At 40.8% G+C, this 57671-nt stretch carries 53 protein-coding genes and 4 tRNA genes (1 of these 57 running past the window's edge); 42 read left to right on the top strand and 15 right to left on the bottom strand.

The features are described from left to right. Positions 1-1330 carry the end of a bifunctional [glutamate--ammonia ligase]-adenylyl-L-tyrosine phosphorylase/[glutamate--ammonia-ligase] adenylyltransferase gene (gene glnE, locus L641_RS0100365; RefSeq protein ID WP_024600814.1) on the top strand. It extends 1466 nt beyond the left edge of the window, so only the last 1330 of its 2796 coding nucleotides appear in the window; its start codon lies beyond the left edge, outside the window; it ends in the stop codon at positions 1328-1330. A gap of 64 nt (positions 1331-1394) precedes the next feature. Here glnE and L641_RS0100360 read toward each other — a convergent pair whose 3' ends face one another. From L641_RS0100360 to tolC, 3 genes are all read right to left on the bottom strand, one after another. Continuing rightward, complete coding sequence (locus L641_RS0100360) at positions 1395-1967, bottom strand: toxin co-regulated pilus biosynthesis Q family protein (RefSeq protein ID WP_016900582.1); 573 nt, start codon at positions 1965-1967, stop codon at positions 1395-1397. Between the two features lie 37 nt (positions 1968-2004). Beyond that, complete coding sequence (lpxL, locus tag L641_RS0100355; RefSeq protein WP_024600813.1) at positions 2005-2928, bottom strand: LpxL/LpxP family Kdo(2)-lipid IV(A) lauroyl/palmitoleoyl acyltransferase; 924 nt, start codon at positions 2926-2928, stop codon at positions 2005-2007. A 370-nt stretch (positions 2929-3298) separates the two neighbouring features. Then, positions 3299-4657 (bottom strand): outer membrane channel protein TolC, encoded by a 1359-nt coding sequence (gene tolC, locus L641_RS0100350; RefSeq protein ID WP_024600812.1) that lies wholly within the window; start codon positions 4655-4657, stop codon positions 3299-3301. A gap of 157 nt (positions 4658-4814) precedes the next feature. Between tolC and L641_RS0100345 the strand changes: the two genes are divergently transcribed. From L641_RS0100345 to rraB, 9 genes are all read left to right on the top strand, one after another. Next, positions 4815-5441: an NUDIX domain-containing protein gene (locus tag L641_RS0100345; protein ID WP_024600811.1), complete on the top strand. Its 627-nt coding sequence runs from the start codon at positions 4815-4817 to the stop codon at positions 5439-5441. Between the two features lie 31 nt (positions 5442-5472). Then, entirely contained in the window at positions 5473-5931 is a 459-nt protein-coding gene (locus L641_RS0100340; RefSeq protein ID WP_008467737.1) for a DUF1249 domain-containing protein, read from the top strand. After that, positions 5918-6703, top strand: a complete 786-nt coding sequence (locus L641_RS0100335) for a metallophosphoesterase (protein WP_024600810.1) — start codon at positions 5918-5920, stop codon at positions 6701-6703. The genes L641_RS0100340 and L641_RS0100335 overlap by 14 nt, the downstream gene beginning before the upstream one ends. Next, positions 6688-7251, top strand: a complete 564-nt coding sequence (locus tag L641_RS0100330; RefSeq protein ID WP_010391565.1) for a YqiA/YcfP family alpha/beta fold hydrolase — start codon at positions 6688-6690, stop codon at positions 7249-7251. The genes L641_RS0100335 and L641_RS0100330 overlap by 16 nt, the downstream gene beginning before the upstream one ends. 20 nt (positions 7252-7271) lie before the next feature. Then, on the top strand, positions 7272-9161 hold the full coding sequence (gene parE / locus L641_RS0100325) for a DNA topoisomerase IV subunit B (protein WP_024600809.1): 1890 nt from the start codon (positions 7272-7274) through the stop codon (positions 9159-9161). Positions 9162-9192: 31 nt separating this feature from the next. Further along, positions 9193-10287 (top strand): PQQ-dependent sugar dehydrogenase, encoded by a 1095-nt coding sequence (locus L641_RS0100320; protein WP_024600808.1) that lies wholly within the window; start codon positions 9193-9195, stop codon positions 10285-10287. A gap of 10 nt (positions 10288-10297) precedes the next feature. Continuing rightward, on the top strand, positions 10298-12595 hold the full coding sequence (gene parC / locus L641_RS0100315; RefSeq protein ID WP_024600807.1) for a DNA topoisomerase IV subunit A: 2298 nt from the start codon (positions 10298-10300) through the stop codon (positions 12593-12595). A gap of 166 nt (positions 12596-12761) precedes the next feature. Further along, on the top strand, positions 12762-13475 hold the full coding sequence (locus L641_RS0100310) for a 1-acylglycerol-3-phosphate O-acyltransferase (RefSeq protein WP_024600806.1): 714 nt from the start codon (positions 12762-12764) through the stop codon (positions 13473-13475). Continuing rightward, entirely contained in the window at positions 13475-13810 is a 336-nt protein-coding gene (gene rraB / locus L641_RS0100305) for a ribonuclease E inhibitor RraB (RefSeq protein ID WP_024600805.1), read from the top strand. The genes L641_RS0100310 and rraB overlap by 1 nt, the downstream gene beginning before the upstream one ends. A 68-nt stretch (positions 13811-13878) precedes the next feature. On the opposite strand, the gene L641_RS0100300 is transcribed toward rraB, so the two are convergent. Then, complete coding sequence (locus tag L641_RS0100300; protein WP_024600804.1) at positions 13879-14850, bottom strand: zinc transporter ZntB; 972 nt, start codon at positions 14848-14850, stop codon at positions 13879-13881. Between the two features lie 250 nt (positions 14851-15100). Here L641_RS0100300 and L641_RS0100295 point away from each other — a divergent pair, with 250 nt between their 5' ends. From L641_RS0100295 to L641_RS0100285, 3 genes are all read left to right on the top strand, one after another. Continuing rightward, complete coding sequence (locus L641_RS0100295; RefSeq protein WP_024600803.1) at positions 15101-15523, top strand: ATP-dependent zinc protease; 423 nt, start codon at positions 15101-15103, stop codon at positions 15521-15523. 66 nt (positions 15524-15589) lie between these two features. Then, positions 15590-16495, top strand: a complete 906-nt coding sequence (rimK, locus tag L641_RS0100290) for a 30S ribosomal protein S6--L-glutamate ligase (RefSeq protein ID WP_024600802.1) — start codon at positions 15590-15592, stop codon at positions 16493-16495. Continuing rightward, entirely contained in the window at positions 16482-17540 is a 1059-nt protein-coding gene (locus tag L641_RS0100285) for a succinylglutamate desuccinylase/aspartoacylase family protein (protein WP_008110612.1), read from the top strand. Before rimK ends, L641_RS0100285 begins: the two co-directional genes overlap by 14 nt. A gap of 97 nt (positions 17541-17637) precedes the next feature. On the opposite strand, the gene L641_RS0100280 is transcribed toward L641_RS0100285, so the two are convergent. From L641_RS0100280 to recQ, 4 genes are all read right to left on the bottom strand, one after another. Then, the gene (locus L641_RS0100280; protein ID WP_024600801.1) at positions 17638-18213 is read right to left on the bottom strand and encodes a mechanosensitive ion channel domain-containing protein; all 576 of its coding nucleotides are present in this window, start codon (positions 18211-18213) and stop codon (positions 17638-17640) included. A gap of 64 nt (positions 18214-18277) precedes the next feature. Next, positions 18278-19996, bottom strand: a complete 1719-nt coding sequence (locus L641_RS0100275) for a POTRA domain-containing protein (RefSeq protein WP_024600800.1) — start codon at positions 19994-19996, stop codon at positions 18278-18280. Between the two features lie 128 nt (positions 19997-20124). Beyond that, positions 20125-20409: a DUF3630 family protein gene (locus L641_RS0100270; RefSeq protein WP_008110618.1), complete on the bottom strand. Its 285-nt coding sequence runs from the start codon at positions 20407-20409 to the stop codon at positions 20125-20127. 7 nt (positions 20410-20416) lie between these two features. Next, positions 20417-22240, bottom strand: coding sequence for a DNA helicase RecQ (recQ, locus tag L641_RS0100265; protein WP_024600799.1), 1824 nt, complete (start codon positions 22238-22240; stop codon positions 20417-20419). A 151-nt stretch (positions 22241-22391) separates the two neighbouring features. On the opposite strand from recQ, the gene L641_RS0100260 reads away from it, so the two are divergent. After that, positions 22392-22847, top strand: coding sequence for a thioesterase family protein (locus tag L641_RS0100260; protein ID WP_008110623.1), 456 nt, complete (start codon positions 22392-22394; stop codon positions 22845-22847). A 51-nt stretch (positions 22848-22898) separates the two neighbouring features. Further along, positions 22899-23819, top strand: coding sequence for an EamA family transporter RarD (rarD, locus tag L641_RS0100255; RefSeq protein WP_008467760.1), 921 nt, complete (start codon positions 22899-22901; stop codon positions 23817-23819). Positions 23820-23822: 3 nt separating this feature from the next. Here rarD and L641_RS0100250 read toward each other — a convergent pair whose 3' ends face one another. Then, complete coding sequence (locus L641_RS0100250; protein ID WP_024600798.1) at positions 23823-25055, bottom strand: response regulator; 1233 nt, start codon at positions 25053-25055, stop codon at positions 23823-23825. Positions 25056-25140: 85 nt separating this feature from the next. Beyond that, positions 25141-25515, bottom strand: a complete 375-nt coding sequence (locus L641_RS0100245) for a DUF413 domain-containing protein (protein ID WP_008110628.1) — start codon at positions 25513-25515, stop codon at positions 25141-25143. Between the two features lie 89 nt (positions 25516-25604). On the opposite strand from L641_RS0100245, the gene L641_RS0100240 reads away from it, so the two are divergent. The 8 genes from L641_RS0100240 to ung all read left to right on the top strand — a co-directional run bounded on the left by L641_RS0100240 (position 25605) and on the right by ung (position 33236). Then, complete coding sequence (locus L641_RS0100240) at positions 25605-26474, top strand: LysR family transcriptional regulator (RefSeq protein WP_024600797.1); 870 nt, start codon at positions 25605-25607, stop codon at positions 26472-26474. Between the two features lie 163 nt (positions 26475-26637). After that, a complete protein-coding gene (locus tag L641_RS0100235) occupies positions 26638-27570 on the top strand; it encodes a porin (RefSeq protein WP_008110633.1) in 933 nt (310 codons plus the stop codon). Between the two features lie 261 nt (positions 27571-27831). Next, positions 27832-28644 (top strand): ABC transporter ATP-binding protein, encoded by an 813-nt coding sequence (locus L641_RS0100230; protein ID WP_024600796.1) that lies wholly within the window; start codon positions 27832-27834, stop codon positions 28642-28644. Between the two features lies 1 nt (position 28645). Continuing rightward, entirely contained in the window at positions 28646-29656 is a 1011-nt protein-coding gene (locus L641_RS0100225) for an iron ABC transporter permease (protein WP_008467771.1), read from the top strand. Beyond that, positions 29656-31137: a cobyric acid synthase gene (locus L641_RS0100220; RefSeq protein ID WP_024600795.1), complete on the top strand. Its 1482-nt coding sequence runs from the start codon at positions 29656-29658 to the stop codon at positions 31135-31137. The genes L641_RS0100225 and L641_RS0100220 overlap by 1 nt, the downstream gene beginning before the upstream one ends. Beyond that, positions 31130-31729 (top strand): cob(I)yrinic acid a,c-diamide adenosyltransferase, encoded by a 600-nt coding sequence (cobO, locus tag L641_RS0100215; protein WP_008110641.1) that lies wholly within the window; start codon positions 31130-31132, stop codon positions 31727-31729. Before L641_RS0100220 ends, cobO begins: the two co-directional genes overlap by 8 nt. Then, positions 31729-32577 (top strand): cobalamin-binding protein, encoded by an 849-nt coding sequence (locus L641_RS0100210; protein WP_024600794.1) that lies wholly within the window; start codon positions 31729-31731, stop codon positions 32575-32577. The genes cobO and L641_RS0100210 overlap by 1 nt, the downstream gene beginning before the upstream one ends. Next, the gene (gene ung / locus L641_RS0100205; protein ID WP_008467778.1) at positions 32574-33236 is read left to right on the top strand and encodes a uracil-DNA glycosylase; all 663 of its coding nucleotides are present in this window, start codon (positions 32574-32576) and stop codon (positions 33234-33236) included. Before L641_RS0100210 ends, ung begins: the two co-directional genes overlap by 4 nt. Positions 33237-33295: 59 nt before the next feature. Here the strand turns inward: ung and L641_RS0100200 are convergent, their stop codons facing one another. Both L641_RS0100200 and tal read right to left on the bottom strand, forming a co-directional pair. After that, on the bottom strand, positions 33296-33484 hold the full coding sequence (locus L641_RS0100200) for a DUF3545 family protein (protein ID WP_008110646.1): 189 nt from the start codon (positions 33482-33484) through the stop codon (positions 33296-33298). Between the two features lie 226 nt (positions 33485-33710). Continuing rightward, entirely contained in the window at positions 33711-34661 is a 951-nt protein-coding gene (gene tal, locus L641_RS0100195; protein ID WP_008110647.1) for a transaldolase, read from the bottom strand. 218 nt (positions 34662-34879) lie between these two features. On the opposite strand from tal, the gene yaaA reads away from it, so the two are divergent. Further along, entirely contained in the window at positions 34880-35659 is a 780-nt protein-coding gene (yaaA, locus tag L641_RS0100190) for a peroxide stress protein YaaA (RefSeq protein WP_024600793.1), read from the top strand. 119 nt (positions 35660-35778) lie between these two features. After that, positions 35779-36735 (top strand): mechanosensitive ion channel family protein, encoded by a 957-nt coding sequence (locus L641_RS0100185; RefSeq protein WP_024600792.1) that lies wholly within the window; start codon positions 35779-35781, stop codon positions 36733-36735. A gap of 448 nt (positions 36736-37183) precedes the next feature. Here the strand turns inward: L641_RS0100185 and L641_RS0100180 are convergent, their stop codons facing one another. Beyond that, positions 37184-37504 carry a BON domain-containing protein gene (locus tag L641_RS0100180; protein WP_024600791.1) on the bottom strand — a complete coding sequence of 107 codons (321 nt, stop codon included), beginning with the start codon at positions 37502-37504 and terminating at the stop codon, positions 37184-37186. A gap of 239 nt (positions 37505-37743) precedes the next feature. Continuing rightward, positions 37744-38970: an ATP-dependent RNA helicase SrmB gene (gene srmB / locus L641_RS0100175; protein WP_024600790.1), complete on the bottom strand. Its 1227-nt coding sequence runs from the start codon at positions 38968-38970 to the stop codon at positions 37744-37746. Between the two features lie 76 nt (positions 38971-39046). On the opposite strand from srmB, the gene L641_RS0100170 reads away from it, so the two are divergent. Further along, positions 39047-39745, top strand: a complete 699-nt coding sequence (locus tag L641_RS0100170; RefSeq protein WP_024600789.1) for a methyltransferase — start codon at positions 39047-39049, stop codon at positions 39743-39745. Between the two features lie 93 nt (positions 39746-39838). Next, entirely contained in the window at positions 39839-40297 is a 459-nt protein-coding gene (locus L641_RS0100165) for a DUF2147 domain-containing protein (RefSeq protein ID WP_016900533.1), read from the top strand. Between the two features lie 47 nt (positions 40298-40344). On the opposite strand, the gene fldB is transcribed toward L641_RS0100165, so the two are convergent. Further along, positions 40345-40866: a flavodoxin FldB gene (fldB, locus tag L641_RS0100160; protein WP_008467792.1), complete on the bottom strand. Its 522-nt coding sequence runs from the start codon at positions 40864-40866 to the stop codon at positions 40345-40347. A gap of 105 nt (positions 40867-40971) precedes the next feature. On the opposite strand from fldB, the gene xerD reads away from it, so the two are divergent. The 15 genes from xerD to L641_RS0100085 all read left to right on the top strand — a co-directional run bounded on the left by xerD (position 40972) and on the right by L641_RS0100085 (position 57449). Next, positions 40972-41898, top strand: coding sequence for a site-specific tyrosine recombinase XerD (xerD, locus tag L641_RS0100155; protein WP_008110662.1), 927 nt, complete (start codon positions 40972-40974; stop codon positions 41896-41898). Between the two features lie 72 nt (positions 41899-41970). Beyond that, a complete protein-coding gene (gene dsbC, locus L641_RS0100150; protein ID WP_008467797.1) occupies positions 41971-42699 on the top strand; it encodes a bifunctional protein-disulfide isomerase/oxidoreductase DsbC in 729 nt (242 codons plus the stop codon). Positions 42700-42781: 82 nt separating this feature from the next. Next, a complete protein-coding gene (recJ, locus tag L641_RS0100145; RefSeq protein WP_024600788.1) occupies positions 42782-44503 on the top strand; it encodes a single-stranded-DNA-specific exonuclease RecJ in 1722 nt (573 codons plus the stop codon). A 145-nt stretch (positions 44504-44648) separates the two neighbouring features. Continuing rightward, positions 44649-45747 (top strand): peptide chain release factor 2 gene (prfB, locus tag L641_RS0100140; protein ID WP_109874146.1). Its coding sequence is split into 2 segments (ribosomal slippage): positions 44649-44723 and positions 44725-45747, totalling 1098 coding nucleotides; the frame shifts between segments, so codons are not numbered across the junction. Between the two features lie 26 nt (positions 45748-45773). After that, entirely contained in the window at positions 45774-47309 is a 1536-nt protein-coding gene (gene lysS, locus L641_RS0100135) for a lysine--tRNA ligase (protein ID WP_024600787.1), read from the top strand. 355 nt (positions 47310-47664) lie between these two features. Beyond that, positions 47665-47847 carry a hypothetical protein gene (locus L641_RS0100130; protein ID WP_013465804.1) on the top strand — a complete coding sequence of 61 codons (183 nt, stop codon included), beginning with the start codon at positions 47665-47667 and terminating at the stop codon, positions 47845-47847. Between the two features lie 128 nt (positions 47848-47975). Next, positions 47976-48068, top strand: a tRNA-Ser gene (locus L641_RS0100125). Between the two features lie 34 nt (positions 48069-48102). After that, positions 48103-48179 (top strand) — tRNA-Arg (locus tag L641_RS0100120). 58 nt (positions 48180-48237) lie between these two features. After that, positions 48238-48314: transfer RNA gene (locus tag L641_RS0100115), tRNA-Arg, on the top strand. 144 nt (positions 48315-48458) lie between these two features. Beyond that, a tRNA-Arg gene (locus L641_RS0100110) sits at positions 48459-48535 on the top strand. Between the two features lie 889 nt (positions 48536-49424). Beyond that, positions 49425-52109 carry a TonB-dependent receptor gene (locus tag L641_RS0100105; RefSeq protein ID WP_024600786.1) on the top strand — a complete coding sequence of 895 codons (2685 nt, stop codon included), beginning with the start codon at positions 49425-49427 and terminating at the stop codon, positions 52107-52109. Between the two features lie 73 nt (positions 52110-52182). After that, positions 52183-52959, top strand: a complete 777-nt coding sequence (locus L641_RS0100100; protein ID WP_024600785.1) for a family 16 glycosylhydrolase — start codon at positions 52183-52185, stop codon at positions 52957-52959. A 50-nt stretch (positions 52960-53009) separates the two neighbouring features. After that, positions 53010-55538: a glycoside hydrolase family 3 protein gene (locus tag L641_RS0100095; protein ID WP_024600784.1), complete on the top strand. Its 2529-nt coding sequence runs from the start codon at positions 53010-53012 to the stop codon at positions 55536-55538. A 148-nt stretch (positions 55539-55686) separates the two neighbouring features. After that, positions 55687-56655 (top strand): histidine kinase, encoded by a 969-nt coding sequence (locus tag L641_RS0100090; protein ID WP_253944033.1) that lies wholly within the window; start codon positions 55687-55689, stop codon positions 56653-56655. Beyond that, positions 56655-57449: a LytTR family DNA-binding domain-containing protein gene (locus L641_RS0100085; RefSeq protein ID WP_024600782.1), complete on the top strand. Its 795-nt coding sequence runs from the start codon at positions 56655-56657 to the stop codon at positions 57447-57449. Before L641_RS0100090 ends, L641_RS0100085 begins: the two co-directional genes overlap by 1 nt. Positions 57450-57671 lie beyond the last annotated feature (222 nt).

Below are 57671 nucleotides of genomic sequence, written 5' to 3'. Positions count from 1 at the left end.
TCTTGATAAATTAATGCCGGCATTACTTAAACAGTTAAACGACTTTAATGCCAGTGCTAGCGCCTTTGCAACGGTATGCCAAATATTAAATAAAATTATTTCGCGCACCGCTTATCTAGAGTTGCTGTATGAAAATCCAGGAACGCTAAAACAATTGGTTTTACTTTGTTGTCACAGTAAATGGATTGGCGAGCATATTTCATTATACCCCATTTTGCTCGATGAACTTATCGACCCAGCAGTGCTTTACAAGCCAACCCCATTAACTGCGTATAAAGATGAAATAAGGCAGTATTTTTTACGCATTGAACATGACGATTTAGAGCAGCAAATGGAAGCGCTGCGTCAGTTTAAGCAAACCCATCAATTACGCATTGCCGCAGCTGATGCGACGGGCGTTATTGATGTAATGAAAGTAAGCGATCACTTAACAGCATTGGCTGAAGCGATAGTCGATCAGGCTGTAAATATTGCGTGGTACCACTGCGTAAAACGCTTTGGTATGCCACCTAATACCGATGATGAAAACAAGGGGTTTGCGGTTATTGCGTATGGTAAAACTGGCGGTTTTGAGGTGGGTTATGACTCTGATCTCGATTTAGTCTTTGTGCATAACCATGATGGTACAAGCTACACTAATGGTGATAAAGCGATTGACTCAAGACAGTTTTATTTAAAACTCGCACAACGATTAATGCATTTATTTAATACCCGTACCGCCTCAGGTATTTTATATGAGTTAGATACTCGTCTGCGTCCAGAAGGTGCATCAGGGCTATTAGCTATTAATCTAGAAAGCTTTAATCATTATCAGCAAACGCAAGCATGGACATGGGAGCACCAAGCGCTGGTTAGAGCGAGGCTGATTTTAGGTCAAGCTGAATTAGTAACACGATTTGCACAAATTCGCGCCGAGATATTGTGCCAACAACGTGATGAAGATACTTTAAAAGCAGACGTGATTAAAATGCGCGAAAAAATGCGTGGCCATTTGGCTAAAGGCAATGCGCAGCAATTTGACTTAAAACAAGATGTGGGTGCCATGACCGATATTGAGTTTATAACGCAATACTTGGTATTAAAACATGCCCATGAGTTTACCCACTTATGCGATAATTCTGACAATGTGAGAATTTTAACGGACGCGGCTAAAATTGGCTGTATCAGCGATATTCAAAAAAAGCAGCTTATTCAAGCGTATATAGACTATCGCTCACGCTATCATGTGTTGAGCTTAGACCAGCAAGGTCGCTGCGTTAAACGCGAAGAGTTTAGTGAAAATATCAATAATGTTAGCACGGTTTGGAAGGCAATATTTGGGCTAGATTGAGCAATTTAATGTTATGCGCTCAGCAATATTTGAGCGCATATCAACAAAATTAAACCGAATGTAGTTAATTGCTTAGCTTTAAACAGTTTGAGCGTACAAATTCAGACGGTAGCTCGGTAATCACCGCTGCACGTTGTTTAGGGCAGAAAAACGCATACACTTCATTTGAAAAGTCATCATTAATAGAGCGGCTAACGCGGTATAAAGCGGAGTTAAAACTGCTATCTATACGAAAGTGATCTTTTATTACGTAATCTTTGTCTAAGTACCACATTAAAGTAATACCTTCGTTATTAGCATATTGGGTCAGTACAGTACGCAAGGTTGAGTCACGTTGAAAGCGACGCGGGCCTACTTCTCCACTCCAATTTAAAGGCATAGGCTCTACTACAAAAGAGCGTTGGTTTAGCGCTCTGTCGAGGCTAAGATCGGGTTTTTCGAGTTCAATGACAAATTTGTCATTGTCTTTATTGACAGAAATTCTATCTCGGATTGATGCATAAAACCGCGATAACCCTTCAGCCGCAGCGTTAGTGGTTTGTTGATAATTAAGTGACGACGAACCATTTAGTAGAAAGTAAATAGCTGCACCAATTAACAATAAAGCTAAAAGTATATATCTAATCCAAAACCACATGGCTGTTACTCATCTTTGTTATTTTAATAACCCATCTTTAATAAAAAGAGGGGGCGTCTTTATCGGGTCGTGTTTTAAAGCGTCTATGCAACCACATATATTGTTCAGGGGCGGCATTTATTGATTGTTCCATGCGCTGATTAACACGTGTTACATCGGCTTTATTATCGCCGCTCGGGAAGTTTTCAAGCTCAGGCACGATTTCTAAGTGGTACTTTCCGTTGTTATCCCTATAAGCAATTAAGCTCATTGTTTCGCAGTTTTTACTACCTGCAAACATTAGTGTACCAGTGGTGGTTGCTGTATCGGGTACTGCGTAAAAAGGCACAAATTCACAACGGTTACGGCCATAATCTTGATCAGGTAAGTAATAACAAACTTTTTTGTTCTTTAATGCTTTTAATAGACCTTTGACGTCTTTTTTACCAATTAAATATTCATTCGAGCGCAGGCGTCCGTTAGTGGTAAAGTATTCCATCAGCGGATTATTGTGTGGGCGATAAAAACCTATACCTTTACACCCAGTCCCCATTAAACGGCCAGCCATTTCAAGGTGAAGCACATGAGGAACGAGTAATAAAACGCCTTTTCCTGATTGTTGCACGCGTTCAAAATGCTCAAGCCCTTTTAGTGACCCGAGTACCTTTTCTACCCGCCACTGTGGCCACCACCAAGCCATGCCGGTTTCGACCATAGCAATACCGGTATTTTCCATATTCTTAAGTACTAGCTGTTGTTGCTCGGCTTCGCTCATCGTGGGGAAACAGTGTTTAATATTAACTTCAGCAATATGCCTTCTGCGCTTCATATATTTATGAACCAAGCGTCCTAGCTGCTTACCCATAGCTAATTGTATTTTTTGCGGTAACCATGAAATGAGATATAAAAATAAGACACCAATCCAAGTTAGCCAATAACGAGGACCTAAAAAAGAGGCTTTAAAAGGGGATGAGTTGACCACAAAAATTTCTCTAAAAATAAAAGGCTAGGGTCTGGTGACCTTTGCGGATTAATATTTGTTCAAACTAGGGACAATTTAATCGCGGCGCGAGGTTTGTAACCTAGTGGGCTAAGTAAAAACCGAGCAACAAAGAGTTAATTGTCCCTAGGCAGAACCCTTCAGGCAGCGCCTGTTTGGCATTGATGCTACGTTATCGCCTATTTATGGGGAATAACCACACCACATAGACTCTGCCTTGCCTAAATACCAAACAGGCTGCTGCAAATTTAACCTTGAAAGGTCAACAGACCCTAGTTTAACGCTATGCGCCCAAAAATACAAAAAGCCAGCAAAAAGCTGGCTTTAGTGGTTATATAATGAAATATAGTGTTTAGTTAACCGTGTTTAACCCTTGGTTTATACCCACTAAGTCTTCGCGGCTTAATGTGCCTGTTGCTTGTTTTAGACGAAGCGTTGACATAACATAGCGATAACGCACATCAGCAAGATTACGCTTTGCATTGTATAAGTTTTGCGTACTGACGAGCACATCAACAATGGTACGTGTACCCACTTCAAAACCCGCTTCCGTGGCTTTTAATGCGCTTTGTGCTGAAATAACCGCTTGTTCAAGCGCTTTATAGGTCGCAATATCAGATACCACTTGGTTATAAGAAGTAATAACAGAGCGAGTTACTGCGCGATAATCCGTTTCAAAATCTTGGCTCGCAGCAACGTAAAATGCACGTGCTTGATCTGTTGCAGCAACCGTTGCGCCACCAGAGTAAAGTGGTACGCTAAAGTTAAGTCCAACAGATGTTGAATCTGAACGAGGCTGGTCGTCAAAACTAGCGCCATTTAACTCGCTATCTGTTAATGAGTCGCCGTAACTAGCATTTAAAGTTAGTTTTGGATAATGCCCTGCTTTAGCAAGTTCAATTTGCTCTTTAGCGATATCAACCGTTATTTTTGATACTTGCAGATTTAAGTTTTTGTCTTTCGCTATTTTAACTAAATCCGTTGCAGGCGTACTTGGCTTAACAGTAGAAAACGTTTCGGTGTTTAACATATCTAGCTTTGCATGGTATTTACCGGTGATCTCACGTAGTTGCTCACGGGCTGTTTCTACCGCATTATTAGCAATGATTTCTTGCGCTACTGAGTTATCAAATTGTGCTTGTGCTTCATGTACATCGGTAATAGCCGTTAAACCTACAGCGTAACGTTGTTTAGTTTGTTCAAGTTGGCGCTCAATGGCACGTTTTTCAGCTTGTACAAATTCAAGGTTATCAATAGCGCTTAATACGTTAAAATAGCCTTCAGCCACACGTACTATTAAATCTTGTTTAGCAAAATCGTACTGGCCACTAGCTTGCAGTGCTTGTTTGTCAGCAATGCCGAGTGAATTCCACGCGCCCAAATCAAATAGCGTTTGGCTTAAGCTAATACCACGTCTGAATTGGTCCGTTTCACTTTCGACTTTAACTTGGTTTGATAAATCGCCTATGCTTTGAAAATAGGTCGAGTCACTTTTTTCATAACTCATGCTTAAACCAATTTGCGGTAATAGTGCGCTCATAGCGCGATCGCTTTGGTATGATTGTGCATCAGCTTGGGCTTTTGCTTTTAAAACGGTAGGATCGTTGGCTGTTGCGATTTCAAAAACTTGAAGTAAATCTTCTGCATTGGCTACGGTTGAGCCCAATGCGCATGATAAACTAACCAGTGCAGCAAGGATGTTCTTTTTCATGTGATGTTCGGTCCTTAGACAATTTTTGTACTAGTAGCATGTTAACCTGTTTTAACTAATAACTAAAAAAAAATTAGTAAAACAGCGTTCTCAAGTGTAACAGAATATATACCTAAATGACGTTGATGTATTTGCACCCTCAAAAAGGAAAGAATAGATGGCGAATAAAAGTCGTATTAAATTTACCCATGACGATGTGAGATTAAAACCAATTGAAAATTTGTATGATGGTTTTTTTAAAATAAACCTTTATCAATTTAAGCATGCCTTATTTGCGGGTGGAGAGTCTGAGGTAATTCGTCGAGAAATTCTTGAACGCGGAGATGCGGTCGCAGTTTTACCTTATGACCCAGTAACTGAGCAAGTGCTGCTAATTGAACAAATTCGAATTGGCGCAATTAAAAGCAAACACACGCCTTGGCTGTTAGAATGTATAGCGGGCATGACCGATGGCAGTGAAGATTACGAGTCGGTTGTTAAAAAAGAAGCGTTTGAAGAAGCCGGACTTAATTTAACAGAACTTGAGTTTATGTTGTCTTACCTTTCAAGCCCCGGCGGTACTACAGAGCGTTTATATTTATATTTAGCTTACGCCGATTTAAGCCAAATGACTACTGGTATATACGGCTTAGACACCGAAGGTGAAGATATTAAAACCCATATTATGCACGTAGACGAAGCACTACAGCGACTTAATAGTGGTGAAATAGATAATGCGGCTACGGTAATTTGCTTGCAATGGTTAGCACTAAATCGCGACAGAATACGTAAGAAGTGGGCATAGTTTTTAATTTTTTAATAGTAATGGCGGTATTTTGACAGCACTTTTAACCACTAATCGATACATTCAAAGCCTTCCAAAGTATTTAACACTTTGTGAGCATAATTACGTACGCCTTTTAAAATTACTACCTCGTGAACGAGCGATTGGCAGTGTTAGAGAAATCAAACTGGGCCACAGTGAATTTGCCATCAACATAGATGACAATGCCAAGTACACCCTTGATGTATCTATTAAACAGTTATCAGGAATGGTACGTGGTATTTCGCCTTTGTATTTAACAGTGCGCTTATATAATGATGCTAAAGTAGCCGAAATTGTCCATCATGATTACCACCAACGAATCAAACCTTCCTATGGCTACCCTAATCCTAAGATGCATCAAAAAGATGAAAAGTATCAGTTGAATGCTTTTTTATATGATTGGTTGGTTGCCTGTGTAGAGCGAGGTCAATCAACACTTAATTGGGATGTAAATAATGGCTTGGTTTGATGATACGTATTATTTTGAGCAAGCCCAGCTTCGTATAGCCCATATAACGGATTGTCACCTTTTTAGCGATAAGCAGGGCGAGTATTTTGGGGTTAACACCGCAGAACATTTTACTAGGGCACTTACAGATATAGCAAAACAGCAGCCTGATGCCTTGATATTTGGTGGCGATTTAACCCAAGATCACAGCTTTAATTCCTATTTATTATTTGCTGAACTGATTCATAATAGTGACCTTGATTGCCCGGTATTTTGGGTGCCTGGTAACCATGATGAGATTGAACAGCTTAATTTAATTAGTGGCGGGCAAATACAACACGCTAAACATATAGTGGCGCAAGGGATTGAACTGATATTAATTAACTCTAAGGGTGAAACGCCTGCAGGGTGGGTCAGCGCCACACATTTAGATGAAATCATGGCGTGCTTAGTTAACTCAAGCAATCGTCATATTGCATTTTGTCATCACAACCCACTGCCTATTAATGGCTACCTAGACAAACACATGCTAGAAAATGGGCCGCAATTATTAAATTTATTAGTTAATAATGGCTGCGTTGATGCGCTGTTTCATGGGCATGTCCATAATGACTATCAACAGCAGTTTAGAGGACTCAATGTTTACGCTACCCCAGCCAGCTGCGTGCAATTTAGTAAACACAGTGCGACTTGGCAGCAAGAAAATAAAGGGGCAGCATATCGCATGCTGTATTTAAATGCTGAGCAACAACAGCTACATATACACTCGGACGTGGTATGGTTAAACGAGTAATTTATATTCACGGTTTTAATAGCTCTGAAAAATCATATAAAGCTGTGCGCTTTGGTGAGCTTATGGCACACTATGATGTTGATTATTGTGTGCCGCGTTTAAATCATGAGCCTGTAGAGGCTATTATAGCGCTTGAACAACTATTAACACCGAATACCGTATTATTGGGCAGCTCGTTAGGTGGTTTTTTTGCCACGTATTTATCGCAGCGTTATCAAATTCCTGCGGTGGTAATTAATCCTGCCGTTGCCCCATATACACTATTAGAGCCTATACTTGGGCCTAATTATAATCCGTATCAAGATTATAATTACCAATTACAATCTCGTCATATAGATGCGTTAAAAGCATTAACGGTGACAGAGTTAAAACACCCTGAGCTGTTGTATTTATTACAGCAAACAGGGGATGAAGTGTTAAATTTTCAGCACGCAATAAAGTATTACTCACAATGTAAACAGTTAATTGAATTTGGCGGCGATCATAGCTTTAATGGCTTTGAGCGAGCTTTTTCAAGCATTGTCGATTTTCTTAAAATCAGATATTAGCGTATATAAAGATAAAAACTATGACTCAACAAAATTATAACGCCGAAGCCATTGAAGTACTTAATGGATTAGAGCCGGTAAAACGCCGCCCTGGCATGTATACAGATACCACAAGGCCAAACCATTTAGGCCAAGAGGTTATTGATAACAGTGTTGATGAAGCAATGGCTGGGCACGCAACACGCATTGATGTCATTTTACATGAAGATAATTCGCTTGAGGTGAGTGACGATGGCCGAGGTATGCCAATTGACATTCACCCAGAAGAAGGTATTCCAGGAGTTGAGTTAATATTTACTAAGCTGCATGCTGGCGGTAAGTTTTCAAACAAAAACTATCAATTTTCTGGTGGCTTGCATGGCGTAGGTATCTCGGTTGTTAATGCGCTATCTACCCGCGTGGAAGTAACGGTTCGCCGTGATGCACAGCAATTTAGAATGGCTTTTGAGCATGGCGATAAAGTTGAAGATTTAAATGTGATTGGCTCAGTGGGTAAACGCAACACCGGTACTACGGTTCGTTTTTGGCCAGATACCAGCTATTTTGACTCCGCTAACTTTTCACTGACTAAGCTTAACCATTTATTAAAAGCCAAAGCGGTACTATGCCCAGGTTTGCGTATTAAGTTTGTAAATAAACAAACGAAAGAAACCCAAGAATGGTTTTATGAAACAGGCTTAAAAGATTACTTAATTGAAGCCGTTAAAGGTTACGAAATACTACCTAAAGACCCATTTGTGGGTGAGTTTTCAAGCTCTATTGAAGGCGCTGATTGGGCGGTAGTATGGATGCCAGAAGGTGGTGAGTCGATAGCCGAAAGTTATGTAAACTTAATTCCTACCGCGCAAGGGGGCACCCATGTAAATGGCCTGCGCCAAGGACTTTTAGAGGCGATGCGTGAATTTTGTGAGTTTAGAAATTTATTACCACGTGGCGTAAAGCTTACCCCAGACGATATTTGGGAGCGTTGTAGCTATGTGTTGTCGGTTAAAATGCAAGACCCACAATTTGCAGGCCAAACCAAAGAAAAACTCTCATCACGTTCATGTGCTGCGTTTGTATCGGGTGTAGTAAAAGATGCCTTTAGTTTGTGGCTAAATGAGCACACTGACACCGCAGAGCTACTTTCTGAATTATGTATTTCTAATGCGCAACGACGCTTACGTGCGGCTAAAAAAGTAGTACGTAAGCGAGTAACATCAGGCCCAGCACTACCGGGTAAGCTTACCGATTGTAGCGCTGCGGATAATGACCGCACGGAATTATTTTTAGTAGAGGGTGACTCAGCAGGCGGCTCGGCAAAGCAAGCACGAGATCGTGAGTTCCAAGCAATTATGCCGCTAAGAGGTAAAATTTTAAATACTTGGGAAGTTGAATCAGGGCAAATTTTGGCCTCTCAAGAGGTGCACGATATTTCAGTTGCGCTAGGTATAGACCCTGACTCAACCGATATGTCGGGACTACGTTACAATAAAATATGTATATTAGCGGATGCTGACTCCGATGGACTGCATATTGCCACCTTACTGTGTGCCTTATTTGTACGCCATTTCCCACAATTAGTTAAAACTGGCCATGTGTATGTTGCTATGCCACCGTTATTTAGAATTGATATTGGTAAAGATGTTTACTACGCGCTGGATGAAGATGAAAAAACCGGTATTTTAGCGCGCATAGAAGCAGAAAAAAAACGTGGCAAAGTAAACGTACAACGCTTTAAAGGTTTGGGTGAAATGAACCCGCTACAATTGCGTGAAACTACCATGGACCCTAATACTCGTCGTTTAGTGCAACTCACTCTTGATGAGGAGCAGCAAACAATGGAAATGATGGATATGCTACTAGCCAAAAAGCGTTCATCAGATCGCCGTCAATGGTTAGAAGATCACGGTAACAAGGCACAAGTTTAATAAGCCTTTGGGCTTAAAGCAGGAGAGGCAAATGAATAAATTATTTAGCACACTGTTGTTACTCGGCTTAATATCATCGCCAGTGATGGCGAAAAATATACTCGACAAGCTGACCGCTGCACCGGGTTTTGAAATCAGCTTATTTGCTGATGATGTTGAAAATGCACGGCAAATTGCAGTATCAAGCAGAGGTATAGTGTATGCAGGGTCGCGTAAGGCGGGTAATGTATATGCACTGATTGACCATAACAGCGATGGCGTGGCAGATAAAAAAATAGTGATTGCAGAGGGATTAAATATGCCCTCGGGATTAGCAATTAAAGGCGGTGACTTATATGTCGGTGAAGTGCACCGTATTATTCGTTTTAAAAATATCGATAAACACCTCAAAAATCCTGAGTATGAAGTGTTTTATAGCGATTTACCCTCAGAGCGTCACCATGGTTGGAAGTTTTTGCGCTTTGCACCAAATGGCGAGCTGATAATTCCCGTGGGCGTACCGTGTAATATTTGTGAGGAAGATGCTCGCTTTGGCCGTATTTTTTCGTTAAATACCGATACCAAAGAAATAACGACTTTAGCCAAAGGTGTACGTAATACGGTGGGTTTTGACTTTCATCCTAGTACGCAAATGCTATGGTTTAGCGATAACGGCCGCGACATGATGGGGGATGATATTCCACCCGATGAGCTAAACCGTATTACTAAGGAAGAAGAGCACTTTGGTTTTCCATACGTGCATGGTGGCGTTATTGTTGATCCTGAGTTTGGTGAAGGCAAAAATATTGCTGATTACACTCAACCTGCATTGGCATTGGGGGCGCATGTTGCGCCATTAGGTATTCATTTTTATACCGGCAAACAGTTCCCAGATAGCTACAAACAACAGTTATTTGTTGCTGAGCATGGTTCATGGAATCGCTCTAAAAAGGTCGGTTATAAAGTGGCTGTGGCAACCATAGAAAATGCCAAAGTAACTAACTATACGCCATTGATCACCGGCTTTATGCAAGACGAAACAACATTTGGACGCCCTGTTGCATTTGCACAATTAAATGATGGCAGTCTATTGGTAAGCGATGATTACGCAAACGTAATTTACCGCGTAAGCTATAAGAAAAACTAGGTAAGCTTTAATGAGTGATACAGATACCTTGCTAATGCAAGGAATTGAACAGCAAACAATGGGGCGTTTTACCGAAGACGCTTATTTAAATTATTCAATGTACGTGATCATGGATCGTGCCTTACCGCACGTTGGTGACGGCCTAAAACCAGTTCAGCGTCGTATTATTTATGCGATGAGTGAATTGGGGTTATCGGCGAATGCAAAGTATAAAAAATCAGCCCGTACCGTGGGTGACGTATTAGGTAAATACCATCCTCACGGTGATAGTGCCTGTTATGAAGCTATGGTACTTATGGCGCAGCCGTTTTCTTATCGCTACCCCTTGGTTGATGGTCAAGGTAACTGGGGTGCTGCAGATGATCCGAAGTCGTTTGCGGCAATGCGTTATACCGAAGCGCGTTTATCTAAATTCTCTGAAGTATTACTTAAAGAGTTAGGCCAAGGGACTGTTGATTGGACGCCAAACTTCGACGGCACCATGGATGAACCATTAGTATTGCCATCGCGCTTACCGCATATATTACTTAATGGTGTCACCGGTATTGCGGTAGGTATGGCAACCGATATACCGCCGCATAATGTGCGTGAAGTAGCCAGTGCCTGTTGTTTATTACTTGATAAACCAAAAACAGAACTCGAAGAGTTACTGGATTTAGTGCATGCGCCAGATTACCCAACTGATGCTGAAATAATTACGCCTAAAGCTGATATTCACAAAATTTATAAAACTGGCCGTGGCTCAATTAAAATGCGCGCTGTGTATTGTGAAGAGCAGGGCGATATAGTTATTACTGCGCTACCGCATCAATGTTCGGGTGCAAAAGTACTTGAGCAAATTGCAGCGCAAATGAACGCTAAAAAGCTGCCGATGGTGGCTGATTTACGTGACGAGTCTGATCACGAAAACCCGACCCGTATTGTGATTGTGCCGCGTTCAAACCGAATTAAAGCTGAGCCATTAATGGCGCACTTATTTGCCACCACCGATCTTGAAAAAAATTACCGCGTAAACTTAAACATGCTCGGCTTAGATGGCCGTCCACAAGTTAAAGATTTACGCAGTATTTTAACCGAGTGGTTAACCTTTAGACGCGAAACGGTACGTCGTCGCTTGCAATATCGACTTGATAAAGTGCTGGCACGATTACATATTTTAGAAGGTTTACTGGCTGCCTTTTTAAATATTGATGAAGTTATAGAAATCATCCGCTCTGAAGATAAGCCCAAACCAATATTGATGGAGCGCTTTGATTTAACCGATATTCAAGCAGAAGCCATTTTAGAATTAAAACTTCGTCATTTAGCAAAACTTGAAGAGTTTAAAATTCGTGGTGAGCAAGATGAATTGGCGAAAGAGCGTGACAAATTAGAGCAAACACTGGGCTCAGACCGTCGCATGTCGACCTTATTGAAAAAAGAAATTCAAGAAGCCGCAGAAATGTATGGTGATGATCGCCGTTCGCCAGTGATTGAGCGTGTAGAAGCTAAAGCACTAAGCGAAAAAGATTTAATACCATCAGAGTCAGTCACCGTGGTGTTATCAGACAAAGGCTGGGCACGGGTTGGTAAAGGTCATGACCTTGATGTAGAAGGATTAAGTTATCGCGCTGGTGACGGCTATAGGGCATCTGCTCGAGGTAAAAGTAATCAACCTGCGGTATTTTTAGATTCAGCAGGGCGTGCATTTGCCACTGATGCTCATAGCCTACCTTCAGCGCGAAGCCAAGGCGAGCCAATGACAGGGCGCTTTAACTTAACCTCGGGAGCAAGCTTTGAGCACGTAGTTATGGGTGAAGACGCTCAAGTGTTGTTAATGGCCTCCGACGCTGGTTATGGCTTTATTACAGACTTTAAAGATTTAGTGAGTAAAAACAAAAACGGTAAAGCGTTGGTGAGTGTACCAAAAGGTGGGGTATTACTTTCGCCAATTCGCGTTAACGAAGTGGCTACTGACTACTGTATGGCGATTTCCAATGAAGGACGGATGTTGTTATTCCCACTGCGTGACTTACCTAAGCTTGGTAAAGGTAAAGGCAATAAAATTATTTCTATTCCGGGTGCGAAAGTGCAAGCCCGCGAAGAGTTTGTAAAAGTATTAGCCGTTGTACCGCAAGGCAGTAGTGTAACGCTGCATGCAGGTAAGCGTAAATTAACCCTTAAGCCGAGTGACCTTGAACATTATCATGGTGAGCGAGGCCGAAGAGGCAATAAGTTACCTCGTGGCTTGCAGCGCGTTGATGAAGCCGTTGTAGAGTTAACACCTCAGCAAGTAGATGAGCCAAGCTCAGACGCAGAGCAAAGTTAATACACTCGAAAAATTAGACTAAACTAGACAACGGCTTACTCAGGTAAGCCGTTTTTTTATGACTGTTTTATTTCAGCGCACGCTTGTGCGCTATTTTCTCGTCTGCGCAATAAAATAACGTTATAATAAAGCAATACATAATTGTGGTTATATTGGAGAGGCGCACTTGCTAGCTGTTATACGTATTTTAATAATGCTGTTGTTTATATTATTAAGTTGTTTTTTTGGTTTGTTATTATCAATATTTAGACCATTTCACCCTAATAATGTGCATGTTATTGCAAGTTGGTTTGGCTCAATGGCTAAAATGCTTGGGGTTAAATTAGAACTAAAATATCATCCCGATGCGCTTAAGGTGGGGCCCGCTGTGTATGTAGCGAATCATCAAAATAGCTATGATTTATTTACTGTTCCAGCTATGGTGCCAAAAAACTGTGTGAGTGTTGGCAAAAAAAGTCTGAAGTGGATCCCATTTTTTGGTCAGCTGTATTGGTTGTCGGGTAATATTTTAATCGACAGGGCGAATCGTTCAAAAGCGGCAGGCACTATTTCTAAAGCAGCGGCTAAAATACGACAAAAAGGCTTATCGGTGTGGATGTTCCCTGAGGGGACGCGCAGTTATGGTCGAGGCTTACTTCCCTTTAAAACTGGTGCGTTTCATACGGCAATGAGTGCAGAGGTGCCTATTGTGCCAGTATGTATGAACACAACCGATAAAACCATTAAACTAAATCGTTGGGATAATGGTACAATTTATATCGAAATGTTAGCCCCCATAGCACTTGATAAAAGTATCAGTGCCCGTGAACATGCTAAAAGTGTGCACAGCATTATGGCTGCTAAAATAACAGAATTAGATGCTCAAGTGAGAGAGAAATAATGGAAAACTGGCGTGAAATAAGTGAAGACATCGTAACTTCATTACTTGAAGATGGTTCCGATCCGGAAATTCTTTATGAAGTAGAACACCACTTTGTATGTGAAGACTTTGCTAAGTTAGAACAAGCTGCACTTGCTGCGTTTAAACTAGGTTACGATGTAGAAGAGCCAGCAGAACTTGAGCTTGAAGACGGCGAAAAAATTTGGAGCTTTGACATTGTTGTTGAAGCCGAATTAGATGTTGACGTTATAATGGAAGACGTTGATAAGCTTGCGCAGCTTGCGGTTGAATGTGATGTAGAATACGACGGTTGGGGCACTTACTTTCAAGAGTAAGGGTGTCTAATGCAAAAGGCGAACAATAATGTTCGCCTTTTTTGTGTCTTGTTGGAGCTATGCTGTAATTACAGCCACTTTTTATTTTTAAAGTAAATACCAATGCCACCAGTCAAAACAACCAAAAAAACGACAAATGCAGTGAATGCATAGGGGCTGTCTGTCCCTGGTATACCGCCGACGTTGACACCTAATAATCCAGTTAAAAATCCCAGCGGTAAAAATAAAGCCGCCACTACCGACATCACATACATACGCTGATTTAATTGCTCAGACACTTGGTTAGTAATGGTTTGCTGAATAACGAGTGCACGTTCTATTGAACTATCGAGCTCTTCTAAATAGCGAATAAGTAAGTTGGTGGTTTCATTTAGCTTGGCTTTATTTTCGTCAAACAGCCATGGGTAATGATTATTAACCATGTTGCTGAGCGCTTCTTTTTGCGGTTTTAAGTAACGTTTTAGCGCGATTGTTTGGCGGCGAAGTTGCGACAAGCCTTGGTTATCAAACTTTTTACTGGGTTCATCAATTTCTTCTTCAAAATCATCTAAGCTTTCATCTAGTTCATCTATTACCGTTTGCATACGTGAAGTGAGCTTTTGCGCTAAGCTACACACTAGTTCAGAAATACTGCTTGGCCCCTCATTATTATTTAACGAGGTTAGAATATCTTGCACTGATAATAATCGGCGCTTACGGGTAGTGATCACCACGTCTTTATTAATAAATAGGCGAATAGACACCATGTCTTCAGGGCTTTGCGCTGGGTTTAAATTGATTCCACGTAAAAACAGCATATGGCCATTCATTGTAGGAGTAATGCGAGGACGTGTTTCATCTGCGGTGAGTGATTCAAGTTCGTAGTCGTTTAATTGGCCGCAGTTTTTTAACCAATCAACGGCTTCTTTTTGACTGTAATCCATATGCACCCACAGCTTTCCATCAGTAGGTTGCCATTGGTGTAACTGTTTACTGTTTTCTATTGGGCGAGCCCCGCCTTGTTCATCAAGAATAAGCGCATGAAGTAAACCATTGATCATAATAATTTCTCATAGATAGTATATTTTTAATACAGTTGACTGTAGTGTATTTAACTTAGCTTTACTTTGTAGAGTTAATCAACAAAAAATTGTTTTTTAGCCTATGGTTAAGTGCATACGTTAGGGGTGCATTGTTAAACGAGTTAACTTAAAAGGTCAATCAAATCGGCTTATCGAGTAGATGAATTTATTTTGTTGGTGTTTTGTTGACTGTAGCGTATAAAACACTTTTTTTACTAAGGGCACATTTATGACGACAAAAATAACAGTTGGTTGGCGTGAGTGGTTGAGTTTACCCGAGCTGGGCATCGAGCAAATTAAAGCAAAAATAGATACCGGTGCACGTACTTCCTGTATTCATGCAATTAATATTGAAGAATATGAAGTGGAAGGCGAAAAATGGGTTAAATTTACAGCCCAACCATTGCAAGAAGACGAGCAAACGCAAATTACCTGCAATGCCAAAGTTAAAAAGATGAAGTACGTTACCAGCTCTAGTGGCCAAAAAGAATTGCGTTACTTTATTGAAACTACATTACATGCCGGCGAATTTAGTTGGCCAATAGAAATTACATTAACAAGTCGTGCGTCAATGAAGTTTAGAATGTTATTAGGACGCACAGCTATGGAAAATCGTATAGTCGTTGATCCGGCTTTATCACATTTATTATAAGAATTCGTTGAGTAGCAAACATACTTATATGTGCTTGCTCAACATAATTTAGTTAAGGTTTTAACTATGAAAATTGGTATTTTATCTCGCAACAAAAATTTATATTCAACGCGTCGTTTAATTGAAGCGGCTGAGCAACGTGGTCATGAAGTAAAAGTGATTAACGCGCTACGTTGTTATATGAATATAAACTCAGAGCAGCCTGAAATTCATTATCGTGGTGAAAACCTAAAAGATTTTGATGCCATTGTTCCGCGTATTGGCGCATCAGTTACTTTTTATGGCTGTTCTGTATTACGCCAGTTTGAAATGATGGGTGTTTATCCGGTTAATGAATCTGTGGCTATTTCTCGTTCGCGCGATAAATTACGTTCTCTACAATTATTATCACGCAAAGGCGTAGGCATGCCAGTAACAGGCTTTGCTAGCAAGCCAGATGACGTAAAAGACTTACTCGAAATGGTAGGTGGCGCACCGGTCGTAATTAAGCTACTTGAGGGCACTCAAGGTATTGGTGTGGTACTTGCTGAAACACGTAAAGCGGCTGAAAGTGTTATTGAAGCGTTTATGGGTTTAAAAGCCAATATCATGGTACAAGAATATATTAAAGAAGCGGGTGGTGCGGATATTCGTTGCTTTGTACTCGGAGATAAAGTGATTGCTGCAATGAAACGTCAAGCACAAGAAGGTGAGTTCCGCTCAAACCTTCACCGTGGTGGTAGCGCTACACTGGTGCGTATTACGCCAGAAGAGCGTAAAACAGCGGTTGCAGCGGCAAAAGCAATGGGCTTAAACGTTGCTGGCGTTGACTTACTTCGCTCATCTCGTGGTCCTTTGGTTATGGAAGTAAATTCATCGCCAGGTCTTGAAGGGATTGAAGTGGCAACAGGTAAAGACATTGCGGGCATGGTGATTGATTTCATCGAGAAAAATGCTGCAAGTAAAGGAACGGCAACTCGTGGCAAAGGTTAAAATTAACCGACCTTTCACCCTATTAGGTGAAAGTATTGGTGTAGGTGAACGTAAAACACTCGCGCTAGAAGCTGCAAAGCTTTACACCCATTCACCGCTTAATATTCCTATTGAAGTGGTTAACGGTGTAATGGAAGGCCCTGTATTGATGGTGTGTGCGGCTATACACGGCGACGAACTAAATGGGGTTGAGGTTGTGCGCCAGTTACTGGCTAAAATCGACCCTAATCAGCTGCGTGGTACATTAATTGCGGTTCCGATTGTGAATGTATTTGGTTTTATTCATAAATCGCGTTATCTGCCCGATCGCCGTGATATGAACCGAAGTTTTCCGGGGTCTGAGCGTGGTTCATTAGCAGGTCGCATGGCGTATATGTTTTTTAACCAAGTAGCTGTGCATTGTACGCATATTATTGATTTGCATACGGGGGCGATTCACCGTACTAACTTACCGCAAATTCGCGCTAATTTAGCCGATGAAGCAACAGCGCAAATGGCTAAAGCCTTTGGTACGCCTGCGGTTATAGATGCGTCATTACGTAATGGCTCGCTGCGTAGTGAAGCCGCTAATTTAGGTATACCTGTTATTACTTATGAGGCGGGTGAAGCACTGCGCTTTGACCCTATTGCGATTGCTGCAGGCGTGCAAGGGGTTGATTATGTGATGCGACATTTAAAAATGATACGCGGTAAACGTCCTAAAAAACTGCCTGATCCTGTGATTGCAAGCTCCACTAGTTGGGTGCGTGCAGAAGTAGACGGCATAGTAAGAGCGCAAGTATCGTTAGGTGAGCGAGTAATGAAAGGCCAAGTGCTTGCTTATATTAGCAGTCCGCTTGGCGATTCAGAACTTGAACTCCTTGCTCCTCGAAGCGGTATTATTATTGGCCAGCAGACCATGCCACTGGTAAATGAAGGCGATGCCGTATTCCATATTGCTTATTTTGCGCATGCAAATAGTTTGGTAGAGCAGCAGTTAGAAACCTTTATTGATGAGATAAATGATTTAGATGATGAGCTGAAAACGGCTGAACTAAATAATTAATACCAATTTTCTCAATTAAGTGAATTGGTATGACTTTATCTGTAGATATAAAAACCGCCTTAGTTTTAAGCTAACGCGGTTTTTTAATAGATGTTGTTTAGCTACGCGGTTTAGGGCCAATAATGCGTTTAATTTTAGGCGCTTTTGTTGGTTTAGGCTCCGTATTAAGCACTAACACCGGGCGGGTAACAAATAAGTTATTAGGGTAAATCACTCTGTGGCCATCAACGTGTTCGAGTAAGACATTCATCAGCCCCATTTCAATAATACGCCCTTCAATGGCGTTGGCTCCATCCACAATTCTTACCCAATAACCTACACGGCAGTCATTTTGAATAAACATCAGTAAAAACGCGGTTAAGTTACTCAGCAATGACCAAGCCGCAAACAGCGCAACACCTAACATGGCAAATAAGGAAGAGCCTAATACTAGTAAACCACGCAGCTCTATTCCCCAAAAAACTAACACTAAACACAACATAACAAAGGCGAGTATTATTTTTAATAGTAACTCTGCTCGGTATTTTCGGTGTAAATCGATTTTACCTCTAATGGCTTTTTCGAGTAACTTTTTAGTGAGCTTTAACAATAACGGAAAGCTCAACAGCGCAATCACGGTTACGATTAGCTTATATTGTGTGCCCACAAGCTCTAAAAGAGAGATTAATTCCAAAACGTATTCTCACAATAATGATAGGCGTAAAGTGTAACGCGTTAACTTTGTGCGCAGTAGTGATTTAAAAAGAATTTTTAACGCTCAGTAGCCACTGTACCGAGTCAACATCATCATATTTATTTAGTGGCGCGGCTATATCAAGGTGGATCATGGTACCCGCATTGGCGCGACTTGGCGCAAGGCGCAAACCTAAGCCCACATTTTTTAGCACTGGGGTGTTCTCAACTTGATACTGAGTGTTCGAGTCGCTGTTATACCAAGCTCGACCGATATCTAAAAAGGCCGCCCCTCCCACTTTAAACAGCTGTAGTAAGTCATATTCCCAGTAATAGCGCTTTTCTAAACTGACTAAAAAACTCCGATCCCCATGTTGAAATTCCATAGGATAGCCACGAAGTCCAGTTTCGCCCCCTAGGGTGAGCTGTTTATCATTAGTGAGGTTTTTTGCGTATTGCAGCCTTGCTTTTACATACCAAGATTGATCAATACTGGTATTTAAATAATATTGAATTTGGCTAGTAGTGAGCAAGTTTTCGAGCTGTTTTTTCTTGTTATTCCAATAGCCTTGAATATCTGCATGAAAACGCCAAAGGGTATGGTTAGTGCTAAAATGGGCTTTGTTAAAATTAAACGAGTACACAGCGCGGCTATCGTCGTTACTTATTGATTCATCGGAGTAGCCCAGGGTGGCTTTGATATTCCAGCCTAAATTTAAATCCTCAGTACGATAAATACTGTCAAAGTTACGTACTTTTATAAAGTTATCTTCAAACCAATGGCCGCTGATGTAGGGGTAACTTAAGCTTCTGTTTTCAGCCACTGCTGTAGTGGTAGAATCAATCGCTTTGAAAGTGTGTTGCTCATCAATATAACCAAGGCTCAAGCGCTGGGTCCAGTTATGACTAAGGGCTTTAGAGTGGCCAAAAAACACCTGGTTTAGGTCGGTTTTTTGTTCAAACTCACTAAACTTTTCACCTCTGATGTATAAGGCTTCTTCTCGTTGGGTTGAGTAACTCAGGACGCCATAACTATAGGGCGTATCGATGGCATAAAACGGGTAGGTTAGTTCAACTAAATGACTTTTGCCGTCGCTGTTGTCGGCATACTCTAAACGCCCTCGGTAGCGAGTTGATAAGATATTAGGATCATCGTAAACAAATAAATAACCATTTCGGTCACTGTCTGTTTTACGTGCAAACGATAACCGTTTGCCCCAACCAAATAAGTTAGATTCGCGAAAACCAATACTTGATTTATTTTCGCCACCACTGCGGCTAAAGCTAAGTTCGGGCAGTAAAGTCCATAAGTCTCGAGTAATTACTGTTACATCAATATTTCCATCACAATTTTCGTCAGCAATAATTTGTGCATCATATAAATAGTTTTGTTTACGCAGTAGCCGCTCAGATTCGGCCAAGGTTTTTTGATTAAAAGTATCACCCGCTTTAAACAATAAAATGCTTTTAATAACCTCAGGCTCAGTTTGTATATGTGCACGATTAGCAAAGCGAAACAGTGCGTTGTTTTCAGCTTCGAGTTCGGTATTAAAAACATTAAGTTGTTTAAGATTAATTGAGGCAATTTTAGCGTTACTATTTGTCGTAAGCGGTGGAGGTTGAGACTCGATTTGTCGACGCAAATTACTTTCATGAGTTTGTGATGAGTCGTCACTAGGGCAGCTTTGGGCTAGTGGCGTTTCTTGCGCGCAAACGCTGAGCATAAACATACTCGAAATAGAAAGGCTAAAACAACTACGTGCAATCCATTTTCTATTTAACATTGACCCTCTTTAGCGCTATTTTGCAAAATAAAACACTTACTCTTAGCTTACATCATTGTTATTGATATATAAGTAAAAGACAGATTTAGTTTTATTTTTATAGCGATTATAAGGTATTAGCTATGCATTTAAGTTAAATAAAATGTTAACGCTGCCAATAGGTTGTCGGCATCTTGCCCTTCACCATTAATCCACACACTTTGGCTGTAATGCTCAAAATTTAAATTAAATGTGTGGTTAGCATAGTTAAAACGCAGTTGATGACGATCTGCCCCAGCGGCATACTCATTAATGCTAATTTCATCGCTGTGCAAAAATAACGTTCCCCACAATTCAAAGTCTTCATCGTGCGGCAGCTCTGTCGGTTTAATAATAATACATTGATGTGTGTGATCGTATTCAAGTTCGGTCATAAGGGGCTTATTGCGTTGCTAGGTAATGTCGAATTGCGGTTAAAAACTCACCGCCATACTTGTTTAATTTAGTAAAACCAACCCCCGACACTTTTAAAAATTCACTGTCGTTAGTGGGCATAAGCTGCGCCATTTCGGCTAGCGTTTTATCGTTAAATACTACATAAGGCGGCACATCATCGGCATCGGCTAACTCTTTACGCAATGCACGCAGGCGAGCGAATAGTTTTTTATCGTAATTAAACTGCGCTAACTTATCCTGATAAACGTGTTTAGCTTGTAAGCGAGGCTCGGCCAATTGCAGCGCATATTCACCTTTTAAAATAGCGCGTGCAGCTTCCGTTAAACGCAATGAAGCGCCTTGGGTTATATCTTGGCTTAATAGCCCTTGATGAATAAGTTGGCGTAAAATACTAAGCCAAAATTCACTGCTTTTATCTTTACCTATGCCATAGGTACTAAGTTCATGATGATTGTTATCACGAATGCGGCTAGTATTCGCGCCGCGTAATAACTCTACAATGTAACCCAATCCAAATCGTTGTTGCGCGCGATAAACACATGAAAGCGCTTGCTGTGCGACTAATGTGCCATCAAAACTTTTAGGTGGATTTAAGCAAATGTCACAGTTCCCACAGGGCTCGCGTTGGTACTCACTGAAGTAGTTCAATAATATTTGACGACGACACGTTTGTGCTTCGGCAAAGCTGGCCATGGCATTAAAGCGCTGCTCTTCTACGCGGCGGCGTTGTTCATCGTCAATATCTTCAAAAAAGCGTCTAACTCGGCCTATATCGGCAGGGTCAAAATACATGATGGCCTCTGCAGCCAGCCCATCTCGTCCAGCACGGCCTGTTTCTTGGTAATAAGCTTCAATACTTTTTGGAATGTCGTAATGCAGAACAAAGCGTACGTTAGGCTTGTTAATTCCCATACCAAAGGCAACGGTGGCAACCACAATTTGAATATCGTCACGGGCAAATCCGGTTTGCACAAACTGACGTTGCTCGTTACTCATTCCCGCATGGTAAGCGGCAGCATTAAGGCCTGCATCAGCAAGCTTTTCAGCTATATCATCAACACGTTTACGACTGGTGCAATAAATAATACCACTTTGATTTTTTTGCTCTTTTAAATAACGCAGTAATTGCACCATAGGTTTAAATTTTTCTTCTATGGTGTAACGAATATTAGGGCGATCAAAACTGCCGGTATGAATGTAGGGCTGTTGTAGCTTGAGTTGCTCAACAATATCAAAGCGAGTCGCTTTATCGGCAGTGGCAGTGAGTGCCATCATAGGCACATGTGCAAAGCGTTGTTTAAGCTCATTTAAACGAAAATAATGCGGTCTAAAATCGTGACCCCAATGAGAAACACAGTGTGCTTCATCAATAGCAAACAAGCTAACATTCAAATGAGAGAGCCGTTCTAAAAAATCGTGTTGTAGCACTTTTTCAGGAGCTACATAAAGTAGCTTTATCAGCCCTTGATGCAGTTGCTGATACACTAATTGTTGTTCTTCGCGAGCTAGGCTGTTATTGACATAAGCGGCCTTAACTCCTAGTGCTTGTAACTGGGTGACTTGATCTTGCATTAAAGAGATCAGCGGAGAAATAACAATGGTGACTCCCTCTAATACCAACGCGGGTATTTGGTAACACACCGATTTACCACCACCGGTGGGCAGTAATACTAATGAATCTTGGCCATTTATGGCGGCATCAATTACTGCACTTTGACCGTCGCGAAATTCACTGTAACCAAACACTTGTTTGAGTACAGTTTCGGGTTTACGCACAAGCGTATTAGGAGAAGGAGTTAGTGTATTCATCGGCGCTATTTTAGTGGTTTTTTATCAGGATGTCTTTAGCTTTCATTACTTGGTACACACATCTGTAGTGATAAACTAAAATCTGCAGGGGGTTACAATAGCCTCAAGCTGTGCTTTACTCATCGTACCACTAAAAACATAGAGAATAATAATGAATAAAGAAATGTTGATCGATCAAGTAGGGGCGTTGTTTGTTAATAATATGCCTTTTAACCAATTTTTAAAAATAGCGGTGGAGTCACTTAGTACTGAACAAGCTAAAATCTCCTTTCCTTGGCAAGATGTATTAATAGGCAACCCCGCGCAAAAAATTCTCCATGGCGGAGTTATTTCGGCGGTACTTGATAATGTCGGTGGAATGCTTGCTGCTGCCAGTGTGATCGGAAAACTAGACGATGCAGATTTACCCAGTGTACATAAAAGGCTAGCCACACTGGGGACTATAGATTTACGCACCGACTATTTACGCCCAGGCAAAGGCGAGGTTTTTATTGCTAGCGCTAAGCTGATTCGCTCAGGAAATAAAGTATGTGTGTGCCGAATGGAGTTACATAACGAGCAGTCGGTACAAATAGCGTTTGGAACGGGCACGTATTTAGTTGGCTAAAAAGTGAGAGGGGGGTAAACTGACGGCCTTTTAAATCACCAAGTGGTTACTATGTCGATTGATACCGAGCAGCGAAAGGGCGCTATTTTTGCCTGCCTCGCTTTTTTTATGTGGGGCCTAGCACCCATTTATTTTAAGATGATCCAACATGTGTCAGCATTTGAAATTTTAATGCACCGTGTTATTTGGTCAGTGGTGTTTCTTATTGTGGTGGTGAGTGTGCTCAGCTACTGGGATAAAATTAAACGCATTTTAATCCAACCAAAACTTATTTTGATGTTAGTTGTTACCTCGACCTTACTAGGGTTTAACTGGGGATTGTTTATTTGGGCCATCAATAACAATCACATGTTGGATGCCAGCCTAGGTTACTACATTAATCCTCTATTGAATGTGTTGCTTGGTATGGTGTTTTTAAACGAGCGATTACGTAAGTTGCAAGGTGCTGCTGTTGCTTTAGCTTTTACAGGTGTTTTATTACAGCTAATTAGTTTTGGCTCATTCCCCGTGGTAGCGTTTTCATTAGCAACATCTTTCGCACTATATGGCCTATTACGTAAAAAGCTACAAGTTGATGCTCTGCCTGGGATTTTAATTGAGGCATTAATATTGTTACCCGTGGCGCTTACCTATTGGTGGCTAATGGTACCGACTGAAACGTCAAATTTACCAGGGAATGATTGGCTAACCAATGTATTATTGGTGAGCGCGGGCATAGTAACTACGCTGCCACTGCTGTGTTTTACCGGCGCGGCTAAGCGTTTGCAATATACAACGTTAGGTTTTTTTCAGTATATAGGGCCTAGCCTAATGTTTATTTTAGCGGTGGTATTTTATGGTGAGGTGTTTGATGCTGAGCGCGTAATTACCTTTGCGTGTATTTGGAGTGCATTGGCTATTTTTAGTTGGGACTCATACCATCAATCGCGAAAACGCAGAAAAGCGGCCATTGTAGCCTCTGGTGTGGTTTAAAAACTAAACCACTTTATTACGACCCGACTCTTTGGCTTTGTAGAGCTTTAAGTCGGCTTGTTTTAATAGTTCGTCAATTTGATAGGTTTCACTGTGGCTGAAGCCTATCGATAACGTAAATTTGATGTTTGCTTGACTGAATTCATGACTGTTAAGCTCAATAAAAAGCCTGAAGCTCTCTAGTCGTTTTAGCGCTTCCTGTTCGGTTAGCTCAGTAAAAAATACCGCGAATTCTTCTCCGCCTAAACGGGCAACCAATTGGTTTTCAAAATATTTATTAAAGCATATCGCAAGCCCTTTAAGCACTTCATCTCCGGCATCATGGCCATAGGTATCATTAATAGCTTTAAAATGGTCAATATCAAGCATAGCTAACATGGCTGGTGCTTTTGCTTTTTTAAACTGCTTTAATGACTTATTGGCCTCTTCAAAAAAGTAACGGCGATTAGGGAGTTTAGTTAAATAGTCAGTATTGGCTTGGCGCTTTATAGTTTCGATATGCTCTAGCATATCGACGTTTTGGCTTAACCGGCAGTAAAATTCTTCACTATTAAAAGGTTTATACAAGTAGTCATTTGCCCCATTTTTTAAAAATAAGGCAGACAAATTAGACGATGTAGCGCCTGAGATACCAATAATAGCTTTTTCGTCATTACTATAAATGCGCCTAATTTCATTACACAGTTCAATACCGCCCATATTAGGCATTTCTTTATCTATGATAATCACAGAGATGTCAGGGGTATTTTCAAGCTCTTTAAGTGCCTCTAGGCCATCGGCTGCTTGTAATATTTGGTATTTATGACGTGTTAATAAATTACAAATATATTGGCGTGTAGACGCTGAGTCATCAACAACCAGTACTTTAACTTGCTTATTGCGAGGTAGGCGATAAAGCTGCTTTTCTAAATATTCGTAAGCTTGTTTATTGCCTTTGATAATGTAATCAATAATAGGGTACTTTTCGACGGTGTCGCGAGTTTGATTATCGATATTGCCAGTCATAACAATGGTAGGGATATCTGCTGCAACCGTGCAGGGAACCGCTTCCCCTTGCGGGGCATCAGGCAATATAAAATCAACGACTGCGCAAAAATAAGCATGTTTACTTATTAGCTCTTTAGTCTCAGCCAGCGACTGGGCAATATCAACTTCATAGCCAATTTTTTGCGCGATATGCTTTTGCACTCGCGCAATAGTGGGGGTGTCTTCAACAATAAGTATTCTGTGCGTCACGTGGCAGCCTGTTTAAATTTTGCAAAAATGTTTGCTTATACAAGTTGTAACTGCTAAAACGCCAAAAAGCAACTATTGTAGTGACTTATAGATTGTCTGCCTCAGAATAATAATCTTGGCTTATTGGTGTTGGCCCTGAAATTTTTGAGCGTCCAAATAATGTATGGAATTTTGTTTTGCAGGTTGTTAACTTTAAATATTTAACCCATGCTCGCTCAATTGGGTTACTTGGCTCTATTATGCCACTGACAGCATTTACAAATTGTTGCTGATGTTCGTTTTGTGGCTCAACTGTTTTGTTATACAGGCTTTTTAAAACAACACCATGCTGTTCTAAAATACTTGCCTCTAACAGGGTAAAGTGTCCGCTGCGGCTAAATCCGCGTGGAAAGTTTTGGTCATCATAAAATTGACGTTGACTTACGAATGCTTGACGAAGTAGTGAAATATCATTGCTCATAGCTGTACCCTCATACCAATTATTAGCTGGAGTATGGGACATAATCGCTATTTTTTTAAACAAAAAATTTTTATCGTGAGGATAAAAAATTGGACATAGATTTATTAAAAACATTTGTTGAAGTGGTGCGTACTCGCCATTTTGGTAAAGCGGCAGAAAACCTATACATAACGCAGTCTGCGGTGAGTTTTAGAATTCGCCAATTAGAGCAGGGCTTAGGCGTAAATTTATTTATTCGTCAGCGTAATAATATTCAACTCACCGCCCCAGGTGAGCGCTTGTTACCGCATGCGCAAATGATTATTACTGGGATGCAAAGAGCCAAAGTGGATGTTGCACTTGCAGATAATATGCATAAGCAAATTAGTTTAGCAGGTACGCCTAATATTTGGGATGCATTTTTACAGTTTGGTATTACAAATATTGTATCGGCTATGCCTGGTGTATCACTGGTGGCAGAAGTGAAGGCGCAACAAGAAAGTACTCGCTTATTGTTGGAGCGTACACTTGATTTAGCCATTTTGTTTGATCCCCCTAAAGTTGATGAACTTGTGGTTGAACGTATTTGTGAACTGCCTATTATTCCGGTGAGTGGTTACGATACGGCAACCAGTGATAACTTTTTTGATAATCAATATGTGTATGTTGATTGGGGAACCACGTTTTCTCTTTGGCATGCGCGTCAGTTTACCGGTAAAACACCGCCTTATTTTAGAACCAGTACAGGACGAATTGCGCTTGATTTAATACTGCAATGTGGCGGCAGTGCTTTTATTCCACAGGTATTAGTTAAAGATCATTTAGAAAAAGGCGAACTTTTTCATGTTAAAGGGGTAGAAAATACTTCAAGAGATGTATTTGTTGCCTATCATAGAGATAACGAACAGAAAGACTTGATAGAAACCTTGGTTAATTTGCTGTCGCGAATGACACCGAGTTTATTGAAACAAAGTAGGTAGTCAGTAGGCAGTTTATTTTACATGTTATTTTGATTTCAGATTTAATGCAGTTTTATTAACTTAAAAAGACAAAAATGTGTCCTTTGTAATATTTTTGTCATTTAGTAGTGACACACTGCCGCTGTTTTAAAAATTAGTCTCTTGTGATTATCGAGGAAATAACATGAAATTTGCAAAATCGAGCTTATGCTTAGCCCTACTTAGTGGTTTATCTTTTAATGCACTTGCAGAGGTAGATATTTACGGTAAAGCAAATGTAACCGTTCAATCATCTGATGATGGTGAAGGGTCTTTCACTGAAATTAAAAGTAATGCATCTCGCTTTGGCCTAAAAGGATCTGAAAAGATTACTGATGGATTAGAAGCAGTTTATAAGTTTGAGTTTCAAGTTGATGTATCTGATGCTGACTCGAAAGGTGATAATGACGACAATATTTCTGCACGTAACCAGTACGTAGGTTTAAAAGGTGCCTATGGTCAAGTTGTTGTGGGTCGTAACGATACAGCGCTTAAACAATCACAAGGTAAGTTAGATTTATTTAATGACCTTGAAGGCGATATTAAAAATGTTTTTAAAGGTGAAAACCGCTTAGGTGATTCGATCACTTATACATCTAAAAGCTACGAAGGCTTTAAAGTACTTGCTACATTTATTGCCGAAGACGATGTAGATGCCAAAAATGGCTACTCAGTGGCGTTAACTTACGGTGATGCAGGCCTTAAAAAGAGCGCAGTATATGCTGCCATTGCTGCTGATAGCGAAGTGAACGGCTACGATGTAGTACGTGCAACAGTACAAGGTAAAATTGAAGATTTTAGACTTGGCGCTATGTACCAAACACAAGAAAAATTAGACGGCAGCGCAGAAGCTGATGGCTATTTAGTGAATGCAGCTTACCTAATGGGTAGTAACACTTTTAAAGTTCAATACCAAGCAATGGACTTTGATGACAGCGATGATAAAAGCGCTGTAACAGTGGGTGTTGATCATAAGCTAAACAAAAACCTTAAAGTGTTTGGCTTTTACTCAAGTTTTGATATGGACAACAACGTTGACCAAGATTACCTAGCTTTAGGTATGGAATATAAGTTTTAACTAATACTTAGTTAAAACACTCCCTTTTAACCGCACTCAGTTGAGTGCGGTTTTTTTTGCTTTAAATTATTTACTTATCTGCGCATAATAGCCAAGCATTTGGAATGAGGTGAAACTCCTCAACTATACCCGTAACTGTGAACAGTTTTACTGTAAGTCAGATACAAGTGCCTTAAAACTTCATATAACGAGCGGGTTAACTCATTTTCTTTTTGGTACTTGTGGTACTGAGTGTGGGTTTTCTCTGCCTAGGATAATTTTTTGCACACTCAAACCTCTAAACAAACAACGCTTTTAACCGTAAATAATGTCTCTTGGCGAGTGGGTAATACCTTAATCCTTAAGCATATTAATGTGAGTATTGAGCGTGGTAAATTTATTGGTTTAATTGGCCCTAATGGGGCAGGAAAATCGAGTTTACTGCGTTGCTTATATCGATTTAATCAGCCATCAGCAGGCGAGGTTAAATTTAATAATACCGATATTTGGCAACTAAAAAGCGAAGACTACGCTAAGCAGGTTGCTGTTGTGCTACAAGAAACACCGTCGCAATTTAACCTTTCGTTATTCGACGTGGTTGCGTTAGGGCTTACGCCACATAAAACTTTATTTAGTACGACGACTCAAGCGGATAAACAAAAAATAGCTCAAGCTATTAGTCACGTGGGGCTTGAATCTCATAGCACTCAATTATTTGATTCGCTATCTGGCGGTGAAAAGCAACGAGCCTTTATTGCCCGCGCTATTGTGCAGCAACCACAACTTCTTATTATGGATGAACCAACTAGTCACCTTGATGTGAAATATCAAATTCAACTTATGGAGCTGGCTAAATCTTTAGGTATTACGGTGTTCGCGTCATTTCATGACTTAAATTTAGCCGCAGCAATGTGCGATGAGTTAGTGGTTATTAAAAATGGAAAAGTTGTTGATGCAGGTAAGCCAAGTAGCGTGGTCACTGAGCAGATGCTGGATGAGGTGTTTGGTGTTTGTGCTCAAGTGAGCACTCACCCTCAAGCAACAATTAAAGGTGAGGCTATTCCTCATATTACTTATTATTATGGATACCAATAATATGACGGCCTTTTCTAACCATGCCGTTGCATTAATCGCTGCGCTATTATGCGCACTATTGAGTTTATTTATCGCACTAAGTTTTGGTGCGGTACCTACGTCGCTCGCAGATGTATACCAAAGCTTAACCTTTTCAAACGAGGCTTCATTTACCAGCCGCATTATTATTGAATTAAGAATGCCACGTACTTTGTTGGCTTTTTTAGCCGGTAGTGGCTTAGCGATTGCAGGTTTAATACTACAAACAGTCACCCGTAATCCCTTAGCTGATCCTTATTTATTTGGTATTTCGTCTGGTGCTTCATTAGGGGTGGTTATATTAATGTCCTTGGTAGGAGCTGGGGCGGGTATTGCACTATCTGGGGCGGCATTAACCGGCAGTTTAGTTGCGATGGGGTTATTAATTTTAATTGCAGGTAGCCAGCGCAACGCTCAAGTTGAGTCGATGTTATTGGCAGGGGTGGCCTTATCATTTTTATTTAGTGCTTTTACTAGTTTGTTACTTTATTGGAGCGATCCACAAGCAGTCGCGGCTATTTTATTTTGGACTTTAGGTAGTTTTGCTAGAGCACAGTGGCAGTCGCTGCTGTTACCTGCCTTAGTCATTATGGCATGTACAATAATCATGTTGGGTTTTAGGCGCCAGCTTAATGCGATGTTGTTAGGCGATGAAAGCGCGACAACGCTTGGTGTTAGGGTGCATCGCTTTAGAATTTTAATGCTTATTTTAAGCTCGTTGATCACGGCCGTATTGGTTGCTAACTGTGGCGGAATTGGCTTTGTTGGCTTAATGGTGCCGCACATAGTGCGCTTTTTTATCTCTCAAGGTAGCCGTGTTGGGTTATTAATGACCGGATTAGTCGGGGGCATATTTATGGTATGGGTCGATGTGCTTGCTCGTTCACTATTAAGCAACCAAGAGCTGCCAATCGGGGTGATCACGGCGGCTATTGGCAGTCTATTCTTTTTAAGTATATTGTATTTTCGTAAGCGCCAGCTGGTGGGTAAATAATGAAAACATTAATGGTACAAGGCACTACTTCCGATGCGGGTAAAAGTACCTTGGTTGCAGCGCTTTGCAGAGTGTTTGCTAATCAAGGCGTTAATGTTGCGCCATTTAAACCGCAAAACATGGCGCTTAATAGTGCCGTAACGCATGATGGCGGTGAAATTGGTAGAGCACAAGCATTACAAGCCGTTGCAGCAAAAGTAGCACCTGAAATAGACTTCAATCCCATATTACTCAAACCCAATAGTGATACCGGCGCACAAGTAATTATTCATGGCAAAGTTATTAGCAATATGGAAGCCGACTCTTACCATGACTATAAAAAAGTGGCTATGGATGCGGTATTAACCTCACATAATCGTTTAGCTAAACGCTTTGATTTATTGCTGGTTGAAGGGGCTGGTAGCCCAGCTGAAATTAACCTAAGGGCAAACGATATTGCCAATATGGGCTACGCCGAAAAGGTCGATTGTCCGGTTATTATTATTGCCGATATTGATAAAGGGGGCGTGTTTGCTCACCTAGTAGGAACTTTGGCGCTATTAAGCGAGTCAGAGCAAGCACGGGTAAAAGGCTTTGTTATTAATCGTTTTCGTGGTGACATTAGCCTATTACAAGGCGGGTTAGATTGGCTTGAAGAGTACACAGGTAAACCTGTGTTAGGGGTGTTACCCTACCTACACGATTTAGCTCTTGATGCCGAAGATGCCGTTGCCATAGATAATAATGTGACCGAAGCCAGCATTAATATTGCGGTACTGCTGGTGCCTCATATTAGTAACCACACTGATTTTGATGCACTGCGATTGCACCCAAATATAAATATAAACTATGTGCGTCATACTCAAGCGATTCCATCCGTTGACTTAATCATTATGCCTGGCAGTAAAAATGTACTTAGTGATTTGGTATTTTTAAAAAATGAAGGCTGGGATCAGCAAATTAAACGCCACTTACGTTATGGTGGCAAAGTACTGGGTATTTGCGGCGGTATGCAAATGTTAGGTAATACTATTAGCGACCCCAATGCGGTGGAATCATCATTAGGGCAAATGGCTGGGTTAGCACTTAGTGATTTTGATACCACATTAGGTGAACAAAAAGTGCTAAGCCAAGTAAACGCCACTATTAGTTTAAACCAGCAGCAGGTTGCTTGTCAGGGTTATGAAATACATGCTGGGATCAGTAAAGGTCAAGCGCTCAATAAACCACTTATTCACTTTAATAAACACCCCAATGGCTTTACTACGGATGGTTTTATTAGTGACGATAATGCCATTGCCGGTACTTATTTACATGGCTTGTTCGACAACGCAGCTACTACGGAGCTGCTATTAAAGTGGCTAAAACCAGACAGTGACATTAATGCCATCAGCATTAATGAGCATCGCGAACGCCAGTTAGAACGGCTCGCTGATATGTGCCAAACACAGTTAAATATTGAACAAATTATTAAAATTTACCAAGGACATAACAATGACTGAATCAACAAACGACAAGCACCAACAGCGCCAGCAAAAAGTAAAAGAACAGGTTGATGCTCGTGTAGCAGCAGCACAGCAAGAAAAAGGTATTTTTCAGGTTATTACCGGTAATGGCAAAGGTAAATCTACTTCTGGATTTGGTGTGGTTGCACGTTGTGTTGGTCACGGCAAAAAGGCGGCCGTGTGTCAGTTTATTAAAGGTACGTGGGAATGTGGTGAACGTAATTTACTGCAAGGGGCTGGGGTCGAATTTGCTGTTATGAACACTGGTTTTACTTGGGATACGCAAAATAAAGAGGCTGATACCGCGGCAGCGCAAGCAACATGGCAAGAGTCAAAGAGGATGCTAAGCGACAGCAGTATCGACGTGGTATTACTTGATGAGCTCACCTATATGGTTACTTATGGCTATGTCGACCTCGATGAGGTTGTTGCTGCAATTAGCAACCGACCTGCAATGCAGTCGGTGATAGTGACTGGTCGTGCTGCGCACCGCACCTTAATTGAACTGGCCGATACGGTAAGTGAAGTACGAAATGTAAAACATGCATTTGAGTCGGGCGTAAAAGCACTAAAGGGCTTTGATTACTAATGTTAAAACGCATTGTTGTTGGGCTGTTATTGTTTGCAGTTAGTGCACCCCAAGCCTTAGCCGACAAGCCGCTTCGTATTGTGGCTCTAGCGCCACACATAGTCGAAAATTTATATGCCATTGGGGCGGGTGATCTAATAGTGGGCACGCTGGATTACGCAGATTACCCACAAGAGGCGACTAAAATTGAGCGTATCGGCGGCTATAATGGTATTTCTATCGAAAAGTTACTCATGCTCAAGCCTGACATGGTGATTGCGTGGAAAAGCGGTAATCAGGCAGAAGATTTGGCACAAATTAAGCGACTAGGGATTGAATTGCATTTAAGTAATCCACGCTCTATTGAAGGCGTTGCTAAGGAAATACTAAAATTAGGTCAATTAACCGGTCATATTGAGCAAAGTAAAAAAGTAGCTGAGGCATTTACAGCTAAGCTCAACGCAATTAAAGCCGCGCAGCATAATAAAACCACGCTTTCTGGGTTTTATCAGCTGTGGCCAGAGCCTATGATGACGGTATCAAAAAATACATGGATCAATCAGTTAATCGAAACCTGCCAAGTAACCAATGTATTTGCAAACAGCGACACAGATTACCCACAAGTCAGCATTGAGAACGTGATAGTAACTAAGCCACAAATTATTATTATCCCTAATGAAAAGTCAAAACGGGTAATACCCACAGTAAATTGGCAGCAATGGCCTGAAGTTCCCGCGGTTAAATATGAGCAATTTATTAGTGTTAACGCGGATTTATTACATCGTTTTTCCCCTAGAATGCTTGATGGATTAGCACAAATGTGTGACAAAGTTGAGGTATCTAGAAAACTTATTAAGAGTCAATTATGAGCAACTGGTCATCTTTTTTAAACCATGAACTTAGCCAAGCATATATGCAGCAAACCCTTGAATATGTTACGAATAAACGAGCTGAAGGCATTGCTGTATACCCACCAGAACCGCAGGTGTTTAGCGCATTTGATGCAACTCCACTTAGCGACATTAAAGTGGTTATATTAGGTCAAGACCCTTACCATGGAGAAGGGCAAGCGCATGGCTTGTGCTTTTCAGTATTGCCTGAAGTTAAAAAGCTCCCGCCTTCACTTAAAAATATTTATAAAGAGTTAGTGACTGACATTAATGGTTTTATTACGCCAGAGCATGGCTATTTACAAAGCTGGGCAGATCAAGGTGTGTTTTTGCTTAATACCGTACTAACAGTAGAGCAAGGGCAAGCCCATTCCCATAAACATTTAGGTTGGGAGCAATTTACCGATAACGTAATTACTCATATAAATGAGCATTGCCAAGGAGTGGTGTTTATTTTGTGGGGCGCACATGCACAAAAAAAAGGTAAAAGCATTGATCGCCAGCGCCATCATGTATTGTCTGGGCCGCACCCTTCACCGCTTTCTGCGCATCGCGGATTTTTTGGCTGTCAGCACTTTTCAAAAACCAATGAACTGTTAATAGCGCAAGGAGCACAGCCCATTAATTGGCAAGTATAGGGTAATTGGTATTAAAAAAGGCTTTCATAAATGAAAGCCTTTTTAGTTGCTGTTGTTGATTAAAACTCTAATTCATCTATAGCAATACTATCAGCAAAATAGTCGAGCTCCTGTAGTTCTTTGCGCAAACGTTGCTTATCTTTTATTGCTTCTATTTCGCGCCATTTTCTTTTTTTATTTTTTTGAGAGGTTTTTTTCGATGTATCAGAACCTTCTAATATCTCTATTATTTCGTTTAGGCTATCCATTGATTATCTCCTATTGACCACTTTTTGAACCTCGGCAGTATCTATACCACAGCTATTAATAAAATAGAATATAAATGTGACGAAACTGTTACTGATGGGTGGTATTTTGATGAAGATCAATACAAAAAGAACGTAAATGGGGACAAGTCGAGTATTTAAAGTAAATCGCAGGCATAAAAAAACGCCGCTAAAAGCGACGTTTTTTAACTCATTAAACAGCTGTTAGTTACATCGCTTTAAAGCGTGCCTCTAGTTGCTCTTGCGCATCTGCAAATGAGCGAATACCTTCAGCTAGTTTCTCAGTGGCCATAGCGTCTTGGTTATGTAACCAACGGAACTGTGCTTCGCTAAGTGGCTCAGGTTTTGGCTCTTTAGCAATGTCGCTCTCTAGTAAGTACTCTTGTGCGTCTTCTAAATTACCTAGCTCTTCTAAAAGATTAGGACTAATTGTTAGCTTATCGCAGCCTGTAAGGGCAATAATTTCACCGGTGTTACGAAAGCTTGCGCCCATAACAACCGTTTTGTAATCGTGACGTTTGTAAAACTCAAAAATACTACGCACCGATTGTACGCCAGGATCTTGTAGCGGGTCGGTTGGTTTTTCCATACCGTTTGCTACGTGCCAATCTAAAATTCTGCCAACAAATGGCGAAATTAAAAATACGTTTGCATCAGCACAGGCACGGGCTTGAGCATCACTAAATAAAAGCGTTAAGTTACATTTAGTGCCTTCTTTTTCTAACTGTTCTGCGGCTTTAATGCCTTCCCAAGTAGAGGCAACTTTAATTAAAATCTTGTCTTTGCTTACACCTTCTTTCTCGTAAAGGCTTAGTAAAGTATGTGCTTTATTAATTGTTGCTTGGGTATCAAATGATAAACGTGCATCAACTTCAGTAGAAATATAACCCGGAACAATTTCGCTAATTTCTTTACCGAGTAACACTGCAAAATAGTCACAAGCCAGCTCTAGTTGTTTTGCAGGCTGTTGCTCGGTTTCTTTAGCGTATTGCCATGCTTTATCTAGATAAGGTTTGTAAGCTTCAATCTCGCTCGCTTTTAAAAGCAGCGATGGATTGGTAGTCGCATCTTCAGGTTGATGTTTTTTTATGGCTTCTATATCGCCCGTGTCGGCCACGATAGAAGAATGTTGTTTAAGCCTTTGTAGAGCGCTAGTCATTTGCTTTTCCTCATTCCAAGCAAGTTAAAAGAAAATCTAAACTACCTTAATATAGCTATACTGCAACAGTGTGACAATGCTTGATAGGTCTTATGTCCTTATCAATGAAAAAACGGTAACGGTTGAGTTTTAGGTAGGATAATTTTAAACAAAACGTGCTTTTCGTCTCATTTAATGTTGAAATTGACATTAAATAATTTACAAGTCAATAGCTAACTATGATCACTGTTATTTCACCAGCAAAGAATCTTGATTACGACACGCCACCCGCAACAGATAAGTTCACTCAACCTGAATTACTTGAGCACAGCGAAGCGCTCATGAAAGTATGCCGTGAACTAACTCCTGCGCAAATTGGCAGTTTAATGAAAATTAGCGATAAACTCGCGGGCCTTAATGCAGCACGTTTTAGTGAGTGGGCGCAACCGTTTACTACGAGTAATGCTAAACAAGCGGTGCTTGCCTTTAACGGCGATGTATACGGCGGGTTAGATGCTAATACCCTCACTACTAAGCAGCTTGATTACGCTCAAGACCATTTACGTATACTTTCGGGATTATACGGATTATTAAAACCACTTGATCTAATGCAAGCCTACCGCCTAGAAATGGGTACAAAGCTTGAAAACAGCCGTGGTAAAAACCTATATGAGTTTTGGGGCAGTATTATTGCTAATAAACTTAACGACGTTTTAGCGGCACAAGATGCACAATACTTAGTTAATTTAGCGTCTAACGAATACTTTAAAGCGGTAGATAAAAAAACGCTTAACGCACAAATTATTACGCCACATTTTAAAGACTGTAAAAACGGTCAATATAAAGTGATTAGCTTTTACGCTAAAAAAGCGCGCGGCATGATGGCGCGTTACCTTATCGAAAACCAAGTCACGCAATTAAGTCAGCTTAAAGAGTTTACCGTGGCCGGTTATTACTTTAGCTCAGAAGCAACCACTAAAGAACTTGAACCGGTATTTTTGCGCGAAGAGCAAAGCTAAATTTAGCGCTATTTGCAGCTAAACACATACCCAAAAAGCTATGCATTGCATGGCTTTTTTTATACTGGCGCTATTTTTGCAAACCTTAGGTTATTAATAGAAACTAAGGTATAAAATAAATGCTCTCAATTCCCTCAATTACAGAAGCCGAAAAACTTATAGAAGAGAAGCTCGGCGGTTGGTTTGATGTTGTTATAAGTCATATCCCTAACTTTATAGTCGCGGTGATTATTGCCATTCTATTTTCATTTATTGCCCGCCTTGCAGGCAAAGGAATGAAAAAAGTATTGCGTCGCTCGCTCGATTCTACTCAAATTGCTGACTTAATGGCCTCCATTTTTAAAGTTATTGTTCTGAGTGTCGGGGTCTTTATTGCCCTTGATTTTATGGGCTTAAAAAGTACCGTTACGTCACTGCTTGCGGGGGCAGGTATTGTTGGTCTCGCCATTGGTTTTGCTTTTCAAGATATGACCGAAAACCTAATTGCGGGTATTGCTATGGGTATTCGTAAACCGTTCAAAGCGGGTGATGTCATAGAAACCGATAATGTGTTTGGTTCGGTACACTCAATAAACTTGCGCAACACACTAATAGAGAGCTTTTACGGGCAGTTGATACTGGTTCCTAATAAAATACTATTTAGAAATGTACTGCGTAATTACAGCACTTTAGGGGTCAGAAGAATAGAGGTACCTGTAGGTATTTCTTACGCTGATGATATAGAAAAAGCCAGTGAAGTTATTGTCGAAAAAATTAATCAATTCGACTTTGTGATCCGCAAAAATGAGACCGCGGTGTACGCAGAAGGCTTTGGTGATAGCAGTATAAACTTACTGGTATGGTTTTGGATTAAATACCCTGGTGAGCCCGATTTTATGACGGTGCGTCACAAAGGGGTTGTGGCAGTAAAGCAAGCACTCGATGCTGCTGATATAAGTATTCCGTTTCCTATTCGTACGCTGGATTTTGGTATTAAGGGCGGTGAAAAACTCGATGCCATGATAAGCGATAAAATAAGTCAGCAGTCAGCAAATAAAGAGGGTGACAATAATACTGATGCAAGACAAGGTGAGTAAATAATTTAAAACCCCATGGTAAAAGCATTGGGAAATAGTTACTGACTATCAGCGCGTTTTTACAAAGTAAAACGCGCTTTTTTATAATAATTAATTGATGATCTGAAGTAATTAAAGCCTTGCGTTAACTAAGTTAAAAGCGTCTCAATTAGAAAACTATATCGATAAGGTTTCTCATCTCAAAATAGATTACTTAATTAATCGAATTTGTGCTCAAGCTTGATGCAAGCCCTATATAGTAAGTGTCTGTGAGTAATAAAGGATTCAATGGTTTAAGTAGCTGCAATTAGCGTCGCGATTGGTGCGTAAACGAAAAAGCTTTTAATCAAGCTATTTAAACTGGATTGGGATTATGTCTGTATTGAATTTATATTGTGCAGGCCATAAAAAGCGCCGCTTGTGTTGGAGAAGCAAGCAGCGCTGAAGAATAAGTTAAGAAGGAGGTGTATTAAATAACACTAATTTTGTTGCGAATTACTTTAACTCCATCCATATTTTCTAAAAATTTTTGTGCAAGAGCACGTTCAAAACCGTTATTAGCTTTGCCTTTAAGTTCAACGTCGCCATTTTCGACCTGTACGTTCAAATTTTCTAATTCTAAATTTGGATTAGTACGTAACTCATGAGTAATAGATTGTTGTAAATTAGGTTGTGTGGCCACACTACTTACTACTGCTAAATGCGTTGCTGCACTAACTTTAAAAGCAGAGACTAATAAAAATAAACAACAAAACGAAATAAAACCGATAGTAAATTTAATGCGACTCATAACTATATCCTTAGTGTGTTACTAAAAAACAACGCCATTACTCGGCGTTTTAATACTCGTATATTCGATAGGGTTACAAGTTTCATTCCAAGATTAACTATTTGAAATAATTGGATATTTTATTAATTGGTTATTCAGCTAAGTAGTTTTTACATATTACTCTGAATTGCTTACTCACTGTTTTTAAGCCACAAAAAAGCCGACAAACGTCGGCTCAATCAAATGTATTAAAGCTAAAGCTATTTTTTCTTTTTAGCTTTGGCTTTTTTCTTCGCTTTCATTTTTACTGGATCTTTACGCTTTTTAACTGGTGGCTTAGCTTCTTTATGTTTTGGCTCTAATCCTTTAAATACACGGCGTTTTAGCTTTTGCTCTATGTAACGTTCTACTTTGTAAAGGATGCCAATATCGTGCGCTTCAATTAGTGAAATCGCTATGCCTTTTTTACCCGCGCGGCCTGTACGGCCAATACGGTGTACGTAAACATCTGCAGTGCGAGGCATATCAAAGTTAATTACGTGGCTTATATCAGCTACATCAATACCACGCGCGGCGACATCGGTCGCGACTAAAATGCGGGTTTTGCCACTGTGGAAATTTTCCATCGCTTTCATGCGTTTATCTTGTGGCATTTCACCACGTAGCCACGCAGCTTTAACGCCGTTATTGGTTAGTTCACCAATAAGGGTTTCAAGGCGCTCACGAGTTTTTACAAACACAATCGCTTTACTAACATCAGGGCCGTTTAAGGTGTTAACTAATAGCTCAAGTTTATGATGATAATCATCGGCTAAATGAACCCATTGATGTATTTTAGCTTTTTCTTTACGTGATGATTCGGCTTCAAGCAGAGCCGGGTCGTTTAAAATACGCTCTGCAAATAATTCTACGCTGTCACCTTCAAGAGTAGCTGAGAATAAAAAGCACTGACGACGATTTTTAGCTTCATCACAAATACGCAGCATTTCTTTACGAAAGCCCATGTCGAGCATGCGGTCGGCCTCATCAAGAATGAGCATTTCTACGTTTTCTGCGTGGAAGTTTTCAGTTTCCAAATACTCCATTAAACGCCCAGGTGTGGCGATTAAAATGTCGTTATTATTTTCAAAAATTTCTTTGTGTGTACCGTAATTAATACCGCCGGTAACCACCCCAATTTTTAAGTGGGTTTGTTTTGCAAGTAACTCACATTGTTCATGAGTTTGATAAGCAAGCTCGCGAGTTGGGGTCATAATTAATACCCGTGCAAAGCCCGGATCACGACGCGGGAAATCCATTAAATATTGAATTGCTGGAATTAAGAATGCCGCCGTTTTACCCGTACCTGTCGGTGCAGACGCTAAAATATCACGCCCTTGCAACGCCTCAGGAATGGCTTGTTGTTGAATGCTAGTAGGGGTTTCAAAACCCATTTTATTAATAGCATTGAGTAGCTTATTATCAAGATCAAATTCAGAAAATTGCATAGAGTGTCAAAAATAGGGGACAATTGCCGTTAATTATACGCACTTAAACCTACTTGGTGAATGAAAAGGTGAAAAAATGTCTGGTTTTGCATTTAAACAATTTAAGGTTGAGCACGACCAGTGCGCCATGAAGGTATCTACCGATGGTATTTTACTTGGGGCATGGGCTGATTTAAGCGGTGCAAGTTCGTTATTAGATATTGGCACAGGTACGGGGTTACTGGCGTTAATGTGTAAACAGCGAGTGCCAGATTTAAAGGTGAGTGCGGTTGAGGTTGATAAGGCCGCCTACCAGCAAGCTGTACAAAATTGCCAGCAAAGCCCTTGGCGAGATATTAGTATTTACCATCAGCCTATTCAGCAGTTTGAGGCTGTGGGTTTATTTGATTGTGTTATAGCTAATCCGCCTTATTTTAATCACAGTTTAAAAGGTGATAATGCAGCGCGAAATACCGCTCGCCATACCGATGGTTTAAGTTTTGCAGAACTGCTTGGTGCGTTTAGGCATCTAAGTCATCAACATTCGCGTTTTAATCTTATTTTACCCACCTCTGAGGCGCAGTTATTTATAACATTAGCACAGCAGCAAGAGCTGTATTTAAATCGTCACTGCCAAGTACAAGCTATGCCAAATAAGCCCTTTAGCCGCAGTTTGATGACTTTTAGTTATGATGATGGCGAAGTAAGTAAAAGCACCCTATGCATAAGGGAGTTAAGTAATGCTTACAGTCAAGACTACATTGCACTGTGCAAGGCGTTTTATTTAAATATGTAAACCACGCTGTATGCCTAAAGCATTTTTACGTAGAGTGTTTTATAAAGGATTGTTAGTATGGCGCCATTATTGACTCATGTTTAAAGTAATCTGATGAATTTATTAACTAAAAAAACAAAAAAAATACTATTACTAGCCCTTTTAGCGGGCAGCTTATTTAACACCTCTGAGGTTTTTGCTAACCCCACACCGGTTGGGCTTTGGAAAACTATTAACGAAGAGACTAACGAGGCTAAGTCGTACGTGCGCATTACTGAGCAAGATGGCGTGCTGACTGGAAAAATTGAAAAAATACTCAATAAAGCCAAGCAAGATGCACTTTGCACCGAGTGTGATGGTGATAAAAAGAATCAGCCTATGTTGGGGATGACCATTATTGAAGATGTGACCTATGCGGGTGACGGTAGTTGGGAAGACGGTGAAATTCTCGACCCCAATAATGGTAAAACCTACAGCGTGCGTTTAACACCGCAGCAAAATGGCGAAAAACTAGAAGTGCGCGGTTATGTGGGCTTTTTTTACCGTAACCAATACTGGTTAAAAGTAGAGTAGTTAAATATTAAAAAGCGCTGCATGGCAGCGCTCTTTGCAATAGTGAGTTATAGGGTTTCAGCGTACTCTGTCATCACTTGTTCTACCCACGTGGCAATACGCTCGTCGCTTAGCTCGTACTGACTATCTTCATCAAGGGCTAAACCAACAAATTGTTTACCGTCTTCGGTAAGTGCTTTTGATGCTTCAAATTCGTAATTACTATCGTTCGGCCAAAAGCCTAATTGAGTAATGGCTTGGGCATTTATTTCGTCGTGAAGCATGCCTAATGCGTCTTGAAACCACTGACCATACCCTTGCTGATCGCCCATGCCAAATAAGGCTATGGTTTTACCATTTAGGTCAACGTCTTTTATGTCGTCCCACTTTGATTCCCAATCTTCTTGAATTTCGCCAAAGTCCCACGTAGAAATACCAAAAATGATAAAGTCATATTGCTCAGCGTTTTTAAGCGGCTCGTCTTTAATATTATGTAAGCTGACAATGTCGGCGCCAATAATATCGCGTATTTTTTCTGCCGCCATTTCGGTATAGCAGGTAGTAGAACCAAAAAATAAACCAATCTGCATCGTATTTATCACTGTGTAATTGCCTGTTATGATAGGCTCAAGTTTACCGTAAGGTATTTTTAATTGATACCTTCTCCCGTGGTATTACCAACATGAGATCACAACGTGACAACGCTATCTGACGATTTACCTGAACAAAATACTGAGCTAAGCAGCAATAGCGACTTTTTAGAAACCTTTTTAGATAGCCTCTATTTAGAGCAAGGCGTGAGCGAAAATACACTGAGCGCCTATCGCAGTGACCTAGATAAGTTTTGCCAGTTTTTAAAAGGCGAAAATTTAATGACGGTAACCAGCCTAGATGTTGAAAGTTACCTAGCACACCGCGTTGATTTAGGGCTAAAACCACGCAGCACTGCGCGAAGTATTAGTGCATTAAAACGTTTTTATCAGTACTTTGTGCGTGAAAAAATAATTAGCGACTCACCTATGGTCAATATTGCTCAGCCAAAGGCAGGGCAGTCGTTACCAAAAACGCTATCTGAGGCCGAAGTAGAAGCGCTATTAAGTGCGCCCAACATTGAAGAGCCAATGGGGCTGCGCGATAAAGCCATGCTGGAGTTACTGTATGCAACAGGCCTGCGGGTAACTGAGCTGGTGGGGCTTAGAATGGAGCAAATAAATTTGCGCCAAGCTGTGGTGTTTGTAAAAGGTAAGGGAAACAAAGAGCGGCTAGTGCCTTTAGGTGAAGAAGCTATGTATTGGCTCGAGCAGTTTTTAAAGCTCGGGCGCGCACAAATGATAAAACACGCCACCGATTTTGTATTTCCCTCAAAGCGAGGGGTGGGTATGACACGACAAACTTTTTGGCATCGGATTAAACACTATGCTATTTTAGCATCCGTTGAGTCGCCGTTATCACCCCATACCTTGCGACATGCATTTGCAACGCATTTATTAAATCATGGGGCTGACTTGCGTGTGGTGCAGATGATGCTTGGCCACAGCGACCTATCAACTACCCAAATTTATACGCATGTAGCGAATGAGCGATTAAAATCGGTGCATGCTGAGCATCACCCTCGTGCTTAAGCGAATTTTTTTGTCACTAAGCCGGTCATATAGACACGATAAGATAAGTATTTTTAGGATAGAGAACCCGTTATGAAAAAATTAATGTTAGCAGGTGCCATGTTGTGCACTAGTTTGAGCGCTTTTGCTAATAGCGTTGCAGTCACTCCGGATGCTACAGATCCTATCGTGACGAAATTTGCCGCGCTAGGGGTGACCGTTAAACAAATTAATCCAAGCCCAGTTGCAGGCTTAAAAGAATTGATCACCAATAAAGGTGTGCTGTATGCAAGTCCTGACGGTCAATTTTTAATGCAAGGTACGCTAATCGATCTAAACAACCGTAGTAACTTAACCGAGCAAGCACTTAATGGTGTGCGCCAATCAGGGTTAAAAGAATACGAAGACTCAATGATTGTTTACAAAGCACCTGAAGAGAAGCACAGCATTACTGTATTTACCGATATTAGCTGTGGTTACTGTCGTAAATTACACCGTGAACTAGATGACTTACTTGATGCGGGTATTACCGTTAAGTATTTAGCGTTTCCGCGTGGCGGTCTGCAAGGATCTGGTTACGCTGATTTAATGAATGTATGGTGTGCGAAAGATCAGCAAGAAGCATTAACTGAAGCTAAATCGGGTGCAGATACCCAAATTGTTAAAGGCTGTAGCGCACCTGTTGCTGAGCATTATCAGTTAGGCCAGAGTTTTGGTATTAGCGGTACACCGGCTATTATTTTAGAAGATGGCACGATGATCCCAGGTTATCAGCCTGCTGCGGCATTAAGCGCAGCGCTTGAGGCTAACAAAGCGGGCTAAGCAATACCCCGAGTATGTGTTTAAAAAGGCCTTAATGGCCTTTTTTGTCTTATATCATGAACATCATAAGTTAAAAACTAGCATGAAAAAAATGATCATTGCGCGAGAACCCGTTGACGACTCTCATCTGCCGAGCCATCTTCACCCTGTTATCAAGCAAATTTATGCCACGCGAAATGTGTCCCATGCCGATGAGCTAAACAATAGCGCAGCTACACTCCACGACTTCAAACTTTTTAAAGATATAGACAAAGCCAGCCAACTATTAATTGATGCACTGCATACACAAAGTAAAATACTAATTGTTGGCGATTTTGACGCCGATGGCGCAACCAGCACCGCCACCTTAATGCAAGGGTTGGCCATGTTTGGCTTTACCCATTTAGATTATTTAGTGCCAGACCGCTTTAGTTTAGGTTATGGCTTAAGCCCAGCATTGGCTGAGCAAATAGTCACTATGCAGCCCGATTTAGTGATCACCGTAGATAACGGTATATCGTGTATTGCAGGGATTGATATTGTTAAAGCAGCAGGCATTAAAGTGCTGGTTACAGATCATCATTTACAAGGCGAGCAACTGCCTAATGCCGATGCTATTGTTAATCCTAATCGCCATGACTGTGATTTTCCCTCTAAGTCGATAGCCGGTGTTGGGGTGGCGTTTTATTTACTTATCGCACTGAGAAGTGCGCTGCGTGAACAAGGCTACTTTAACCAACATCCTATGCCAAATATTGCTGACTTACTCGATATTGTAGCCCTTGGTACGGTGGCCGATGTGGTGGCTCTGGATGCGAATAACCGTACGTTAGTGCATCAAGGCTTGGCACGTATTCGAAGTGGTAAAACCCGCCCAGGTATCACCGCACTGATTGAAGTGGCTAATCGCAATGCAGCTCGTTTGAGTGCCAGCGATTTTGGCTTTTCATTGGCGCCACGTTTAAATGCAGCAGGGCGTTTAGATGATATGAGCCTAGGTATAGCTTGCTTACTTAGCAACGACATAAATCAAGCAAGGCGCATAGCCGGTGAGCTTGACAGCTTAAACTTTGCCAGACGTGAAATAGAGCAAGGCATGCAAGTAGAAGCGCAAGCCGTGCTCGATAGGCTAGCATTTAAAGAAGATAGCGTACCTGATGCTATTTGTTTGTATCAAGACGATTGGCACCAAGGCGTTATTGGCATTTTAGCGGGGCGCTTAAAAGAAAAATACCACCGCCCAACCGTGATATTTGCGGGTGGCGAAAACGGTGAGATAAAAGGTTCATGTCGCTCTATTGAAGGTTTACATATGCGCGACCTGCTTGAAGGTTTAAACACTGCGCAGCCTGGTTTAATTAATAAATTTGGCGGCCACGCAATGGCGGCAGGTTTAAGTATTAACGAGCAACAATTTACTGAGTTCAAACGCGCATTTAATAGTGCAGTTAGCGAGCAACTCAGTGAAGAAAGTAAACGCTGTATTGTATTTACAGATGGTGAGTTACCTAATGATTGCTTTAGCATGGATTTTGCCCAGCTTTTAAAACAATCGGGCCCGTGGGGGCAGCAGTTTCCTGAGCCGATATTTGAACACACCTTTGAAGTAATCCAACAGCGTATTGTGGGTGAAAAACACTTAAAGCTAGTATTAAAGCATCAGTCTGCACGCTTAGTGGATGCCATTGCCTTTGGGATTGATGTAAAAGCTTGGCCAGATACCGAGGCGCAGTTTGTTAAAGTAGCGTATCAGCTCGATATAAATGAATTTAGAAGTAAATTTAGCTTACAACTTATAGTTAGAGAGCTTGAAAAAGTGGGCTAAAAAATATCTTCAAACCATGCATAAAAGGCTAATAAAACGCGCGGTTTTTTGTTAAAATCGGGCGTTTTTATTATTTAATGATTTTTAATTGCGCTCGGTCTCTTTTTTAAGTGCGCAATAACCTAGCCATTTTGGAGTAATGTACATGTTTGAAGTGAATCCTGTGATTAATCAAATCAAGGAAATTCGCGAACGTACTGAACTGCTTCGGGGGTACCTTTGACTACGCTCTTAAACAAGAACGTTTAGAAGAAGTTAACGCCGAACTTGAAGATTCAGCCGTATGGAATGAGCCTGAGCGCGCACAAGCCCTTGGTCGTGAAAAGTCAGCACTAGAAGCCGTGGTTGAAACAATCGATAACCTTGTTGCTGGTACTGACGATGTTGAAGGTTTAGTAGAGCTTGCTGTTGAAGCTGAAGACCAAGACACTTTTGATGAAGCACAAAGCGAACTAGCTGATTTAAACCAGCAGCTTGAAGGGCTTGAGTTTCGTCGTATGTTTTCAGGCTCTCACGATTCAAACGATGCCTACCTTGATTTACAATCAGGCTCTGGCGGTACTGAAGCACAAGACTGGTGTAATATTTTACTGCGTATGTACTTACGCTGGGGTGAAGCAAAAGGCTTTAAAGTAGAGCTTGTTGAAGCCACCGATGGCGATGTTGCTGGTATTAAAGGCGCAACGGTGCGTTTTTCTGGCGAATACGCTTATGGTTGGTTACGCACTGAAACAGGCGTACACCGCCTCGTTCGTAAAAGTCCATTTGACTCAAGTGGTCGTCGTCATACCTCGTTTGCTTCTGCGTTTGTTTACCCAGAAGTTGATGACAACATTGAGATTGATATTAATCCGTCTGACTTACGTATAGACGTTTACCGTGCATCAGGCGCGGGTGGTCAGCACGTAAATACCACTGAATCAGCGGTACGTATTACTCACGTGCCAACTAATACTGTGGTGCAGTGTCAAAACGAGCGCTCGCAGCATAAAAATAAAGCCCAAGCAATGAAGCAGTTAAAAGCGAAATTATTTGAGCTTGAGCTACAACAGCAAAATGCAGAAAAGCAAAGCCAAGAAGACAACAAGTCTGATATTGGCTGGGGAAGTCAAATTCGTTCTTACGTACTTGATGACTCGCGTATTAAAGATTTACGTACCGGCGTTGAAAACCGTAACACTCAAGCGGTACTCGATGGCGACTTAGACAAATTTATTGAAGCCAGCTTAAAATCTGGTTTATAACCACCAAGCTAAAAAAGAGCTAAAAAATGACTGATCAAATCCAAGACGAAAATAAGTTAATCGCTGAGCGTCGCGGCAAATTAGACGCTATTCGCGAAAATTGCCCAGCCAACGGTCATCCAAACCAATTCCGTCGTGAGCATTACACGGCAGATTTGCAGGCTGAGTTTGGTGATAAGAGTAAAGAAGAATTAATCGAATTACAGCACGTAGTATCGATTGCAGGTCGTATTCTTGCTAAGCGTGGTCCGTTTATGTCTATTCAAGATATGAAAGGCCGTGTACAAGTTTATGCATCAAAAGACGTACAAAAAGATTTAAAAGCAAAATATGGCCAGCTTGATATTGGCGATATTATTGGTGTTAAAGGGCCGCTTAATAAATCGGGTAAAGGCGATTTATACGTAGACATGGCTGAGTACGAACTACTGACTAAGTCACTTCGTCCACTTCCTGAAAAATTCCATGGCCTATCGGATCAAGAAACGAAATACCGTCAGCGTTATGTTGATTTAATTACTAACGAAGCAACGCGTGAAACATTCCGTATTCGCTCACAAGTGGTTGAAGGTATTCGTCGCTTTTTAGCAGACCGCGATTTTATGGAAGTAGAAACGCCAATGCTACAGGTTATTCCTGGTGGTGCATCTGCGCGTCCATTCGTAACTCATCATAATGCGCTTGATATCGACATGTACTTACGTATTGCGCCTGAGCTTTACTTAAAGCGTTTAGTAGTAGGTGGTTTTGACCGTGTATTCGAAATTAACCGTAACTTCCGTAACGAAGGGTTATCGACACGCCACAACCCAGAATTCACTATGATTGAGTTCTACCAAGCGTATGCTGACTACATTGATTTAATGAACATCACCGAAGACATGTTACGTACAGTTGCAACTAACGTACTGGGCAGCCCAATTGTGGTTAACACCACTAAAGATGAAAACGGTGAAGTGATTGATTCAGTAGAGTATGACTTTGGTCAACCGTTCACACGTTTAAGCATGAGTGACGCAATCTTAAAATATAACCCTGAGTTTGATGCTGCGGTATTTAACGACCCAGAAAACCACTTTGAAGAATTAAAAGCGTACGCTAAACAAGTGCATGTTAAAATTCCTGAAAACTGCGTATGGGGCCCGGGTAAGTTTTTATGTGAAATATTTGAAGAGACGGCTGAGCATATGCTTATCCAACCGACATTTATCACAGGGTATCCGTGGGAAGTATCGCCACTTGCACGTCGTAACGACGAAAACCCATTTGTAACTGACCGCTTTGAATTCTTTGTTGGTGGCCGTGAGCTTGCAAATGGTTTCTCTGAGCTTAATGATGCACAAGATCAAGCTGAGCGTTTTTCTCGCCAAGTTGAAGAAAAAGACGCAGGTGATGATGAAGCAATGCACTACGACGAAGACTACATTCGCGCACTTGAGTATGGTTTACCACCAACGGCAGGTGAGGGCATAGGTATTGACCGTTTAGTGATGCTATTTACTGACTCATCAACTATCAAAGATGTTATTTTATTCCCGCACATGCGCCCACAAGCTGACTAAGCTTGAAGGAATAAACTATAAAATTATTAACGCCGCTAATTAGCGGCGTTTTTTTTTGCCTTATTGTTTGTGAGACATTGCCTAAACTTCATATTAGGGCTTTTAATTAATAAGTACTACACTGATAATTAAGTGTAAGTATAAAAGTAAATTAATCTTTAATTCAGCTTCATTATCATAAAGTTGCTTGACTGCTTAGCAACATTACAGCAGTGCTATAACTTTTTGGTATGATTGTTTTTTAAACATTATGTTGTATTTATGTGAATTTTTTAGCTAAAATGTGGCCTAAATTTATACACGGTCATTCTTAGTCGTAAAAAATAAAAATTTCTAAAGGACTTAGAGAAATAATATGAAAGCTAAACGAGTAGAATCTTTACCTGATGAGAACACTACAGAGCAACAGCGAGAAGCGTATTATCGCGCGTGTATTGCCGAGTTTCAGAAGTTAGGCTATCAAGAGCAATACCTTGCTGAACTTACGGACGAACTAGTGCCAGTGATGGGTGTAAATTCAAGCACCCCAAACACTTAACCTGATTATTTTTCAAACTAATTACACTTTAAAACTAGGCATGTGTGCAATCTATAGCCATATAGTCACTTTTGTCAGAAAAGTGTTTGACATATTTTCTGAAATCTTTATTATACGCCCCACAAGACGGAGAGGTGTCCGAGTGGCCGAAGGAGCTCCCCTGCTAAGGGAGTATAGAGTTTGTAGCTCTATCGAGGGTTCGAATCCCTCCCTCTCCACCATTTTTTAAATGGCGCATCTTGTAAAATAAAGTATGGGCGCATAGCTCAGCTGGATAGAGTACCTGGCTACGAACCAGGCGGTCGGAGGTTCGAATCCTCCTGCGCCCACCATACTTTACTCTCTTTTAGAGAACGCTCTGCTTAGAGTTAAAACAAGCAAAATGAAAGTGGGCGCATAGCTCAGCTGGATAGAGTACCTGGCTACGAACCAGGCGGTCGGAGGTTCGAATCCTCCTGCGCCCACCACTTTCATTGCAACTCCTGCTAAGAGTATAAAATAAGTAAAGTGTTGGCTAACGCCAAGCGGTCGAAGGTTCATTCTTATTAGATACGTCCTACGCTCACCACTTTCAACTCTCACTTAGAGTTTAAATAAGTAAATATGAAAGTGGGCGCATAGCTCAGCTGGATAGAGTACCTGGCTACGAACCAGGCGGTCGGAGGTTCGAATCCTCCTGCGCCCACCACTTTCATAAATAAGCCGACATTAAGTCGGTTTTTTTGTGCCTGAAATAAATCAAAGCGTGGATGTGGATAGAGTAACCTACTCCGAACCAAGCAGTCGGAGGTTCACTCTTAGAAGATACGTCCTGCGCTCACCACTTTCATACATAAGCCGACACTGAGTCGGTTTTTTTGTGCCTGAAATAAAGTGAATATGGGAAAGTAGCAAGCTACGAACCAAGCGGTCGGAGGTTCACTCTTAGAAGATACGTCCTGCGCCCACCACTTTCTATTACTATTAAAGTTAATAGAAAAGAAACCGACGAAAGTCGGTTTTTTTATGTCTGAAATTTGAGAAAGCTTTCAGATATCAGTTAAACCTAATGATACCTGCCAAATCTTCCATTCAGTCACTTCTCTAAAAGCGCAGCGCCTCGTAACCTTTTTATGAGTAACGCCCTTAAAAACTTAAATTCACAAAGAGAAATGAAAGAGGGATAAATGAGAAGTTCAAAATCACCATGAGTATTTAAACGCCTGTAAGCTACGTTCTATAAATAATACCACCGCCAACTTTTCAATGTAGATGTGCCGCTTCTTCTAGCTACGAATCAGGCAGTCACAGGTTCACCCTTACAAGAGATATCCTGCGTCTACCGCTTTTATAAATAAGCCGACACTAAGTCGGTATTTTTGTGTCTGAAATAGAGTCAAAAAGCTAAACTACGAGGAAAATACTTGATGTTTATCTGGCTTTAGCTTCAAAAATTAGAAGGTGATTTCGGTTTGTGTTATATCTAACTCGTCTTGGCGTATTTGACTAGTAATAAAAATAATCGATATGGATACTATGAGACTGTTAAATAAAAGTAACAAAGTTTAACGTTTACACACACATCCAAAAGGTCAAACATGCACACAATAAATAAAACAGCACTATCAATAGCCGTTGCGTTGGCTTGTTCAATGCCATTGAATGCTCAAGAAGCTTCCGCGGATAAGGAGCAAGCGTCAGAAAAAGAAACAGTTTCATTAGAAATCATTTCGGTAACAGCAACTAAGCGCAAAACAAGATTAATGGAAACACCTGTTGCCATTACAGCATTAACTGAAGCCGAGCTGAAAAGAAACGGTGTTAATAGCGTTAAGGATATTGCTAACTTAGTCCCTGGCTTAGATATTTCAACTGCAACAGATCAAGCTGCGCCGGTTATTTCAATGCGAGGTGTACGCTCTACTAATATTACTGAGCTTGGCGATCCGGCTGTGGGTGTTCACCTTGATGGTATTTACTCACCACGTATGCAAGGTGCCCTTGCATTGATGTACGACATAGACAGAGTTGAAGCACTAAGGGGCCCACAAGGCACCCTATTTGGTCGTAACTCAACGGTGGGTAGTATTAATGTTATTTCAGCAAAACCAGAGTTTACCGGTTTATATGGCAACGTCAGTATTGAAGCGGGAAACTTTAATAGTAAAAATATTGATGCAGTCTTAAATATTCCTATTAATGATGAATTTGCCGTTAGGTTTTCAGGAAAAGGCTTGAAACGGGATTCTTATTTAGAGGGGTATTACGATCCTAACCAATATGACTCAAGACGCTTAAGCGACGATATTCTTAATGCGCCAGTAATCTCTGAAGACTCTTATCAAGGCGTGGGTCAAACAATTACCCAACGAGAAAACTGGTGGATAGATGGCGCTGGCACAGATCCAGAAGCGCAAAAAGTTCGCGCGCTAACACCGGCTGATAAAAGCAATTTTTACAATAATGCTGATGAATATTCATTTAGAATTAGCACCTTGTGGGAGCCTTTGGACGGCAATTTTTCAAACCACACTGTTTTTCAAAAGTATGTAAATGACAGCAATAACAACCTAGATTTAGTTAACTGCGATAAAATTCGTGGCAGAAGTGCTGAACTAGGGGGAGACTGCACTAACTTTTTACCCAGCGATAATACTTATCAGGCGGTTGTAAATGTGCCCGGTAAGCTTAATTTAGATATCACGTACTTAAGAAACACCCTTAATTACAACATAAACGATGAATATTCACTTGTCTGGTTATTGGGCTATGAAGATATGGAACGCTCTTCAGCACAAGATAGTGAAGTAGGTTTAGACCCTTGGGATGGCGCAACTTACTTTTTAGACGGCACTGGCGCAGAGTCTTTTTCAACTGAGCTGCAAATACAATCTGATGAATATGGCGACTTTATCTGGATTGCAGGTATTAATTACTTTCATGAAAGAACAAAAACCTTAGGTTATTACGATAATCCTATGGATGACAAAGCGTTTTGGGATCAACCCGATCGTTCTACCGACGCCCTCGCATTATTTGGTCAAGGTACATACAACTTAACTGAAAAGTTACACCTAACACTTGGCTATCGATTTAGTGATGAAACAAAAGAAGATAAAGGCGGAAAAACCTATCGCTGTTCTAATGCTGATGGCTGCGCCGTAGGTTGGTTAAATAGAACTGATTTAAATAACCTTCCTGTTGACTACTACGAAGATCCTTCTATTTATGCGTCATACTTTGAAAACGACAATAAGGGAAGTTGGAAACACCATGATTTTCGTGTTGGTTTAGATTATGACATTTCACCTGAAACCATGGTTTATACCTATCTTGCCAGTGGCTTTAAAGCCGGTGGTATTGGTGATGTTTACGAAGTGGTAAATGACAGAACCGGTGACGTTACTCGTTTTGAAACCAAGTTCGACCCAGAAGAAGTACTAACATGGGAATTGGGTGCTAAATCGAGCTTTTTTGATAACTCATTAAACCTAAAAGCCGCATTTTTCTACACAGATTACACCGACATGCAATACGCATCAGTGGGCTCTATTGGTAACGTAGAGCGTTTATCTGTGGTAGAAGATGAAGATGGCTCTCCCGTTTTAGACGGTAATGGCGAGCCTGTACTCGATTTTCAAAACAAGCCAGTTATAGCTTACTACACACAAAATGTCCCTGGCTCAACAATAAAAGGGATTGAGCTTGAGTTTGATTGGAAGCCGTATCCAAATGGTCGAATTAGTGGTTACGTAACGTGGACTGATGCAAAAGTTACTGAAGATTGGAATACTAAATGGGATTACGACGCGGAGTATCTGTTTGATATTTCTTATGAAGAATCAAAAAATCCTGAAAATACCCTGTTAGCTACCAATCTTAAGGGGAATAATTTAGCAATGACCCCTGAGTTTACCGCCAATATCAGTTACACACATACACTCAACTTAGGAGAGTATGGTTTTGTTCACGCATGGTTAAATGCCAGTTGGAAAGATGAGTCGTACTCAACGGTATGGAATGTTGATAAACATTTAGATGACATGGATTTTCAAGTGCCAGATGAAGCAACAAAATATATCGATGATAGCCGCGATGCGTTTGCCGTATTTAACGCCTCTATTAAGTATGAGCCGCAAGGACAAAACTGGTTTGCAGAAGTGTTTGTTAATAATGCTTCAGATGAAACTATTCAATACTGGAATAATACTGGTAAGGGGATCCCAAAAGGCAGCTTTGGTATGCCGAGATACTATGGTATGAGAGCGGGTTTTTCATTCTAAATAACCGAGTAAAAGTTACCCTCCTACAGGCTAAAGTACTGTAGGAGGTGCTTGATTAAATAAGGATTTAATAATGAAAACGAAGTTAATTTCAACCTTAGTTGCTGGCCTTATAGTTATTTCACCCGCCACATACGCTAACTATTTTAAAGACGATTTTTCGTGGGGATTTGACACAACTCTTTGGAGTGCACGTAGTGGCGATAATGGCTCACCTTTTGGCTGCGAATTTGTCCCAAGAATGATTAACCCAAGTCAACACGGCATCACCCTTTCTCTGTCACAAGGTGCATGTGCTGAGCTGCAAAGTAATCACTTTTATAGTTTTGGTAAGGTACAAGGCAGTGTTAAGTCGGGCAATATCGCCGGTACCGTGTCTTCTATTTTTACTTATACCTCATGGTGGGATTCGCCAGGACGCGCATGGCAAGAAATAGATATCGAACTATTACCTTCTTTAGGCAATGTTGTTCATACCAATGTGATTTACCAGCCCCAAGGAGGCACGTATCAAAGTTGGGAAAAGGATATCGATTTAAGCCAGTTTGGGCTTGATTACAGAGAAAACTTATTAACCATTGGCTTTGATTGGTCAAGCTCATCAATTCGTTGGTATCTGTACGACTCACAAGGAAACGAGAAAACAATTAGAGTGATGTACAAAGACAATGGGGATGGCGTAATAGCCGATAATGAAATTCCCGGCTATGCATGGCCAATTGATAAAACAAAAATAATGATTAACCAGTGGAATGGTGACAACTCGACTCAAGGGAATTACTTTCCGGGTCAATACTACGACAGCCCTTCATGGGCATATTATGATTTTATTGAATATATTCCACACTAAATTAATCAGTCCGTATTTTATAAAACAGTATTTAATCTCGAAGGTTTTAAATGTCGAAAATAAAACACCCTAAATTATTACTTTGCTTATTGCCTGTTTTTGGCATGTTCAACTGTCAAAATGTATTGAGTGCAGACAATCAGCAAGTTAACTGGCCTTATGTGAATACGCAACTTAAGCGTGATCCAGCCGTTGAAAAACAGATTGATAAACTGCTCGCAACAATGACTTTAGAGCAAAAAGTGGCGCAAATGATCCAGCCAGAAATTGGTTATTTAAGTGTAGAGCAAATGAAAAAGTATGGATTTGGCTCTTATCTAAATGGCGGAAATACTGCCCCTTACGGAAATAAACGAGCGGATCAAGCTACTTGGTTAAAATACGCAGATGAAATGTACCTAGCCTCTATGGATTCGACCATAGATGGTATTGCGATCCCGACAGTATGGGGAACCGATGCCATGCATGGGCATAGTAATGTGTATGGCGCTACGTTATTTCCGCACAATATTGGCTTAGGAGCTGCGCATGATGCTGATTTAATTAAACGCATAGGCCAAGCAACAGCAAAGGAAGTATCTGCCACAGGGATTGAATGGAGTTTTGCGCCTACTGTTGCTGTAGTCAGAGATGATCGCTGGGGCAGAACTTATGAAAGTTACTCAGAAGACCCTGAATTAGTTAGGTTGTATGCAGGTAGTATGGTGACCGGTATTCAAGGTGACATAGGCGCTGACTTTTTAAAAGGCAGTAACCGTATTGCCACCGCTAAGCACTTTGTGGGTGATGGTGGCACTGAGCGAGGCGTTGATCGCGGAAATACCCTTATCGATGAAAAAGGATTAAGAGATATTCACAGCGCAGGTTATTTTTCTGCTATTAATGAAGGCGTGCAATCAGTGATGGCATCCTTTAATAGTTGGAATGGCAAACGTGTACATGGCGATAAGCATTTATTAACGGATGTACTTAAAAACCAACTTGGTTTTGATGGGTTTTTAGTAAGCGACTGGAATGCGCATAAGTTTGTAGAAGGCTGCGATTTAGAGCAATGCGCCCAAGCCATAAACGCAGGTGTTGATGTAATCATGGTGCCAGAGCATTTTGAAGCCTTTTATCATAATACTGTTAAGCAAGTGAAAGAGGGGGTAATAGCCGAATCAAGAATAAACGATGCGGTTAGACGCTTTTTAAGGGCTAAAATCCGCTGGGGGGTGTTTACAAAGGGTAAACCATCAGCGCGACCTGAATCACAACACCCGCAGTGGTTAGGCGCTAATGAGCATCGCACTTTGGCAAGAGAAGCGGTTCGCAAGTCACTCGTTCTATTAAAAAACAACGAAAACGTTTTGCCAATTAAAGCGCATAGCCGCATCTTAGTTGCCGGTAAAGGCGCCAATGCAATCAATATGCAAGCCGGTGGCTGGAGCGTTTCTTGGCAGGGCACAGACAATACTAATAGCGACTTTCCAAATGCGACCTCTATTTATGCAGGTTTAAAGTCGCAAGTATTAAAAGCAGGCGGTGAAATAAGCTTAAGTGAGTCTGGTGACTATAAAACCAAGCCAGATGTAGCCATTGTTGTTATTGGTGAAGAACCTTATGCTGAGTGGTTTGGTGATATAGAAATGTTAGAGTTTCAGCATGAAAGCAAACACGCTCTTGCACTGCTGAAAAAACTTAAGGCAGACAATATTCCGGTAGTCACCGTATTTTTAAGTGGTCGCCCGCTTTGGGTCAATAAAGAGCTCAATGCATCAGATGCCTTTGTTGCTGCATGGTTACCAGGCTCTGAGGGTGAGGGAGTTGCAGACGTATTACTAACAGATAAAAACGGTAACAGTCAGTTTGATTTTAGCGGTAAGTTGAGTTTTTCGTGGCCTAAATACGACGACCAATTTAGCCTTAACTTAGGCGATGTAAATTACGACCCGCTCTTTGCCTATGGCTACGGGTTAACTTATCAAGACACAGTAAACATACCTGTTGTGAGTGAAACTACAAGCCCTAAAAAAATCGTTAAAAGCGATGCACACCCATTGTTTGTAAAAAGTTTAGCTAAAAATCTCACTTGGGCGTTAGCTGATACAACAGCAAAGGTTTTAACTAGTGGTTCATCGGCCACCAGTGGCGATAAAAAAAGTTTGTTAATGCAATCGGTTAATTTATCGTATCAAGAGGATGCAAGGCAGTTTAAGTGGCAATCTCAATCCTCAGATGCAACGCTTAGCCTAAGTTACTTAAAACCTACGCTACTCGAACGCAAATTTAAATCAGGTTACCTTGAACTAAAGATGCGATTAGATAAAGCTCCAGAGCAAGGTGCCCAGTTACAAGTAATGTGTAATTTAGATAACTGTTTAAGAAGTATTGATTTTTCATCGTTTGAAAAAACAATGGCAGATAAGCGCTGGCATACTTTATCAATCGCACTCAATTGCGCCGATAGCGAACTGATTGAACAATCTATGTCAGATGTAATTCGTATTTCAGCTCAGCGTTTAAGTTTAGCAGTTGCAGATATCGCGTTGACTGCAAAACCTAATAATGACGCATTATCAATCACGTGCTCAAAATAAATAAGGCAAAGGCAGTTGATAATAAGTAAGCTATTCAACTGCCTTTAAAGTTGGACGTATTAATTTGAATTCCAAAAATCCCAGAAGTCATCTTTTCTGGTTGTTTCAGAGCTGCGGTTGGATTGTGTATGCAATGCTGACCGAGCTAATGATAAAAATACCAAGCGACGAGCCATGGTCGATACACATTCCGCATTTAATTATTGATGTAGCGTGTGGCTTTTTAATCACCTTGCTTTTAAGAAGGGCTTATAACTGCTCAAATAGGCAAGGGATTAAAGTTAAAATAGCACTGCATCTGGTGCTGCTGTTAACTGCCACATTAATCTGGACACAAATTAAATGGGCGTCTTTGCAGTGGTTATATGGCAATTGGTGGCTTTCAATGACATGGTTTGACTTTGGTACATGGACGTCTGCATCGTTAACTATGCTCTCAACATGGACTGCTTTTTATTACGGGATAAAAATATATCTCGACAATTTAGAGCAAACTCAAAAAGCCGCAGAAGCGACACACCTAGCTAAAGAGTCACAGCTTAAAATGCTTCGATATCAGCTTAATCCGCACTTTATGTTTAACAGCATTAATGCTATTTGCACCTTAATCTTAAAAAAAGAAAGTGTGCAGGCAGTGAATATGCTCGAAAAGCTTTGTGATCTTCTGCGCCATAGTTTGTATACCGATCCGCTTGAAAAAGTAGCGATTAAAGAAGAAATTGCCATATTAAAAACCTACTTAGATATAGAGCAATGTCGATTTACTGACCGGTTAGAGGTTAATATTAACGTTGATGAACCATGCAACGATTTATTAATACCTTCTTTATTAATTCAACCATTGGTAGAAAACGCGTTAAAACATGGTATGCGCGCAGATCAAAAAATGGTGATCACAATTAAAGTTGAAAAAACAAAAACCGCATTGCTCATTAAGGTTGCAGATACTGGTAAAGGGTTTGACGATAATAAAAAATCGAAAAGGGGCATTGGCTTGGCTAATTGCGAGCAACGCTTAAAATTAATGTATGGAAATAGCCATCGCATTGAGAAAGGCAATGGCAAATTAGGCGGCGCATGGCTTTGTATTTCTCTTCCTATTAATGGTTTGCAATAATGATTCAATTAAAAACATTACTTGTTGACGATGAATACAGCGCTATTGAAGGGTTGCGTATTCGTTTAGAGGCCTTTGCTGAAATTGAAGTGATTGGCAGTGCACAAAGTGTTGATGACGCTATTAACGTACTTAACAAACATGACGTTGATTTAGTGTTTCTAGATATAGAAATGCCAACAAAATCAGGCTTTGAACTAATTAAATATTTTCAACCAGAAAGCTGTCCAGCGGTTATTTTTGTTACTGCGTTTCACCAGCATGCCGTTAAAGCATTTGAGGTAAGAGCCCTTGACTACTTACTCAAGCCCGTTAAGTTAGCTCGCCTTGCAGAAGCCATAGAAAGAGTAGTAAAAACAGAGCAACTCCACAGAAAAAATACATTGATTGAAGTACACCAATCGCTGATAGAAAACGAACATCAAGAATTAGAAAGCTCAAAAAACTCAGAATATAAATTTGAAGCCGAAAACTTAGTCATCCAAGATGCTAAAAACCCAATTCAAATAATTCCGTTTAAAGATATTTTATGGATTGATGCCGCAGGCGATTATATGTGTGTTCATACACTGGCTGAAACCCATGTAATGCGTGCGCGTTTAAAAGATCTTGAAAAAAATACCTTACCAGAAGACTTCTTACGCATACATAAATCAACCATTGTTAATTTAAGCCATATCAAACAGCTCAACCCATTACGTAATTCTGAATATATGGCGGTGTTAGATAACGAAAAAACACTCAAGGTAAGTAGAACGTACAGTAAAAACTTAAAGAGCTTAATAAAACAATAACGGTGGTTTTTTGGTAACACCACCGCCAACATTTTCAATGTGGACGTATAGCTTACTTACGTTAGAAACACAGTTTCTCATTGCTAAAACCTGCGCGAGGTAAACTCCCGCCTACAATATAAAAATTGCGCTTGCAAAAGGCTCGGTGTTTTATTTTTATTACCTGACCGCTGACCGCTGACCGCTGACCGCTGACCGCTGACCGCTGACCGCTGACCGCTG

The organism is Pseudoalteromonas sp. TB41 (assembly GCF_000497975.1).
Taxonomy (GTDB): Bacteria; Pseudomonadota; Gammaproteobacteria; order Enterobacterales; family Alteromonadaceae; genus Pseudoalteromonas; species Pseudoalteromonas tetraodonis.
This window is presented reverse-complemented; position numbering and strand designations above follow the sequence as displayed.

What these genes read in the sequence shown, in the direction of transcription:
- L641_RS0100360 (WP_016900582.1), bottom strand. Translation starts at nt 1,967, where the DNA reads ATGTGGTTTTGGATTAGATATATACTTTTAGCTTTATTGTTAATTGGT.
- tolC (WP_024600812.1), bottom strand. Translation starts at nt 4,657, where the DNA reads ATGAAAAAGAACATCCTTGCTGCACTGGTTAGTTTATCATGCGCATTG.
- L641_RS0100345 (WP_024600811.1), top strand. Translation starts at nt 4,815, where the DNA reads ATGGCGAATAAAAGTCGTATTAAATTTACCCATGACGATGTGAGATTA.
- L641_RS0100335 (WP_024600810.1), top strand. Translation starts at nt 5,918, where the DNA reads ATGGCTTGGTTTGATGATACGTATTATTTTGAGCAAGCCCAGCTTCGT.
- L641_RS0100330 (WP_010391565.1), top strand. Translation starts at nt 6,688, where the DNA reads ATGGTTAAACGAGTAATTTATATTCACGGTTTTAATAGCTCTGAAAAA.
- parE (WP_024600809.1), top strand. Translation starts at nt 7,272, where the DNA reads ATGACTCAACAAAATTATAACGCCGAAGCCATTGAAGTACTTAATGGA.
- L641_RS0100320 (WP_024600808.1), top strand. Translation starts at nt 9,193, where the DNA reads ATGAATAAATTATTTAGCACACTGTTGTTACTCGGCTTAATATCATCG.
- parC (WP_024600807.1), top strand. Translation starts at nt 10,298, where the DNA reads ATGAGTGATACAGATACCTTGCTAATGCAAGGAATTGAACAGCAAACA.
- rraB (WP_024600805.1), top strand. Translation starts at nt 13,475, where the DNA reads ATGGAAAACTGGCGTGAAATAAGTGAAGACATCGTAACTTCATTACTT.
- L641_RS0100300 (WP_024600804.1), bottom strand. Translation starts at nt 14,850, where the DNA reads ATGATCAATGGTTTACTTCATGCGCTTATTCTTGATGAACAAGGCGGG.
- L641_RS0100295 (WP_024600803.1), top strand. Translation starts at nt 15,101, where the DNA reads ATGACGACAAAAATAACAGTTGGTTGGCGTGAGTGGTTGAGTTTACCC.
- rimK (WP_024600802.1), top strand. Translation starts at nt 15,590, where the DNA reads ATGAAAATTGGTATTTTATCTCGCAACAAAAATTTATATTCAACGCGT.
- L641_RS0100275 (WP_024600800.1), bottom strand. Translation starts at nt 19,996, where the DNA reads ATGTTAAATAGAAAATGGATTGCACGTAGTTGTTTTAGCCTTTCTATT.
- L641_RS0100270 (WP_008110618.1), bottom strand. Translation starts at nt 20,409, where the DNA reads ATGACCGAACTTGAATACGATCACACACATCAATGTATTATTATTAAA.
- recQ (WP_024600799.1), bottom strand. Translation starts at nt 22,240, where the DNA reads ATGAATACACTAACTCCTTCTCCTAATACGCTTGTGCGTAAACCCGAA.
- L641_RS0100260 (WP_008110623.1), top strand. Translation starts at nt 22,392, where the DNA reads ATGAATAAAGAAATGTTGATCGATCAAGTAGGGGCGTTGTTTGTTAAT.
- rarD (WP_008467760.1), top strand. Translation starts at nt 22,899, where the DNA reads ATGTCGATTGATACCGAGCAGCGAAAGGGCGCTATTTTTGCCTGCCTC.
- L641_RS0100245 (WP_008110628.1), bottom strand. Translation starts at nt 25,515, where the DNA reads ATGAGCAATGATATTTCACTACTTCGTCAAGCATTCGTAAGTCAACGT.
- L641_RS0100235 (WP_008110633.1), top strand. Translation starts at nt 26,638, where the DNA reads ATGAAATTTGCAAAATCGAGCTTATGCTTAGCCCTACTTAGTGGTTTA.
- L641_RS0100225 (WP_008467771.1), top strand. Translation starts at nt 28,646, where the DNA reads ATGACGGCCTTTTCTAACCATGCCGTTGCATTAATCGCTGCGCTATTA.
- L641_RS0100220 (WP_024600795.1), top strand. Translation starts at nt 29,656, where the DNA reads ATGAAAACATTAATGGTACAAGGCACTACTTCCGATGCGGGTAAAAGT.
- cobO (WP_008110641.1), top strand. Translation starts at nt 31,130, where the DNA reads ATGACTGAATCAACAAACGACAAGCACCAACAGCGCCAGCAAAAAGTA.
- L641_RS0100210 (WP_024600794.1), top strand. Translation starts at nt 31,729, where the DNA reads ATGTTAAAACGCATTGTTGTTGGGCTGTTATTGTTTGCAGTTAGTGCA.
- ung (WP_008467778.1), top strand. Translation starts at nt 32,574, where the DNA reads ATGAGCAACTGGTCATCTTTTTTAAACCATGAACTTAGCCAAGCATAT.
- L641_RS0100200 (WP_008110646.1), bottom strand. Translation starts at nt 33,484, where the DNA reads ATGGATAGCCTAAACGAAATAATAGAGATATTAGAAGGTTCTGATACA.
- tal (WP_008110647.1), bottom strand. Translation starts at nt 34,661, where the DNA reads ATGACTAGCGCTCTACAAAGGCTTAAACAACATTCTTCTATCGTGGCC.
- yaaA (WP_024600793.1), top strand. Translation starts at nt 34,880, where the DNA reads ATGATCACTGTTATTTCACCAGCAAAGAATCTTGATTACGACACGCCA.
- L641_RS0100185 (WP_024600792.1), top strand. Translation starts at nt 35,779, where the DNA reads ATGCTCTCAATTCCCTCAATTACAGAAGCCGAAAAACTTATAGAAGAG.
- L641_RS0100180 (WP_024600791.1), bottom strand. Translation starts at nt 37,504, where the DNA reads ATGAGTCGCATTAAATTTACTATCGGTTTTATTTCGTTTTGTTGTTTA.
- srmB (WP_024600790.1), bottom strand. Translation starts at nt 38,970, where the DNA reads ATGCAATTTTCTGAATTTGATCTTGATAATAAGCTACTCAATGCTATT.
- L641_RS0100170 (WP_024600789.1), top strand. Translation starts at nt 39,047, where the DNA reads ATGTCTGGTTTTGCATTTAAACAATTTAAGGTTGAGCACGACCAGTGC.
- L641_RS0100165 (WP_016900533.1), top strand. Translation starts at nt 39,839, where the DNA reads ATGAATTTATTAACTAAAAAAACAAAAAAAATACTATTACTAGCCCTT.
- fldB (WP_008467792.1), bottom strand. Translation starts at nt 40,866, where the DNA reads ATGCAGATTGGTTTATTTTTTGGTTCTACTACCTGCTATACCGAAATG.
- dsbC (WP_008467797.1), top strand. Translation starts at nt 41,971, where the DNA reads ATGAAAAAATTAATGTTAGCAGGTGCCATGTTGTGCACTAGTTTGAGC.
- recJ (WP_024600788.1), top strand. Translation starts at nt 42,782, where the DNA reads ATGAAAAAAATGATCATTGCGCGAGAACCCGTTGACGACTCTCATCTG.
- lysS (WP_024600787.1), top strand. Translation starts at nt 45,774, where the DNA reads ATGACTGATCAAATCCAAGACGAAAATAAGTTAATCGCTGAGCGTCGC.
- L641_RS0100130 (WP_013465804.1), top strand. Translation starts at nt 47,665, where the DNA reads ATGAAAGCTAAACGAGTAGAATCTTTACCTGATGAGAACACTACAGAG.
- L641_RS0100105 (WP_024600786.1), top strand. Translation starts at nt 49,425, where the DNA reads ATGCACACAATAAATAAAACAGCACTATCAATAGCCGTTGCGTTGGCT.
- L641_RS0100100 (WP_024600785.1), top strand. Translation starts at nt 52,183, where the DNA reads ATGAAAACGAAGTTAATTTCAACCTTAGTTGCTGGCCTTATAGTTATT.
- L641_RS0100095 (WP_024600784.1), top strand. Translation starts at nt 53,010, where the DNA reads ATGTCGAAAATAAAACACCCTAAATTATTACTTTGCTTATTGCCTGTT.
- L641_RS0100090 (WP_253944033.1), top strand. Translation starts at nt 55,687, where the DNA reads ATGATAAAAATACCAAGCGACGAGCCATGGTCGATACACATTCCGCAT.
- L641_RS0100085 (WP_024600782.1), top strand. Translation starts at nt 56,655, where the DNA reads ATGATTCAATTAAAAACATTACTTGTTGACGATGAATACAGCGCTATT.